Here is a 57671-nt window from a genome sequence, read left to right as displayed (position 1 = left end):
TTTTAGCTCTTACTTCTAGCCATATTTTTGTTGCTGTAAGGTTTTTTGTTTCTTGTAAAAAATGATTGAGTAATGTTTTTCCGTAGCCTTTTCCTTGTTGGTTAGGGCTTACGCAAATATCCATTAAAGTTACTTCTCCAACAACATGCTCACCAATATAAAACCCAACAATTTCATTATTTTCTACAAGGTAAAAGCCAAAGTATCTACCGCCAATACAACTGTTGAAGGTTTTTTCGCTCCAAGGGTGAGAGTGGCAAGCTGTTTCGATAGGCATTAAATGGTCTACATCAGAAGGGGTAATTGCGTTGAAGCTCGTCATTAATTTAATACTTTTTGTTGGATGATTTTCCACAACTCTTTTTTCAGTTTTACACTGTTTTCGAAGGCTGTGATAACAGGAGTGCTAAGTGTGCTATTAGCAAATGTAATTGATTCGGTTTCAATAAACTGCCAATTAAATAACCCAAGATCAATCATATTATTTGTAATGGTAATTTCACCAATTGATACATTAATGCTTTGTAAAATATCAGTAAATAACAGATGTTGAGTTAAAAATTTTGGATCTATAAATTGTGAAGAGGCTTGTGAGTTATTGGTATTATCAGCAAGTTGTTCTTCAGAAGAAGTACGTTGTTGCCATACTTTTATACCCATTTCATTTAGGTGATTAAATTGTCGTTGAGTTATTGTCATAAAAATAATACGAGATTTAGGCCATAAACAAATAGATGAACATAATGACAGAAATCGCAATCAACAGAAAGATAAATGGGAGATTATATAAATATAAAACAATGAAATATTAAGATGATTATCTTAAGAAAAGAATGGCAGGGGTGGAGAGATTCGAACTCCCAACCGTCGGTTTTGGAGACCGCTGTTCTACCAATTGGAACTACACCCCTGCAACGGAGAGGAATTATACCCAAGCGAAACCAAAGGTAAAGCATAAAATACTAATTATTTATCGTTCGCTTAATAATTCAACATAATTTACGGGGTTGCATAAAATATAGGAGTATATTGATGAATAAATACTCACGTCACAGGTGTGTGCTTGGGGTTTTATCCATTTATGTGTCTGCTTGTTTAAATAAATTACAAAAACGTAGTTCGTCAGGGTAAGGAAAAACATCGCCGAATACTTTGTTTTTTAAATTATGTTGCACATTTTGCCAGTATTTTGCGTGAAGCAAGTCTTCGTGTTGTGCAATAAAGGCTTCACGATACTGTTTGTTTGATAAAGCAAAAGTGGCTATTTCTTCAGGAAATACGTCAGCAGGAGCCACTGAATACCAGGGCTCAGAAGCATAAATTTGCTCTTCTGTTTTAGCTTCAGGAATGGCTCTAAAGTTCACTTCATTCATATAGGTTATTTCATCGTAATCATAAAAAATAACTCGGCCATGACGAGTAACCCCGAAGTTTTTCAAAAGCATATCACCGGGAAATATATCTGCGGCTATTAACTGTTTAATAGCCTGTCCGTATCCGTACATTGCATCACTAATTTCATCATCATTAGCATTAGATAAATATATATTAAGTGGGATCATGCGGCGTTCAATGTATAAGTGCTCTATTACTATCATGTCGCCATCTTCCTTAATAATAGAAGGGGCGACATCATATAGCTCTTGTAATAATTCTGCCGAGAATCGACTTTTAGGAAAAGCAACTTTGGAATACTCCATCGTATCCGCCATACGACCTACTCGGTCATGATGTTTAACAAGACGATATTTGGCTTTTACGTCTTGCTTGGTCATATTTTTACTGGGAGCAAATTTATCTTTAATTATTTTAAAAACATAAGGGTAAGAAGGAAGAGTAAATACACTCATTACCATGCCTTTTATGCCGGGAGCGAGTTCAAGTTTGTCGTTACTGGTAGATAAATGATTAAGAAAGTCGCGATAAAACTCAGTTTTCCCTTGTTTATGAAAACCTATAGCGGAATAAAGATCAGCACGCGTTTTATGCGGAATAAGAGATCGTAAAAAACTCACTAGAGCGTAAGGATGTTGGCAATCTACAAAAAAATAGGCTCTCGCAAAACCAAAGACAACCGCCATGGTTTCTGAATCAGTCAGTACCGCATCGATAAAAAGTCCTTTTTTAGGATCGTTGAGTATTGAAATAATAAAAGGAGTTATGCCCGCTGGTGAAATAACACGGCCAATAATATAAGCGCCTTTGTTACGATAAAATACAAAATTTAATACATCAAATTGTAGGTTTTCAATTTGGAACATGGTTTTTTTAGCGCGTTGTCTAAATGTATTAATTAACATATTGGCATCACGGTCAATATCATCGTAAAGCACATTAAAGTTAGGGTAGGTGATCATATCTTTAATGGTATTTAAAACGCCTTTCTCTGCCGGCTGATATCGAGTGTAAATAACAGGGGGTTGCTCACAATCTAAACGACAAGCAGTGCTTTCTACAAAAATATAATCGTTGTGGTAATACTGGCGAGAGAATAAGTTACAAAATACCGAATTATAAAAAGATTCAGCGAGATCTGGCTGCTTATGTGTGGCTAATAAGGCGATGTAAGCCATTTTTATTTCTAACCATAAAGCTTCATCTAAAACATTAATACTAAATTCTTGATGAAGCTGATCTAACGTCTCAGTAACTCTATGCTCATAAAAATCAGTTCTTTGTTTAGCGGCAGCTTGAACTTCGCTCCATTGACGTTGTTCAAAACGTGTTTTAGCCGACTGTGTTATTTCACTATAAAGAAAAATATGGCGTTCAAAACCGTCTAATATTTTTTGTGCAATTACATATGAAAGGTTTTCCATTGTTATTCCTCATAACCACTATTTTATGAGCATATTATAAAAAGCAAAAATAGGGAGGTATGTTTCATGAATACCAAGTATAAATAACCTAAATTTAGCTTAGTTCGCTATTAGTTGCTTAAGTTAAGCTGATAAAACACTCAAATACTAGTTTTCTCTTGCTATTCAAGGCTTGTAGCACTAAAATTACGCGTTTTTTTATACTAAAAAGTACATATTTTTAACATGCGTGTAGCTGATTTTTCGTTTGAATTACCTGAAGAGCTTATAGCTCGTTATCCCAAAGCTGATAGAACGTCTAGCCGATTAATGTCGTTAGACGGAAACAGTGGCGATATTGAAGATCTTAATTTCTTAAATATTATCGACAAAGTACAAGCGGGCGATTTGCTTGTATTTAATAACACACGCGTGATCCCGGCTCGTATGTTTGGTAAAAAAGCTACCGGCGGACAAGTTGAAGTATTAGTAGAGCGCTTACTTGATGACCGTAGATTTTTGGCGCATGTTCGAGCAAGTAAATCACCAAAAGTAGGTTCTGAGGTTATTTTAGAAGATAAAGTAACGGCAACTATGGTGGCACGTCATGACGCTTTATTTGAGTTTGAAGTGCATGGCGAACAATCTGTTTTAACCGTGTTGGAAGATATTGGCCATATGCCTTTACCGCCTTATATCGATCGCCCTGATGAAGCAAGCGACCGAGAAAGGTATCAAACAGTTTACAATGAAAAACCCGGTGCAGTTGCGGCTCCAACGGCAGGTTTACATTTTGACGATGCATTACTCGAACAGTTAAAAAGCAAAGGTGTAAATTTAGCTTTTGTTACTCTTCATGTAGGTGCTGGAACTTTTCAGCCTGTACGTGTTGATGAGATAGCTGATCACATCATGCATTCAGAGTATGTAGAAGTACCGGCCGAAGTAGTAGAACAAATTAAACAAACAAAAGCTGCTGGTGGTCGTGTCATTGGCGTAGGTACAACTTCAGTTAGATCATTAGAAAGCGCAGCAAAAGCAGCGAAAGAAAAAGATGAAACACTAACTAAGTTTTATGGTGATACTGATATTTTTATTACTCCAGGTTATGAGTTTGAAGTGATTGACGCGCTTATTACTAATTTTCATTTATCTGAATCAACGCTGTTGATGCTGGTAAGTGCATTTTCAGGTTACGAAAACATTATGACAGCGTATAAACATGCTGTTGCAAACGAATATAGATTTTTTAGTTATGGTGATGCTATGTTTCTCACCAAAAAAGTTAATTAGAACTAACTTTTTAATTAACAATATATTGCTACTAGCCTGTTTCGCTAGTGGGCTAAGGAAAATAAATGAAATACGAATTAATCAATACTGACGGAAAAGCACGAAGAGGTCGATTAACCTTTTCTCGCGGTACAGTAGAAACGCCAGCTTTTATGCCTGTAGGCACTTACGGTACTGTTAAAGGTATGAAAACTGAAGAAGTTGCAGATACCGGTGCTGAAATTATTTTAGGGAATACCTTCCACTTAATGTTACGTCCTGGTACTGAGATTGTAGAACAGCATGGTGGTCTTCACGATTTTATTAATTGGGATAAACCTATTCTTACCGACTCAGGCGGATTCCAAGTATTTAGCTTAGGTGCTATGCGTAAAATCACGGAAGAAGGTGTTAAATTTAGTTCACCCGTTAATGGTGAAAAAATCATGTTAACACCTGAACGTTCGATGGAAGTACAAAAAAGTTTAGGCTCAGATGTTGTAATGATATTTGACGAATGTACGCCATACCCAGCGACTCATAAAGAATCGAAAGACTCTATGGAGCTTTCATTACGTTGGGCGCAACGCTCTAAAGATGCTCATGGTGATAATCCATCCGCACTTTTTGGTATTGTTCAAGGCGGAATGTATGAAGATTTACGTGAAGTATCTATTAATGGTTTAAAAGCTATTGATTTTGACGGCTACGCCATTGGTGGTTTATCTGTAGGCGAGCCTAAAGAAGATATGATCCGTATATTAGATCATACCGCACCCTTGATACCTGATAATAAGCCCCGATATCTGATGGGGGTAGGTAAACCAGAAGACTTAGTTGAAGGTGTTCGTCGCGGTATTGATATGTTTGATTGTGTTATGCCAACACGTAATGCCCGTAATGGTCATTTATTTGTAACTGATGGCGTAATTAAAATAAGAAATGCACGTCATAAAACAGATACTGGCCCACTGGATCCTGAGTGTGATTGTTATACCTGTAAAAACTATTCTCGTGCTTATCTTCATCATTTAGATAAATGTAAAGAAATTTTAGGTTCTCAATTAAATACGTTGCATAATTTACATTTTTATCAACGCATTATGAAAGGCCTACGTCATGCTATTGAAAACAATAAGCTTGATGAGTATGTTACTCAGTTTTATGCTTTAAGAAATTTACCTGTACCACCTTTGGCTGGCTCTGAAGCTGAATAAAAGTGATACAAAATAAACTAGCCTAATTGGTATAGTTTACCTAATTTAACAATTTTAATATTAAAAATAAGAGGAATTTATGAGTTTATTTATTAGTAAAGCACATGCGGCAGCAGCTCCAGCAGCAGCGGGTGGTGGTATGGAAATGATCATCATGTTAGCGGTATTTGGTGCAGTATTTTATTTTATGATTTACCGACCACAAGCGAAACGTGTTAAAGAGCACAAAAACTTAATGTCTGCTCTTTCAAAAGGCGACGAAGTATTAACGCAAGGCGGCATTGTTGGTAAAATCGTTAAAGTGTCTGATGAAAAAGATTTTATTGTAGTAAGTATTGCTGAAGGTACTGAAGTAACAGTACAAAAAGGCGCAATCAATGCAGTACTACCAAAAGGTACAATGAAGTCATTGTAATTATTTATCAAGCGCATAGTCAGTGAGTGCGCTTGGTATAGTCATATTTAATGCCTGTGTTATGTTTAAATATAATACAGGTACTAAATTATTTATTAACAAAAAATAGGACGATATTGTGTTAAACAAATATCCATTATGGAAAACACTGATGGTACTTTTTATAGTAGCCGTTGGTGCTTTATATGCTTCGCCAAATTTATATGGTGAAGATCCTGCGGTACAAATATCAGGATTACGTGGTGTTGAGATCACAGCATCTACACTCGATACTGTAAAAAAAGAGCTAGCAGACGAAAACATCCCGTTTTCAAATATTGTTCTTGATAACGGACAAATTTTAGCGCGCTTTTTAAGTACCGAAGAACAATTAAAAGCCCGTGATTTGTTAATTGATAATTTAGGCGAAAATTATTCTGTTGCTTTAAACCTAACACCGGCGACACCTAAATGGTTAGCTCAATTAGGCGGCACACCAATGAAGCTAGGTTTAGATTTAAGTGGTGGTGTAAGCTTCTTGATGGAAGTTAACATGAAAGTAGCCATTAATAAGGCAACAACAAATATTATTGATAGCTTTAGGGCCGATTTGCGTAGCGAAAAAATCAGATATCGCTCAGTAAAGGAAACGGACAAAGGTGTTCAAGTTGTTTTTCGTAAAGCTGAAGATTTAGAGGAAGCGGAAAGCTTTATTAAAAAGAAATTTGGCGACTTATTGCTAACGACTGATAGCGATAAATTAACGCTAACAGCAGCAATGACCGATGCGAAAATTAAAGAAGTGCGTGATTACGCTCTTCAACAAAATATTACCATTATTCGTAACCGAGTTAATGAACTTGGTGTTGCCGAACCGCTTGTACAACGCCAGGGTAAAAAACATATTGTTATTGAGTTGCCAGGTGTTCAGGACACGGCGGTTGCTAAAGCGATTTTAAGCGCTACAGCAACAATCGATTTTAGAATGGTTGATACCGAAGGCGATTTAGCCAGTGCGTTAAATGGTCGAGTGCCAGCCAGTTCAGAAATTTTATATGAACAAGATGGTAAACCAGTATTACTGAAAAAACGCGTAATGCTTGAAGGTAGTCACATTGTTGATGCTAAATCAGGGTTTGATGAATACAGTCGTCCACAGGTAAATATTGATTTAGATGCTGCAGGTGGTAGTAAAATATCAAACTTTACTAAAAGTAACATTGGTAAGCCAATGGCTACGGTATTTATTGAATACAAGCCAACTAAAAACAAAGATGCTGAAGGCAATACTATTTTTGAAAAAGTAGAAGAAGTCATCAGTGTTGCAACTATTCAATCTCGTTTAGGCAACAGCTTTAGAATTACAGGCGCCGGTAGCCAAGCTGAAGCACATAGCTTAGCGTTATTGTTAAGAGCTGGTGCTCTTATTGCACCTATTCAAATTGTTGAAGAAAGAACGGTAGGGCCAACATTAGGTGCTGAAAACGTAAAATTAGGTTTTCAAGCTATTCTTATGGGCTTCGGTTTAGTCTTTATCTTTATGATGATTTATTACCGTGCTTTTGGTGTGGTAGCCAATTTAGCGCTAGGAGCTAACTTAGTATTAATTATTGGTGTTATGTCGTTAATACCGGGAGCAACGTTAACACTACCGGGTATGGCTGGTATTGTGTTAACAGTAGGTATGGCCGTTGATGCTAACGTACTTATATTTGAACGTATTCGAGAAGAAATTAGAGCAGGAAAATCTGTTCAACAAGCAATACACCAAGGTTACGATGCTGCATTTTCTACCATTATAGATGCCAACATTACTACTTTGATTGCTGCACTTATTCTTTTTGCTGTAGGTACAGGTCCAATTAAAGGTTTTGCGGTAACATTATCAATCGGTATTCTTACTTCAATGTTCACAGCTGTTATAGGTACACGTATGGTTGTAAACGCAGTTTGGGGCGGTAAACGTCTCGATAAATTATCAATATAGTGAGAGCGAAGAGTTAATTATGCAAATATTACAATTAAAAGAAACACTCGCTTTTATGCGTTACAGAAAAGTAGCATTAATATTCAGTTTATTATTGATGTGTGCTTCGGTATTTTCACTTTCTACCAACAAGTTAAGTTTAGGATTAGATTTTACTGGTGGTACGTTAATTGAGGTGGGGTTTAAAGAGCCTGCTGATTTAACTAAAGTGCGTGATGTACTTGATAAAAATGGTTACAGCGATGCTGTTGTTCAGCTTTATGGTTCAAGTAGAGATGTTGTAATTCGTTTGGCTGAACGTGAAGGTGTAAAAGTTGAGTTATTAGGTGACCAAGTACTTAACACAATCAAAGAAGGTACAGGTGTTGAACTCGACATGAGACGTATTGAATTTGTTGGTGGTAGTGTGGGTGACGAGCTAGCAGAACAAGGTGGTTTAGCTATGCTTACCGCCTTAATTTGTATTCTTGTTTATGTTGCGTTTCGTTTCGAATGGCGTTTTGCACTAGGTTCTGTTATTGCTTTATTCCATGATGTGCTACTAACGTTAGGTTTATTTTCTTTCTTGAAAATAGAATTTGATTTAACGGTATTAGCGGCAATCTTGGCGGTTATTGGTTACTCCCTCAACGATACGATTGTTGTATCTGACCGCATACGTGAAAACTTTAGAAAAGTACGTGATAGCAGCGCCTCTGAAATTATTGATATTTCATTAACGCAAACATTAAGCCGTACGTTTATTACTTCTATAACTACTTTATTAGTATTAGCAGCATTGTTCTTTAGAGGCGGTGAATTAATTCATGGCTTTGCAACTGCATTATTATTTGGTGTGTTTGTAGGTACTTATTCGTCTGTATATGTAGCAAGCTCTGTTGCATTGGCGTTAGGTATTTCTAAAGAAGATTTAATACCAGAAGTTATTGAGAAAGAAGGCGCTGATCAAGAGCAAATGATGCCTTAACCGCTTCTTAGCTAGTACTTTATTATTTAAAGTACATTAATAAAAAAACCAGCATTTTTTGCTGGTTTTTTTGTTTTAAGGGCTAAGAGAAGGGTTAACCAATAACTTCTCGGATCACTTTTGATATATTGATTTTATAGTCTTCGGCTTTTGCTGACGCTTGAATACTGAGGGATTCATTCTCTAAAAAGTATTCTTTAGAGGTCATGTTTCTTTTGTGTTTGGTATTATAAAAAGCAATAACTGAAGGTTGTAAAGGTGATTTTCTGTTTCCTTTAACAATAACGGCTAAGGTTTCATTTGATAACTTTACGACTGAACCAACTGGATGTACGCCCATATATTTAATAAATTGCTGTACTAATACACGATCAAATTGTTCGTTTTTTGACATTAAATAACGTAAAGCATTAATAGGTTGCACGCCTTGTTTATAATACTTACTTCCCGTCATTGCATCATACACATCAACTATGGCAGTTATTCTTGCCAGCCTAGATAATTTAGAAGCATCTAAGCCTCTAGGATAGCCTGAACCATCTAGTCTTTCATGATGGTTAATCATCATATCGGTTGTGATTTTATTGCTTAAGCCTTGCGAGTGGCAAATTTTATGACCCCAAGTAAGATGCTTTCTCGTGAGTTTTTGTTCATTTGGGGTTAATTTTCCTTTTTTATCTAAAATTGTTTTAGGTATTTTTGCTACACCTACGTCATGTAGTAAAGCGCCAATCGCTATTTGTGTTGCTACTTCTTTTTTCAACCCTAAAAATAATACAAAACCGCACATTAAAATGGCGCTATTAACGGCGTGTTCCCATTGATAAGTACTTTTGTCTCTAATTCTGGTTAATATTGATATAGCGTATTCGTTTCTAATGATTGAATTTGTAATTTCTTCAGCGAGTTGATTAATAGCGGTTATATTAATTTTTTTATTAGTGTTTATGTCGTTAAATAAATCTTTAATGGTTTCTGTGGCGTTATCGTATATTTTACAAGATTGATGAAACTCCTCAGCGACAGACTTCTGTTTATGAAGCGTTTTTTTAGAGGCAGGGCGTGGAAGAGGTTTTTGAGCGACAGCAAGGTTTTCAGTTGGAGGATTCAGTGATTTATCTTCCCTAATAACTATACTTGTAACGCCTTGTTTTTTTAATTGGTTAATAATGTCGTTAGATTTTACGAGTCCTTTTGTTTTAATTTTAAAAAAACGTTTTTCACATTTTACATTCAAAACATACATGCCAAGTTTTAACTCTTCAATAGAAATAGTGCTAGACGATATTTCAGACATGTATGCTCTTTTTTATTATTTGAGTATTGTTCTATCTTTACTTAATTTGGAAATAGATACAATAGGCGTAATGAGTAGAAAATTAGGTGATTTAATTGATAAAAGTACCTACAATCTAACGCAAAGCTGCAGATATATCAGCTAACATGAATTAAAATAATAACAAGTGCATTTAGCTTATTTTTTATATGCTTTGCCGTACGTTTAAATGTAATAATAAAAATACTAAGGGAAATTATGATTAATCATACTCCATTATTTAAGAAATCAGCTGTTTTTCTAGCCTTAAGTTCAACCTTTGTTATGCCCTGCTATGTTATTGCTGAAGAGGCAGATAATGCCGAAATGCGTGGTATTGAGCGTATTCAAGTTACAGCATCTCGTCGTACTTCATCTGTTCAAGAAGCTCCTTTAAATATTACCGCTTTAGATAGCGATGTAATGAAAGACCAAAATATTGGTAAATTAACTGAAATCGCACGTTGGGTACCAGGTTTATCTATACCGGATCAAGGTGGTCGGGGTGGTAATAATATTATTGTTCGTGGTTTAAGTACTAACTCTACAGGCCCTGATTCAGATGGTGGAACCGTAGCCACTTATTTTGGTGAAATGCCTTTAGGGGTTGATGTTCGTTTGATTGATGTTGAGCGTGTCGAAGTACTTATTGGGCCACAAGGTACTTTATACGGTGCTGGAACGCTAGGCGGAGCGTTACGTTATATTCCTAAAAAAGCAGAGCTTGACGTAACCAGCATTGAGCTTTCAGGTGATATTTTTAATGGTGCAGAATCTGACAATTTAGGTGGTGAAACAAGTTTTGTTATTAATAAACCACTTATTGAAGATGTTTTAGCGGTTCGTGCTTCATTTAATTATTATAACGACCCCGGTTTTATTGATTACGCTTATACGATAAAAGAAGGTGGCGTATCTAATCCCGATCCTGATTGGAATAATCAGCAAGAGGTTAATGATAATATTCGTTCGGTTAAGGATGCAAACGGCGAGGAAGTATTAACAACACGTATTGCATTACGTTGGACACCAACAGACTGGCTTGATGGAACGTTAACATATCTTTATCAAAAGAGTGATGTTGAAGGTCGTACAGTATCTAATTACAAAACTTTAGGGGCTGGAAATCCATTAAGAGATTTAGTGGGAAAATATGAGTCAGCAGAGCGTTATTTAGAACCTGATGAAAATAAAGATTCATTAATTAGTTTAGAGCTTACCGCTGATTTAGGCTTTGCTGAACTCGTATCTGCTACTGGATTTTCAGAACACAAAAATAAAGGCCAACGCGATCAAACTGACTTATTAATTGCTAATGATTGGAGCTATGAAACTTTTCCTACTTTTTCGGCTTTTACTCGTGAAACTGAAGACTATGATAACTTTACACAAGAAGTGAGATTGGTGAGCCAATCAGATTCTATGTTTTCTTGGATTGTTGGTGCTTACTACAATAAAGATAGTGGTGAGGCATTAAGTGAAGAATATACTCCTCATTATGCTGACTTTGCAGGTTCAAATCGTGCTGATGATTTAGAGTATTTACAATACACTGATGAAGATGTTGTTGAAAAAGCATTGTTTGGTGAAATGAGTTTTCAATTTACAGAGAAATTTAATGTAACTCTAGGTGCTCGTTTTTATAAATACGATATAGATACAACCTCTGCATTTACATTAGGGTTATGGGATTGGGAAAGAGATTTAATAGGCGATTCTTTAGTATTTGATCCTGAAGCGATAGATGATGATGGAAATAAAGTACTTATTAATACATTGAGTGACGGTGATGGTAGTTTATTTAAACTAAATGCTAGCTATAAATTTACACCAGACATTATTTTATACGCAACAGCGAGTGAAGGTTTTCGTTTAGGTGGTACCAACGGGATAGCGGCCTGTCCTGAAAAACTCGTTGCAGGACAACAATATGTTTGTGCAGAACCTGAAGAATTTGCTTACAAACCTGACTCTACAACTAATTATGAATTAGGTTTTAAAAGTACATGGTTTGACAATAAATTACACTTTAATGCAACGCTATTTAATATAGATTGGGAAGATGCCCAAGTAGGTGGTGCTGCTACTGAAAATGGTGGTTTGCCTTATATAGCTAATGCAGGAACAGCTAATAGTAAAGGTATAGAAATTTCATCTAGAGCTATGCTTTCAGATAGCCTTACTGTGTTTATGAGCTATGCGCATGCAAAAGCTAAATTAACAGAAGATGTTGTTGGCTTTTTTGGTCGATTAGAAGCAGGAGATCCCGCTACAGATGAATACTCTATTTTAAGTGGCGATCGATTACCCGGAGCGCCAGAGCATCAATTTTCTTTTGGTGTTAATTATTCTCAAGAAGTGTTTGATAATAAAATGCTTGATATTGTTTATGGTATTACGGCACAGAGTGATATTTACTCTTCAGCAGGGTTAAGAGCTGAAGGTGAAAGTTTACCTGGCTATGCTTTAAGTAATTTATCTGCAACTCTTTCAGATGATCAATGGTCAGTTACTTTATATGTAGATAACTTATTTAATAAATATGCTTATTCGTCAACTCGAAGTACAGGTAAATTTGCAGGGTATTATGAGTTTTCTAATACCTATCAAGATGGTGATATAATTAATGGTGTTGAAGTTGAAGATGTAGCTAAGGTTATTGACAATGAAGCCACTTTTGATCAATACCGCGCGTACTCTCACTATGTTGTAGCGCCTCGTACTATTGGTATTAAAGTTAATTACTTATTTGATTTGTAATTTAACAAATTTTATATAGTGTTTTACTTATTGTATAAAAGCATTCTGTTTTTTTAAATAGAATGCTTTTTTCTTTTCAGTAAAATGATCGTTCTATTAATAATTTAGCCGTGATGATTTAACATGACTCAAAGCATTAAACAACTTCATGAAAAAGCGCAACAAGCGTTAAGTCATAAACAATATCAGCAAGCCCATGGTTTTCTTATTACTCTTTTGCAGCAAGATAAATACTTTGCCGATGCGTATTTTTTATTAGGGATTATTGCCTGTGATCATCATAACTATGAAAAGGGCATTCAGTTATTTGTACAGGCTCTTAAGCTTGAAGAGCATAATGCAGAAAAGAGTGCTAGCCATAAAATAGAATATTTATCGCAACTGGCAAAATCATACGCACTGGTAAACGATCCTATTAAAGCTAACCACTTTGCAGATTTAGCTTCTGAACTTGTATCTAATCAAATAAAAGTATCAGCATTAACACTTGATACATTAGGTGTTGCTTACAGCAAAATTGGATTACATCAAAAGGCTATTCCGTTATTTCAACAAGCTGTAAAACTTGATATTAACAATGCTGCTTATTATTTTAATTTAGGCGTATCGCAAACTTTTTCGGGAGACTTTTCTGGTGCTAAGGAATCTCATGAAAATGTTATTAAGTTAGACCCGTCTTTTAGTAAGTCGTATACTGCGTTGAGTTCATTAGGTGGTGTAAATACAAAAACGTATAATTTGCCTAATATGCTATCGTTGTTTGAAAGTGTTACTCATCCGGATGAAAAACTACATATTGGTCATGCTATTGCCCGAGAATATGAAGCACTTAACAATTACGACCAGTCATTTAAATACTTAAGTTTAGCGAAGCAAGCCAAGCTTGACTCAATCAGTTATAACTTTGCTGATGACGAAGCTATGTTTGACAGTTTATTTACGGCTTTTAGTAAAGATAAAATCAGTGTAAAACCTTCAGTAAAAGGCTTTGACAACAACGAAGCTATTTTTATAGTAGGTATGCCTAGATCTGGCACTACGCTAGTTGAACGCATTTTGTCTCAACATTCAGAGGTAACTACAGCAGGGGAGCTTGAGTACTTTTCTTTATTAGTAAAAAAAATGAGCAAAATATCAAGCTCACGTATATTAGACAAAGACACTATTGAAGCAGCCCAAACTATAAATTTTGAAGCCTTAGGCAAGGCTTACATTGAACAAACTCGCGTGCTAACAGGTAACACCCCTAAATTTATTGATAAAATGCCATTCAATGTTTTATATGTAGGCTTTATTTTACAAGCACTACCTAATGCCAAAATAGTATGTTTAGACCGAAGTCCACTCGATACCATAATGAGTAACTTTAGACAGTTATTTTCAGCCAATTCATACAACTATAATTATGCTTATAGCTTATCCACTACAGCGCAATATTATGTACTATTTAAGAAGCTTGCAGAATTTTGGGTAAATAAATTTCCCGATAATTTTTATCAAGTTAACTACCAAGAGTTAGTTAATAAGCCTGAATTTAAAGGAAAAGAGCTGATTAAGTTTTGTGGGTTACAGTGGCAGGAATCGTGTTTACACATAAATAGTAATACGGCACCCGTAGCAACAGCAAGCGCGGTACAAGTTAGACAACCTATTAATAATAAATCTATCGATAATTGGAAAAAATACGATGTATATTTAGACGAAGTAAAAGAAATATTGAAAAAAGTTAACCTTTATTGACAATATTATTGAGTGTTTTATTGCAGTACGATGGCTTATTTATGATTTATTCATCATTTTTTCGTCGCATATTGTAAATAAGTGTAAAGCATTTAGTCAGTTTTGTTTTTCTATGATTAATGCTTTTATTTTCTTAATGGTTTGAAAATATAGGTTTTTATTTTACATTATATTTTCGTTGTAATCTGTTTGTAACCTTTCCTAAATAAAAAATACATATTTCTAAAACATTTCTGTCATTTTTCATCCGTACTATCTTCGCAACTTTATTTTAAACCTTTATTTAAAACAATAATTCCTGCGGAGCAGAAAAATGCAAATGAAAACTTTATTCCAAGTAAGTGCTATAGCAAGTGCGTTGATGTTAGTTGGTTGTGGTGGCGATATTAAGATTGAACCAACTGTTAACGATAACAGTGTTAACAATTCAAACAATACTACAACTCCTCCTGTTGAGCCTACTGATGAAAATTTATGTGCATCATATGGTGACGGTGACAACTTAAAACAAGGTAGTATGACTACTGATGGTGACTGTAGCTATGGTTTAAGCTTTGCATCTAAGAGCATCGAAATCAATGAAGATTTAACCTTAGCAGCTTTACCTAACGATGGTGTTCATATTTTTGATTCTGCACTTCAAGTTGGCCAAGATTGTGATACAACAACGTCTTGTTCTATTGATACTGACGGCCCAACATTAACTGTTGAAGCTGGTGCAACTGTAGCATTCCGTTCTGGTGAAGCGTTAATTCGTATCGGTCGTGGTGCTAATATTGATGCTGAAGGTACTATTGATAATCCAATTACATTCACATCAACAACTGCTATCTCTCATCTTGACGTTGTAGGTAAAGGTCCTTCACCATTTGGTGATTGGGCAGGTATTGTTATTAATGGTTTAGGTATTACTGACCAATGTACAGACGCAGAGCGTGACGGCGGTACTTGTAATGCAGAGTCAGAAGGTGACGGTAGCTTTTACGGTGGTAATGATAACGCTGATAACTCTGGTGTTATTAAGTTTGCGAAAATTAATTATGCAGGTTCAGGCCCTATTGATGGCGGTGACGGTAATGACTTTAACTCATTATTATTAAACTCTGTAGGTTCTGGAACTGAGATCGATTACATTCACATTCACCAAGGTTACGATGATGGTATTGAATTCTTCGGTGGTGCGGTAGATATTAAGCACATCGTTGTTACTGAAAACCAAGATGATGCAATCGATATTGACGCAGGTTGGCAAGGTAAAGGACAATATATTTTCATCACTCATGGTCCTGCAGAATATGATGGTGAAACTTCTCACATGGGTAACCACGGTTTTGAAACTGATGGTAAAAAAGGTACTACTTCTACACAAGCTCCAGTATCTACTACTCAGTTAGCTAACATTACTTTTATTGGTTCAGACGAAGTGTCAGTACGTGATGGTGACCCTTCACGTGCCGTTAAATTTGATGATGGTATTCAAGCTACTTATTACAACGCGTTATTTGTTAAGCCGACATTAGTTCAAATCCCTGTATTAGACAGTGATGGTAACTCAACAGGTAGTTTTGAAGATGATGGTTGTGTTGTTTTCTCTGGTGACGGTCAAATCAACGCTTCTGCAAACAGTTTTAATAACACTGTTTTAGCATGTGCTCAAGACTTTGTTGCTGGCGATACTGCAGTATTTGATGATGCTGATACTGACTCTCCAGGCCAAACACGTGCTCAGTGGTTAGCTCAAGGTACAGATGTTGAAAGTGTTGGTGCTATTACTGTACTTCAATCTGACGGTATTCGTGCTGATAGTGCTTCATTCTCAGCATCACCAGCAGCGTCATTACCAGCAGGTATGGAAGCTGCAGCATTTATTGGTGCGGTAGACTACACCGATACTTCAAGTGACTGGTATAACTGGGTTAATACAGCTTTAACTGCAGCTGAAAACGACTAATTCTTGCGATTAGGGAACTGATATAGGCGCTAGTTTGGCGCCTATTTCTTACATAAATTAATCCAAGAAAAGGGTGTTAAAATGCAATACAAAGTTAATAAAATTGCCTTAGCCGTAGCACTTGCGGCAAGTACTAGCTTTGCTATCGCACAAGAGTCAGAAGACAGTGCAATTGAAGAGGTAGTTGTAAAAGCTTCTCGTTTGCAAGGTAGTGCTGTAGCCGTTGTTGAGGAACGTAAAAATCAAGCTTTCGTTGCTGATATTTTAGGTGCTGAGCAATTATCAAAAACAGGTGATAGTGACGCTGCATCTGCACTTCGCCGTGTAACAGGTTTGACTTTAGTCGATGGTAAGTTTATTTACGTTCGTGGTTTAGGTGAGCGTTATTCAAGTGCTCGATTAAATGGTGCTTCAGTACCTAGCCCAGACTTAACCCGTAACGTTATTCCACTTGATTTATTTCCTTCAAGTATTATTGAAAGCTTAGCGGTACAAAAAGCTTATTCTCCTTCAATGCCTGCGGCATTTGGTGGTGGTGCTATTGATATTCGTACTAAATCTATTCCTTCAGAATTTGTTGCTAATTTTGAGGTCGGTATTGGTAAGAATTCTGAAGCAGATAAAGGGCTAACATACAATGGTAATGATTCAGGCTTATCTTCATCATTAAGAGATGCTATTGTTAAGTATCGTGGTAATTTTGGCCTTGCTAGCATTATTACTAAAGAGCAAGGTTTGGGTAATGATATAAACGCTGATCAAGCTGAAGTTATTAACCAAAATCTATTAAGTGAACTTAATCGTGATATGTCATTAAAGCGTGAGTCACTTGATCCAAGTACAAACTTTAAAGCTAGTTTAGGTAATTCGTTTGATGAAGATTTTTTTGGCGGAACTATCGGTTTCTTAGCATCGGCTGCTTATGACAACAAATGGAAACATGCAGAAAAAACCAATAATGTCATTACTCAAGATGTAAATGCTAACTGTAGTGAATCTTTAAACTCTAATGAAGCCGTTGGTAATTCATGTTTCGATGCTACAACTGATTCAGAAGTAACCACCGAAGAAGAGCGCATTAATGGTGTTTTTACTCTTGGTTATAAATTAGGTCAGCATAAAGTTTCATATTCAAAAATCTATTTAAAAGACTCTGAAGATGAAACTGAAATGTCTGTTAAGCAAGCTCCTGGTGGTAGTACAGTTCGTACTATTTTTGGTACGGGCTCAGCTGACCGAATTGTGTCGTTTAATTATGAAGAACGTGAGTTAGATGTTGATCAATTTGTAGGTCAACACACGTTTAATGATTATTGGGGCTTAGGTTTTGACTGGCAATATACTGAGTCAGAAGCAAATACTGAAATCCCAACAGAAGTTGAATATATTTTCCGTGACAACTATAACAGTAATACGGGTGAATATGTAAAATCAAACATTACTGGTGACCAAAATCGTGCATCGTATTCATTTGTTGATATGCAAGAACACGTAAAATCTGCTTCAGGTAACTTAACTTTACCAGTATATTCTGGTGACTTTGAAATGGAATACAAAGTTGGTTATGACTTAACTGATAAATCGAGGAACTACGTTACTTCAAGCTTTAAAGTGAATAACAATTCCGGTGCAGGTGTCGAAATTGGTAATGATCCATTATTGATTTCATCATACTTAACAGATCAGTTTATTACTGAAAATAGTATGGGCATTACTTTTAACGAACCAAGTATTCCTGATGCTGATGACTACATTGCGGCGCAAAAAATTGATGCTGCTTATGGTGCATTTGATGTTATTTATAAAAATACTTGGCGCTTCAGCGGTGGTATTCGTTATGAGCAATTCCGTCAAGTATCACTTCGTTCATCTAGCTTAGTGTTTTCAAAAGATGATGTCGAAAGGTTATATGATGAAGAGACAATTCTTGAAGGTACTATTAATGAAGATGATTTTTACCCTTCGTTATCAATGACTTATCTTGGTTCTGAAGACTATCAAATTCGATTTGGTTATGGTGAAACGGTTGTTCGTCCTGACTTACGTGAAGTTATTCCGGTTGCTTATTATGATCCATTAACTGATATTCGTACTTCTGGTCGAGTTGGTTTAGCGTCAAGTAACTTGAAAAACTATGATTTACGTTATGAAAATTATAGTAACAATGGCGATAATTGGTCTGTTGCTTTATTTTATAAAGATATTGATGCACCAATTGAAAATATCTTGCGTATCGGTGACGAAGATTACAGCCTCTCATTTATTAATGGTGAAGAAGGTGAAGTCTACGGTATTGAAACTGAATGGTTGCACGACTTAAGTTACTTAGCTGATGGCTTTTTTACTTCAGGTAACATCACTTTAAGTGAATCAGAAGTATCAGTTAATCCTGCATTAGCGGGTAATTTAACTAACCCAACTAAACGTTTAACAGGACATTCTGAGTATGTTGTTAACTTACAGTTAAACTATGATTCTGCTAATGGTAACCATAGTAGTTCACTTGTTTATAATGTATTTGGTGAACGTATAATTGCATCGGGTGTTGCAGGTCGTGAAGATGCTTTTGAACAGCCTTTTCACTCGTTAGATGCCGTGTATACTTACTATCCTGACTTTAACTCTAAAGTTAAATTTAAAGTTCAAAACATACTAGGTGAAGACCAAGAAGTGATACAGTCTGATATAGTTGTTAGATCTAAGGATGTCGGTGTAAGCATTGGTTTAAGTTATACCTATGAATTTGAATAACGAACGATTACTATAGATTATTCAGGTTAAATAAAATCCAGTATCAGTTATTCTGATACTGGATTTTTTATTATGTTAATTCTTTTATTATTAAATTTGATAGCTCATCTAAAGATTTTTTAAAGTTTTCTACAGCATGGTTATAACCATTTTCGCTAAGAGGATGGCGAATATCAAAAAACGTTTTTTCTTGTTTATTATTTAATGTACTTTCTATCGTATAGTAACCTGAAATTACCGTTTCGTGTTGTGGGTTGGCTATTGTAAATTGTTCAAACGATAAACTTAATTTTTTATTGGCTAAATGAGTGTTTTTTGAATTTTTAAGGTCGAAATATAAGTGGTTATTATTAGCCGATAACGATGTCATTAAGTGAGCCAAAATCGCTTTTGGTAACTTGTCTCCCCAACGATGCTGGTTTGAAATTTGTATTTGATGGGAATCAACTTGCATCACTATACCACCCGTATTTAAAAAGTCAGCGAGTGTTATATCGTTAATTACTACTAGAATATCTTCTTGTTTTTTTTCAATATTTGTTATTTCACCCGCTTGTGACTTTATTGCATTTAATGCGTAGTATTGAATGCCTTCATTCGTGTTTGAACATCCTAAAGTAAAAAGTGCTGATACCATTAATAGTGTATTTAAAGCCGCTTTTATTTGTGTACTACTTTTACTCTGTATATACGTTTTCATTGAGTAGACTCTCTTGTTCGTTAAACTATTGTTCAGCGGCTTGAGGCTGAATTTCTGTTGTATTATCGTTATTAAATATCAAACGATTAGGTTGTCTATTTAGCGTCATAATAAGGGGAGACAAGTTATTTATTGTTTTATCTAAGCTTTGTAATACCTCATTTAGCTGCTGATTAGTTTGAGAACCTTCAGAGTACGTTTTTGTTAGGCTTTCAATACCTTTTAAAGTGGCATTAATTTGAGCAATAATCGTTTGGCCTTTTGGATCATTTAACAAGGTTTCAACGCGCTCTGCGGTTAAGTTAAATTGGTCCATTGACTCTGTTATGCTGGTTAAGGCTTTTGATGTAGATTTTACAATATCATTAAAAGGAATTTTTTCTATCGCTTTGGTAATGTTGTCTACTCGTGTCATTAATTGTTCTAATTCATCATCAGCAGTAGGAATGAGTAGTAAATCGCCAAAAGTTTCAGGAGTTTCTAAGGGAGCATTAATATATTTTAATTCAATAAATTTACTACCCGTTAGTAAGTTATTTGTACTTATTACGCCGTGTAAACCTTCCGTGATTCTTTTTTTCATGTTCCTTTGGGTTTTATGTAAACCTATTTTATTGTCTTTTAATCCTAATCTACCCGGATATATTTTGATCATTATGGGCAGTAGCGTGTTTTTGTCTAAAATATTAGTCACTTCGGGGTAATCTATATCGGTTCTAACTACTTCACCTATATGTAATCCCTTATATTCAACAGGTGCGCCAGGTTTTAACCCTCGTATTGTTTGGTTGAAAAGCAACATGTAATTTTGACCAACGTTAAAAAGCTGTTCATTAACCTTTTGTTTATTAGGATATATAGAAAACTCTGCACGTTCAGTTATGCGTTCACCTTTTGTTAAATAAGTAGGCACATCAAATGCAACGCCACCGCCTAATAAGGTCTCAATGGTGCCGGTATTTAATTTAACGCCTTGGGCTGATAAATCGACATCAATTCCCGTGACTTCCCAAAAACGTGTGTTAGTAGTAATAAGTTGATCGTATGGGGCTTCAATAAATACGTTGTAGTACATTTTTCCTTCTTGAGTATTTAAATGAACATACTCAATACGACCGGCTTGACTCCCTCTAAATAAAACAGGGTCGCCAATATCAAATGCATTATCACTACTGCTATCAAGCGTTATGTGTAAGCCAGGCGTACCAGCTGGAGTAGGAGGTGGATTTTCTAAACCTTTAAAATGGTACCGTGTTGATTCTTCTATACCAGGTGAAAATTCAATATATGAACCAGATAAAATAGTAGATAACCCCGACACACTACTTAAACTAACTCTAGGTTTTACTACCCAAAAATTACTGTCTTTAGTGAGTAATTCACCGACTTTTCTGTTGAGTCTTGCACTGATAATGACGCCATCTAAGTTATTATTCAGTTTTATATCAACAACTTTACCTACCGTTATATTTCGTAGTTTAATTAAACTTTCGTTTTTGCTAATACCTTGTGCAGTAGCAAATTCAATGGTAATTAATGGGCCTTGTTTGAGCCACTGATCGACTACCATCCAAGCTCCTATCGCTAGGGCTATTAAAGGAATAAGCCATATAGTGGATATTTTGTTTACCGACTTTACTTCTGCTTTAGGAAGTTCGTTTTTTTGCTCAGTCATGCGTAGCCTCAAAGGTATGAGATTGCCAAATAAGGCGAGGATCAAAAGTATTGGCTGCTAACATAGTCATTACAACAAAACCTGTAAATGCAACAGCAGCAAAACCTGCTTCAATTTTTATAATGGCGCCCATATTAACAAGCGCCACTAAAATGGATACAACATAAATATCAACCATCGACCATTTGCCGATAAATTCAATAATTCGATAGGATCTATATGCTGTTTTTCTTGATTTAAAGCCAATGTAGTTTGTTTCGTAGCATAGCCAACTTAATGCAAATAGTTTCCCTAAAGGAATAACAATACTGGCAAAAAATATAATCAAGGCAACAAAGTAAGATTTACTTTGCCACAATAAAATTACGCCACCTAAGATAGTGCTTTCTGTTTTACTGCCTAAAACCGTGGTGATCATCATAGGTAAAAAATTGGCAGGAATAAAAAGTAAATAAGAGGTTATTAATAATGCCATGGTATGTTGAATACATTTAGGGCTTATTTTGGAAAGATGAGCATGGCATTGATCGCAATATGAATCAGATGCTGAATTTAGTGTTAAACAAACAGGGCATTGGCATAGCTTTTTATTTTTAGCTGTGATCATGCGGCTTCCTTATTTTGTTTGCTTTTACGTTGGTATAGCGACCATAACTGATACCGATCAAAATATATAAAAGTCGCTGATAAACTCATAATAAAGAGAAGATAAAAAAAGAAAGCGTAACCAAATTCTATATAGGCCATTGTTTGCACTTTTATAAAGCTAACTAAAATGCTGATAATAAATATTTCAGCCATATTCCATGGCTTAAGTAACACAGTAAGTTTCAAAATGGGATTAGTAAAAGGAAGTAGCTTTTTCGTTTTAAACGATAAAGAAATATAGAGAATACACAATAAAAAACTTAATGGAATAATAAAAGCCGTAAATGCTAATAAAGCTGAAATAAGTATATAGGTAATGTTTTCAATATTTTGAATTGATTCTAGTAACGTGAGCGTTTTTTCATCACCATGTAGGCTAAAAATAATAAATGGGAAACTTAAAGCGAAAGCTAAAAATATTAAAGCGGTTAAAGCACTTACCAATAATTTTGTTTGGGCGTGACGATAAAAACGTGTTAATACGTAGCCACAGCGCGGGCACTTAGCTTTTTCTCTATGTTTAAGAGGTGGTATTAACATAAGTAAATCGCAGTCGTGGCATGCGATATGACGCTTTTTCATTATAGTGACAAACAAACTCAAGGTGGTTAGCTAGTTGGTGTAGCTTAGCGATAATTTATATTATTTTCCACTATTTCAAATGGTTAGTTATATTAAAATCCAAGACTTATTATAAGTATGAGGTCAACAAGCAGCCTTGCGCGTTCAGCACATTATATACAACATCAATTAAACTGATATAAGTCGATTTATCTTTTGCGATCAATGAAGTATGCTTAAATATTATTCATAAACGTTATAGTATTTAATCATTATATGACTGAACAGGTTTCTCTTTGGAAAAGCGAACAACAATCCTCAGACTTTGCTGAGCTTTGTAATGCTTTATATGAAAGAGAATTACACGCACTTGCAAATATTAATGCTATGTCAGTCGGATTAATTCAGGGACGATTGAAAAGTCTTCCTTATTATATTCAACGTACTGCACGCCAGATGATGGAAGCATCAACGCCATTAACCTTGGACGTTCAAAATGCTAGTTGGTCAGCCAAACAAGGTGCTCATATGCCTTTATCTGATCAAGACGAAAATACGGTAAACCAATGGTACGCTAAAATTACGTTAAAACATGGTTTAGTTGTTCCAATTGTTCATGATGACCATATAGTCCTCGATTGTATTGACAAGATAGATGCGGAAAAACAGCGTTTTAGAACCAACGTACACGGGTGGTTTTATTTAAACGGAATATCACCTGAAAATGACTCAATTTATCGATTATTAAAACCTAACAAACGTGTTATGACGGCTGCTTGTACAGGTCATTGCTGGGTTAATAATCATAAATCTATTCCTGTTATGCCAACCCTTAGAGAATTACTTTTATCCTGCACCATTAATTGGCGTAATTTCAAACAGCCTATTTCCTAATAACTGTAAAATATATTTAGCCATACTGAGTTAATTCCTTATAATAGTGCAATGCTTAAGGATTTGTGTGTCAGCCAGCTTTTATGAGAGCAATAATCGTCATTTTGTTAATATTTTTAGCCTTATTACAGCATCGTCTGTGGTTTGGAAAAAATAGTGTGCCTGATTATTTAGCTATTGAAAGCGATGTTGCTAGGCAACGTGCTGATAATGACAAGCTTATACAACGTAATAAAGTACTCTACGCTGATACCGACGATTTAAAATCAGGCGTTGAAGGGATAGAAGAAAGAGCCCGAAATGAATTAGGTATGATCAAAGAAAACGAAGTGTTTTTTCGTATTGTTTCTACAAATAAAGCAAAAAGGCAATCAGCCGAACATTCTCAAAAGGATACTCAGTAATAATGAGTTCGCCTTGTAATCAATTCGTTGTTGTAGTTCCTGCCGCTGGCGTTGGTAAAAGAATGCAGGCGCAATGTCCTAAGCAATATCTTACTATTGAACAACACACTATTTTAGAACATACCGTTTTTAAATTATTATCTCATCCGCTTATTACACATGTGGTTATTGCCATTAGTAAAGGCGATGAGTACTTTCAGGATACAGCCTTACCTTTGCACCCAAATATTTCTATAGTAAATGGTGGAGCAGAACGTGTCGATTCAGTATTAGCGGGTCTGCTTTCAATAAATAGTCAGGATTTTCCTTGGGTAATGGTGCACGATGCAGCACGACCGTGTGTTGATTTAGATGATATATCAGCACTTATTGAACAAACACAAAAAAACAATTGTGGCGGGTTATTAGCTTATCCTGTTCGCGACACCATGAAAAAAGCTCAATCGGTTAGCGCTCAAGCCACTTCTCAGGTTGAAAAAACCATAGAACGCGAAAATTTATGGCATGCATTAACTCCTCAGTTATACAAAACGAATGAATTAATTTCAGCTATTACTCAGGCTTTAAAAGATAAGATAACTATAACTGATGAATCATCTGCCATAGAATATGCAGGTTTACATAGTTTATTAGTTGAAGGTAATGGTAATAATATTAAAATTACGCGGCCTGATGACTTAATGTTAGCGAATTTTATTTTGTCTCAACAAACTAAGCCCGTTGATTTAAGCGCTGACAAAACTCTCATTCAACTTCACAAAAGGTAAAATAATGCGTATAGGACATGGTTTTGATGTACATAAGTTTGGCGGTGAAGGTCCTTTAGTATTAGCCGGTGTAAGTATTCCTTACGAATTTGGATTTATTGCACATTCCGATGGTGATGTAGCTATTCATGCTTTATGTGATGCTATTTTAGGTGCTTTATGTTTAGCTGATATAGGTAATCATTTTCCTGATACCGATGGACAATACGAAAACATATCAAGCCGAATTTTATTACGCCATGTTGTAGGATTAATGCATGAACAGGGTTATGAACTTGGAAATGCCGACATAACCATAGTTGCTCAAGCACCTAAAATTGCGCCTCATCTATTAGCAATGAGAACCTGTTTATCTGAAGATTTAACTGCTGAAATTTCTCAAGTGAATGTAAAAGCAACCACCACTGAAAAACTAGGTTATGCCGGTCGTAAAGAAGGTGTAGCGGTTCATGCCGTTGTTTTACTAACACCTAAAGCTAAATGTTAAACCTAATAATACAAACACAGAGAAATTAACGTGAATACAGCATTACCTAAGTTTAGTTATTTGTACGGCCAACCCACTTCCACTGGTTTTTTACGCAGCGAAATGGCTGATTTTAAAGTCTTTGAAAACTTACCTTTTCAGCCGTGTGGCGAAGGTGAACATTTATTTATTCATGTTAGAAAAACGGGCGAAAATACCGCGTTTGTTGCTAAACAATTGGCAAAATATTTTGGTGTTAAAGAAAACTTAGTTTCTTATGCTGGTTTAAAAGATCGCTTTGCGGTAACTGAACAATGGTTTGGTATACATGTGCCAGGAAAAAAAGAATATGACCTGTCAGACTTATCTATAGAAGGTATAGAGGTTTTAGCCAGTGCTCGGCACAACAAAAAACTCCGCATAGGTGCATTATTAGGTAACCGTTTTGAGCTTACTTTAAAAAAGGTAACTAATGCAGAGGAGCTTGTAAGGCGATGGCATGCAGTTGTGGCTCATGGTGTTCCTAATTATTTTGGTGAGCAGCGTTTTGGCATTGAAGGCGGAAACATAGAAAAAGCACTTTCATTATTCTCCGGTGTTAAAGTTAAAGATAAGAAAAAACGCGGTATGTACCTTTCTGCGGCACGTTCGTTAATTTTTAATAAAGTAATAGACGAGCGTATTCAAGCCAATACTTTTGATAAGCCGACTAACGGCGATGTATGCATGTTAGCAGGAACACAGTCAGTGTTTGTCGCTGATGAAATAGACGACAGTATAACAACACGATTTAACGAAAAAGATATTGATCTTACCGCGCCTATGTGGGGCGCAGGCGAATTAATGTCGACAAAAGAAGTACAGTTGTTTGAGCAAAATGTGGCAAGCCAGTATCAAGAATTTTGTGATGGCTTACCTAAATTTGGCTTAAAACAAGAACGTCGTAGAATTCGTCTTTGTGTAGAAAGCCCAGATATAAAAGTAGCAGGTACAGATGAAGACTGTACTGTAGTATTAACTTTTTCATTACCTGCTGGCTCATACGCTACAACGGTAATACGTGAGTTATTAGATTATACCGACCTGACTCAACGTCAAGGTCATGCTTGATAGGTTTACAAGGAAGATAAATGAAAATTTTATTAAGTAATGATGATGGTGTTCATGCAAAAGGTATCAAAGTATTATTTGAACACTTATCTAAAGCCTTTGACGTAACACTTGTTGCACCTGATAGAAACTGTAGTGGTGCTAGTAATTCATTAACCTTGGTTAATCCATTACGTACTCATACATTAGAAAATGGGTTTATTGCTGTAAATGGTACACCAACAGATTCTGTGCATTTAGGTATTAGTCAATTAATGGAGCAACAACCTGATTTAGTGGTGGCGGGTATTAATCATGGGCCTAATTTGGGAGATGATACACTTTATTCAGGTACTGTTGCTGCAGCTACCGAAGGGCGTCATATGGGAATGCCTGCTATTGCTGTATCTTTAGCTGGAGATCAGCACTTTGATACAGCTGCCGTAGTTGTAGTTAAAATAATAAAACGTTTAAAGGATTTTCCTTTACCACAAGATCAAATATTGAATGTTAATGTACCCGACGTGTCTTTAGCCGAATTAAAAGGTATTAAAGTGACTCGTTTAGGTAATAGACATCAAGCTGAAGCAATGAAAAAACAACAAGATCCTTGGGGTAGAAATATATATTGGTACGGGTTGTTGGGACCTGAACAAGATGCGGGAGAGGGAACAGACTTTCATGCTATCGCCAATAATTTTGCATCTATTACACCTTTAACGGTTGATATGACTGCATATAATAGTATTGATTCAATGGCTAAGTGGGTAAATGAGCTCTCTCTTTAATTAAACAATAAATGAATATGTTTGGTATAAGTTCTTGATTAGCCAAACCATAAAAAAAATAAAAATGAGTAGAATATGAATGTCAGAGTAGGAAGTCGTATTGGTGGAAAGTCTAGCCGAAGTGGAGAAATACTGGCACAAAAATTACATGCGGAAGGAATTGTGAATAAAGACGTACTGCAAGCTATTGCGCGTACGCCTAGACATATTTTTGTTCCTGAAATACTGGCCCATAAAGCATACGACAATACTGCTTTACCTATTGGGCAGGGACAGACTATTTCACAACCTTATATAGTAGCAAAAATGACTGAGTTACTTTTAGCTGACGGAGTGCCAGACAGTATTTTAGAAATAGGCACAGGGTCTGGTTATCAAACGTCAATTTTAGCGCAGCTATCTCCCAAAATATTTTCTGTGGAACGTATTAAGTCGCTGCAATGGCAAGCCAAAAGAAGGTTGCAGGCAATGGACCTACATAATGTATCAATGAAACATGGTGATGGTTGGAAAGGCTGGAAGAGTAAAGCACCTTTTCAAGCTATTATTGTAACTGCAGCACCAACATCTGTTCCGCAAGACTTATTAGAACAATTAGATGAGGGCGGGCGATTGATTATACCCGTTGGTGAACAAACACAAATTTTAAAAATTATTACACGCCAAGGCGAACAATTTAAAGAACAGCAAGTTGAAGTTGTTCGTTTTGTTCCTCTTGTGCCAGGAGCTTTATCTTAATGAAAATATTTTCTGCCCTTTATGATTGGACGCTAAAATGGGCAAAGCATAAATTTGCACCTTATATTTTAGCTTTTTTATCCTTTTCTGAATCCGTTATATTTCCTATTCCCCCCGATGTTTTATTGGCTCCTATGGTGTTATCAAAACCTGAAAAAGCATGGAGACTTGCTAGCATAACAACCATAGCTTCAGTAATAGGAGGAGTATGTGGGTATATTTTAGGTTATTTTATGTTTGAACCATGGATCCAACCTATTATTAACGAGCTGGGTTATCAGCACAGATTAGAACAAGTGATGGAGTGGTTTGTTCAATATGGTGTTTGGGTTGTTTTCATTGCTGGATTTTCTCCTATTCCTTATAAGTTGTTTACTGTAAGTGCTGGTTTTCTTCATATGGCATTTATTCCTTTCTTAATTGCTTCAGCTATTGGTAGAGGTATGCGATTTTTCTTAGTGGCTGGTATTATTCGATGGGGTGGAGTCGCTATGGAAGAAAAGCTAAGAAAATGGGTTGATAAGATAGGTTGGGCAATTGTTATTATTATTGTTGTTGCGTACCTTGTTTTTCGTTAAGTCGTTTAAGTTTCGTTAAGTTTTGTTAAGCTAAATTAAGTTTTGTATTTGGAATTTGTATATTATATATGAATAAAAATAAAATCATATTTTTTGTTTTTTATACAATTATGCTTCTATTTTTGGCTAGTTGTTCCTCTCGTAAGTCTCCAGCGCCCGTTGTAGACGTTCAAGGCTCTATCCCACTAAGTAAAAAAATTCGTAACAGTATTAAGGCGACACAATACATTGTAAAGAAAGGGGAGACCTTATATTCAATAGCTTGGCGTTCAGGTATTGATGTGCGTGAAATTGCTAAAATTAACAAAATATCACCTCCTTATGAAATTTTTCCAGGACAAAAACTCAACTTAACTAACAAATTTGTACCACCTGTTAAAAAGAAGTTACGAAAAGGTAAAACTTATACCGAAAAACCTAAAGTTGTAAAAAAACCTATTGCACAGATAAAAAATCAAGGGTATGGTAAAAATGTAGTCGATAAACGGATTGACATTAATCAAAAAGTTAGAAAATGGGTATGGCCTACTAAAGGCAAAGTTATTACTTATTTTTCGTCTACACAGCAAATTAGTAAAGGTATAAATATTGCTGGCAAAAGAGGACAAGCTGTTTTGTCTACGGCAGATGGTAAAGTAGTTTATGCTGGAGACGCGCTCAGTGGATATGGCAAGTTAATTATTGTAAAACATAATGATGACTACCTTAGCGCATATGCCCACAATGATCATATATTGGTTAAAGAGCAACAAACAGTGAAGGCCGGCGATAAAATTGCCAAGATGGGAAGTACAGACGCTGATAAAGTAATGCTTCATTTTGAAGTACGATTTAGAGGTAAGTCAGTAGACCCAATGAAGTACTTGTCGAAAAAATAATAATAATAATAAGTAGAATTTAATGGAGTTAACGTGAAGAACTAATTAGTAAGTTTAGCTTAGCTAAAATACGGGAGATATGGCATGAGCATTGATACTAGCAATAAAAATAAATTATCAGATGATAAAGTAAAAATATCGGAAGAAACCCCATCGAACTTAGATGCAACTCAGATTTATTTAAGTGAAATTGGTTTTTCCCCTCTTTTAACTGCAGAAGAAGAAGTTTACTTTTCTCGTCTTGCCCTGAAAGGTGACGAACCTTCTCGAAAACGTATGATAGAAAGTAATCTACGTTTAGTTGTAAAAATTTCTCGCCGCTATAATAATCGTGGTTTACCTCTATTAGATCTTATTGAAGAAGGTAATTTAGGACTTATCCGTGCAGTTGAAAAGTTTGATCCAGAAAGAGGATTTAGATTTTCTACTTATGCCACATGGTGGATACGTCAAACGATTGAACGCGCTATAATGAACCAAACACGTACTATACGTTTACCTATTCATGTAGTAAAAGAACTTAATATATATTTACGTACAGCCCGAGAACTCATTCAAAAATTAGATCATGAACCTACCGCAGAAGACATTGCGCAAGAGTTAGATGTACCCGTTAAAGACGTTACTAAAATGTTACGCTTAAATGAACGTATAACCTCAGTTGATAGTCCTTTCGGTGGAGATGCTGAAAAAGCCTTACTAGATATTATTCCTGATGAAAAAGGTGGTAGCCCTGAAACTAAGCTGCAATCAGAAGATATAAAAAATAATATCGTAAATTGGTTAAATGAACTTAATTCAAAACAACGCGAAGTATTAGCAAGACGATTTGGTTTACTTGGATATGAAGCCGCAACTTTAGAAGATGTAGGCACTGAAATAGGCTTAACACGTGAGCGCGTACGTCAAATTCAAGTGGAAGCTCTTAAGCGTTTACGCGATATCTTAAGTCAACAAAACCTATCGATAGAAGCTATTTTTCAAGCTTAATAACTTTGAGTTTAATTTTTAACTCAAAGAAAAAACCAGCAATTAAGCTGGTTTTTTGTCTTTGTAGAGGTTAATACTATTGTATTAAGTGATTTTGTTTTCTGCTAAAACATCATCTAAAGTACTTATAATAAAGTCTGCTTGTTCTGTGGTAAGTGTCATGACAGGGCACAGACATAAGGTGTTATTTAAAGAAGAAAATGAACGATTTGTTCTACCAATAATTAATCCTTTACTCATACATTGAGCCGCAATTTTCATAGCAAATGATTCATGAACAGGTTCTTTTGTTATTCTATCTTTTACAAGCTCAATACCAAGTAATAAACCTTTACCACGAACATCGCCAATAACTTTATGATGCTCTTTTAATTTGGTTAACCTTTCAAGTAAGTATTGCCCCACTATTGCCGAATTTTCTACAAGCTTTTCATCTTCTAAAATACGTAAATTTTCAATGGCGGCAGCAGGGCCAGCAGTACAACCGCCAAAGGTACTGATATCTCTGAAGAAAGATAGCTTATCGTCTGGCGTAGCCATAAATTCATTAAATACAGCTTCTGTAGTTACCGTACAAGATATAGCGGCATAACTTGAAGCAACGCCTTTTGCTAAGGTGACTATGTCTGGTTGAATACCATAATGCTGGTAGCCAAACCATTTACCTGTACGACCTAAGCCACACACCACTTCATCAAGGTGTAATAAAACATTATATTTTTTACAAATTTCGGCAATTTTAGGCCAATACGTTTCAGGCGGAACAATAACACCACCACCAGCCGTAATGGGTTCTAATACAACGGATCCTACTGTATCAGCCCCTTCGCGTAAAATAGCTTTTTCTAATTCTAAAGCAGCTTGAATACCATAATCTTCATTATTATCAAATTGGCTTCTGTATTCACAGCAATGCCCAAACTCAACAAAGCCCGGTACAAAAGGTCCATAATGTTCACGTCTTTCGGCTTGGCCTGTAGCACTTAATGTCGCTATAGTTGAACCATGATAATCTCGTTCGCGATATAAAATTTTATATTTTTTACCACCGTATTTCTGATGAGAAATTTGACGTACTATTTTGAATGCTTTTTCATTTGCTTCTGAACCTGAACTGGCTAAGTAAACACGGCTTAACCCTGGCATTTTTTCAAGTAATTTTTTTGAAAACTCTGCTGCTGGTGGTGTGCCTGCTGTAGCAGCAAAAAAATTAATTTCAGTTAATTGTTTGCTTATTGCATCAACAATAGATTTTCTACCGTAGCCTACATTGACACACCAAACACCACCTGAAGAAGCGTCTAAATATTTTTTACCATTGCTGTCCCACACGTATGTTCCTTCACCTTTAACCATTAATAGAGGTGATTGAGAACCGTTTTTGTATCCAGCATGTTGGCTTAAATGATGCCATACATGTTGACGGTCACTTTCTACAAGTTCCTGATATTGCTCTTGCGGTATCATAGGTTTCCTTATAATTTTTTTACTATAAATATGCTTATAGAAAAACAGAATTTAGACAGAGGGGGTAGAGCCAGCGAAATGAATTGATAGAGCCACATTACTCATTAAATAAAGAGATGTGGATATTTCTTACTTGAATAATGAACGTTTTTTTATTTAAGCTGCATGTGAAAAACAAGCGTTAGGTTGTAAAATTATTATTAATAAATCTATTTTTTCAATAATGTCCTTGGTTTGTTTATTGCTTTATACTGAAATATGGCAAAAATAATTGCATCCAACATGGTTGGCATTACCCTACCAATAAGGCGTAAAATGGCTGAATTTTTATTTAATTTTGAATTAAATACTCAAACAAGTTATCAAAATCAAATTCGTGAATATTTAATTGGGCTTATTAAGTGTAATTATTTTGGAGAGCAGCCCTTGCCTTCAAGCCGTAAAATGGCAAAGCTTATGCGTGTTTCTCGTAATACTGTGGTTATTGTATACAACAGTTTGGTTGAAGAAGGATATTTGGTTTCTAGAGAGCGGAGTGGTTTTTATGTTAATGAAGAAATAAAATTAGAAAAACAGCTAGAACTACAGCCTAATAATACGAACGTTGATGAATATTCCACTTCTTTTGCACCGCATTGGAATAATTTATTAAAGCGTAAACCTGCTAATTTTACGCGTTTAGAAAAGGATCCTGAATGGATTAACTACCCTTACCCTTTTATTTACGGACAAATTCAACCTGAAGATTTCCCTTTATATCAATGGCGAGAATGTAGTCGCCAAGCTCAAGGAAAAGGTTCTCTTAAACATTGGATCGAAGATTATATTGATGCTGATGATCCTGAGTTAGTACTTCAAATTTGCCAACAAGTACTTGTAAGACGTGGTATTAAAGCTTCTCCAGACGAGGTTTTAATAACCTTAGGTACTCAAAATTCACTTTTTATGTTAGCTAATTTATTGGCAAATAATGAAACAATTGTTGGTTGTGAAGATCCAGGTTACGCAGATTTACGAAATATATTTGAACATGCTGGCGCTAATATAAAGGCCTTACAGCTTAATGATGAAGGAGTTATTCTAGGGACGCAGTTGAAAGAGTGTGACTATGTTTATGTAACACCAAGTCATCAATACCCAACTACAGTAACTATGCCTGTACATAAGCGAACAACTTTACTTCAACAAGCACATAAGGATAACTTTGTAATTATTGAAGATGATTACGAAAGTGAGGTCAATTTTATTGAAGAGCCTTTACCTGCCTTAAAAAGTTTAGACAATCATGGGCGCGTTATTTATGTTGGTAGTATTTCTAAATCCCTTTCTCCTGGATTACGTATTGGTTATGTCGTGGCTGATAAAGAATTGATCCGTCAAATCAGAGCTTTACGCAGACTTAACTATCGTCATCCTCCAGCAAATAATCAAAGAACGTTAGCTTTGTTTTTTTCTCAAGGTTATTACGATAGTCATGTTAGACGAATGCGTAAGGTTTATAAGAAAAAATGGCAATTAATGGATGAAAATATTAAGCGCTATTTAACAACTTGCGAGGTGATCTCTGCACCTGGAAGTTTTTGTTTTTGGCTTAAATTGCCTTCCTCGCTTCCTAGCAAAACACTCGTTAAAGAGGCATCTAAAAAAGGGGTTTTAGTTGAGGCGGGAGATAGCTTGTTCATGGAAGGTTATTCAACCCATATTCGATTAGGTTTTTCAGCAATACAAGAATCAAAAATAGCTGAAGGGATTATAATATTAGGCCAAATAATTAAAGGCTTATCATAATTTTTTGTTAGCTATTTGCTTGTAGTAAATTTTATTATTGTAGAGTTAACTACCAATGCTCTCCTTTAGATTTAATAGGCAATAAACATAAAAGAGTTATCAAAATACTAAGCTTCAGCTACTACATTCATATCTATGTAAATAAACTGGCACCATAAGTTGATATAAGTGGTGCTAATTTTAGTGTGTGCCTTATCATAAAGTAAAGCGTCATTGATTTGCATTATGGAAAAGTATGGATTTAGTTACATTATCATTAGACACAATGATTTGGTTAAGCGTTGCAATATTTTTCGCTTCTGTCATTTCATCTGCTACAGGAATGGCGGGCGGTGTTTTAATGTTTGCCAGTATGAGCCAAGCTATTGCATTACAGCCCTTAATTGCTATTCACGGTGTTATTCAAGCGTTTAGTAATGCTGCAAGGTGTTTATTGTTACGCGACTCTATTGTGTGGCGTATGTGCATACCTTTTGGGATTGGTGCCACAATAGGTATAGCAGCAACAACCTTTTTTTTAATTCAATATATTAGCGAAACGGTTGCGTTAGCAACGTTATTATTCTTACTTTTATATACATTATTTAAACCTAAAAAATTACCTTCTATAAAACTAGCACCCAATCAATTTATAGGTGTAGGCCTTTTAACGGGGAGTTTAGGTATTGTAGCTGGCGCTATAGATCCACTGCTTGGCGCATTTTTTATTCGAGATGATCTTGATAAAGAACAAATAGTTGCAACAAAATCTATGATGCAACTTATGACTCACCTGCTTAAAATTCCTGCGGTAATAGCGCTAGGTTTTGTCTTTAGTGCTCATTTGCCTATGATGTTGTTTTTTTCATCCATCGCTATTTTGGGGACTTATGTGGGTGTTGTTTTACTTAAAAAAGTTTCGCCCAATGTATTTTTTATATTAATGAAATGCGCTTTATTTTTAGCTGCTATTAGAATTGGATATCAATTAGTTATCGGTAGTTCGCTGTAATTCAATTTTATTTTAACGAGAAAGAGAAAAAATATGACAACTTATTCAGTAACAAATCCGTATACCAATGCGGTAATTTTTGAGTCTAACTATAACGTTTTCGCTGATGTTGAAGAAAAACTGAAACGATTAAAAGCAGGGCAAGCGGCTCAACGTAATATTCCTGCGCACGAAAAATCTGATATTTTACGTAAGCTTGCAGAGCTATTAACTGAAAACAGTGAAAAACTTGCTCAATTAATTACAGCGGAAACAGGTAAAACAATTGCAGACAGTCGTGTTGAAATGACGCGAGCAATTAATACCGCTATTGCAAGTAGTGAAGAAGCAAGACAAATATCAGGAGAAGTACTTGATTCTGATTGTTATGCACCAACGCGTGGAAAATTAGGTATCGCTTGTTGGAAGCCTCTTGGTACTGTTTTTTGTATTACACCATTTAATTTCCCTATTAATATTGCAATGCATAAAATCGCACCTGCATTTGCCGCAGGAAATTGTGTTTTATTTAAGCCAAGCCCTCAAAATACACAATCGAGTTTATTGCTTTGTGAATTATGTTATCAAGCTGGTATTTCTAAGGATGCTTTACAGTTTTGTGTACCGGATGTTGCAGATATGGCTGCTATTATTGGTCACCCGTTAGTTGATGCTATTAACTTTACTGGCGGCACAGCAGCGGCCAATTCTATCGCAGCGGCGGCGGGGTATAAAAAGTTATTGCTTGAGTTGGGGGGTAACGATCCGCTGATTGTTATGCCTGATGGTGATATAAATAAAGCTGTTGCCGCGGCAATTAATCAACGTTTTGCTACTGCTGGCCAACGTTGTACTGCTGCCAAAAGATTATTTATACATAATGATATTTATGATGCATTTAAAGCAAAACTACTTGAAGAAACTAACCGCTTGGTTGTTGGTGACCCAGCTCAAGAAAATACGTTCATCGGGCCAGTTATTAACTCACATGCTGCTAATTCGGTAAAAGCGAGTATTGAACAAGCTGTATCTGTTGGTGCAACGGTGCTTACAGGGAATAAACAAGAAGATAATATTATTTATCCTACCATATTAGAAAATCTTAACGAGAAATGTGAGTTAATGGTTGAAGAGGTTTTTGGCCCTGTAATGCCATTAATTCCATTTGCTGATATTGAAGAGATTATACCTGTTATCAACAATTCTGAGTATGGTTTGCAAGGTGGTATTTTTACTGAAAACTTAGCGCTTATTAAACACCTTTTTGATGTACTAGATATAGGCACGTTAGCGGTAAATGACGGCCCAGGCTTTAGAGCAGAACACTTTCCTTTTGGTGGTGTAAAGGCGAGTGGTGTGGGTCGTGAAGGTATTAAATACGCTATTAGAGAAATGAGTTTTATTAAAACACTCGTTATTTAAGCAATCTCTTACGGCGTAAAAATATAAAAGGCAATGGTATTTTCATGTTCAATGGTGTCTAAATGCATGTTATTTGATAATGATTAAATAGATAACTCTTAACCGAACTTAACTGAATTAATCAAACTTAATCATCTAAACAGATAATCATTGATATTTAATCTCGTAAGCATGAATGGTTTATGAGTGATGTGGTGGATAAAGCGTCCAATTAATGGACGCTTTTATCTTAGCGCTTTATTTTTAAAGTTTTTTCGTCACCGTAATTGTAGGTGTATTCGGGTTAGGTCCTGTAACATTAAATAGGTATGTGCCCGTTTCTGCCACGGTTATATTTATATTGTCGTTACTATTGGCAACTAACTCATAAGTAGAATCAACCATCAAACTTAAATTGTTACTTTGTGCGCCTAAGTTAATGGTAGACCAATCAGCAGATGCTACTTTAAAGTTATAAACAGTGTTAGCCGTAAGGTCTATTTCAACCGAATAGTTACTTGCACTTTGATAAACTAAAGTATCGACTTCACCCCAACCATTCATGTCTCCACGTATAAAGGTTGTTGTATTACCAAACATTTTTGCCGCATATACACTGAGTGTTGGCTCGGCTAAGTTTGAAGCGTCAAACACAAAGGTATAATCGCCATCTTCAGTAAAGGTCATATTGAAATTGTCGTTACTACCTGAAAGTAATAACTGCACTTCACCTTCAAGCACTTCTAAATCATCAGCCGGAGCACCCATATTGACTGTAGACCAGTCAGCAGAGGCTATTTTAAAATTAGGTGTAGAAGCGCTAATGTTTATCGTTGTTTGATATTTACCACCACCAATATAAGTGAATGCATTATCTTCACTCCAACCATTCATATCGCCACGAACAAAGATAGCTGTACCTACAAAAGGCTCTTCATTAGTAATGGTTAATGTGGGAGCTTGAGTATTTGAAGCATCTAGTTCGAAAATATAAGTTCCGTCAACGCCTATAGTTATACTTAGGTTGTCGTTACTTGCTGGTAATAGTTCAAAGGTTTCACCTTCAGTAACCACACCGCCAGTATTTGGAGCACCTAAGTTAACGGTAGACCAATCACTTGACGCAATTTTAAAACCGTAGCTATTAGCTGATAAGGTTATTGCTACTTGGTAAATACCATCACCTTTATAAACTAGGCTATCTGTTTCACCCCAACCATTCATATCACCACGGATCAATGGAATATTATCACCGAAAGGTACTACATCGGGTGCACCAGCCGTTGCGTAAGCTGATAAACCAGCGCCTTGAGTTTCGCCTTGAGTTTTTACAAATACAGCTGTAGTAAATGCTGGTACGGTAAAGCTACCTTCGTTTACTCCACCAGTAAAACTCGAACTAGCCACAGTACTGTCTACTGAATTCGCTAAACGTGGGTGCAAAGTAAAATCGACAGCGGTAGCAACCGTATGGGTTTTCTCCGTGTTAGTACCATTTACAATCACCATAATTGCGTCGTAATTAGCGTCTAGGTCAACAAGTTCACCACCATCGTCAATACTCATTACTATCAAACCTTGAGTTTGATTTTTACCAATATTATGAAAGCCTACACGTTTGATAATATCGTCTGCCGTAGTTAATCTAAACAAAGGGCTCGCTGAACGAATGGCTAAAAATTCATTAAATACTGATGACGCAAACATCATTTCGGTTGCGTAAACCTGTGCCTCTGGTGTGTTGGATAAATACGTTAACGCGGTGTCATCGCGCTCGCCTTTATCAATAGGTAAACCTTTATTCCAGTTATTATCGGTTAAGGTAAAATCAACTAAATTGTACCAATCACCGGCATCATAAGTATTTCGGTCTAATGATTTTGAGCGTAAAAAATCACCGCCCATTTGTAAAAATGGAATACCTTGAGAAAGCATTACAATGGAATGAGAAACGTTTTGTGCTCGAACTCGTTCGTCCATACTCATGTTTGTATCAAGGTTAAACTGCAGCTCGTCCCATAATGTTTCGTTATCATGCTTTGAGATGTAATTGATAATATCAGCAGGATCATGGGCGTACATTTTTTTACCAAAAGCACTACCTTGCGTATCAGCGCCGCCAGACGTTTTTAAAATATAATCAGACAATGTACCTGCCATACCAAACTTAATGATGTCTTGTTGAAAAAGTGCACCTTCTGAGGTTTCATTATTAAATAAAGCAGCGTCTCTTATACCATCTCGTAAACGGTCGTTATAAGTTCCTATTTCAGAACCAGCCATGTTTTCTTGATCGGCACGTTCAAAACCACGACTGTCTTTGTACCAACCTTCACCATAAAAGTGGTTGTCTGGGTCAATCGCTTGTATTGCATCACGTGCTGCTAACATTTGTGCTTTTGAACCTTGACTCATGATATCGAAGCGAAAGCCATCAAATTGATATTGAGTCGTCCATTGTTTTAATGAATCTACCATCAACTTATTCATCATTTTGTGCTCAAGCGCGGTATCACTACAACACGTGCTATTTTGAACTGCGCCTGTCGTTACATCACGACTATGGTAATAACCGGGAACTATTTTATCTAATACTGAGTTGTCCCATAAATCGGCAGAGTTTGTATGGTTGTACACAACATCTAACACTACGCGTAAACCTGTATCGTGTAGGCCTTTAATCATCGCACGCATTTCTTTAATGCGAGTTACACCATCAGCGTTTGAAGCATAAATACCGTCTGGTACGTTAAAGTGTTTAGGATCGTAACCCCAATTGAAGCTGTCGTAGTCTTGGATAATATCCATTAATTTAGCAGCATCGTTAGTAGAGCTGTCGTAGCTTTCTAGTACTGAACGTAATGTTTGGTTATCTATGCCTTTGTAACAAGGTTCAGCAGTAGGTACTTTTTTACATAATGTTAATACAGTGCTGTCTAAGTTAATGATCTTCGCTGGATCTTCGTTGATCGTTGCAATGTCATTTGCGGGTAGCATTTGAAAATGAGTAAGGCCATTATCAGCTAAGGTCTTTAAGTGTTGCATAGGTACTGAATCAAGCTCAGTAAAAGCTAGATACTTACCACGATTTTCAGCACTTGTACTTTGATCGTTAATACTGAAATCACGAATGTGGCCTTCATATATTACAGCGTCTTCATAGTTTTTAATTGTGGCAATGGTGTGTCCTTCCCAACCTTCGGGTTGTAAGTCTTCGTCATTTAAATTAACAAATTGAGAATATTCACCGTTCGTTGAAAGGCTGACTGAATATGGGTCTGTACTTTCAATTAATTCAATCGCTTTATTTTTATGATGATAAATACTTAACTCAAACCTATAAAACTGACGATCTAAACTAGCGTCTCCATGATATGTCCAAATACCTGTAGCAGGATCTTCGGTCATATCATGAGTTGCTGTAAGGTTTTTTGCACTATCATAAACTTTTAAATTGACGTCTTGTGCTGTTGGAGACCAAACAGAAACAGAAACCATCCCGTTTTCGTAAACGACTCCTAATTTTGCTTCGTCAGCGTCGTTATCGCCTCTAGTATATAAGTCGTCTAAAACAAGGTCGGCTTGTATGTAAGTAGCTGCAATTGGAGTGCTCTCATTATCATATCCCACTAACGCTAGCTGATTTTTGGCAATAATTTTAGCTTCGTCAGTTGTTAAATTAACACGATATGCTGGCCATTCTGCAACAAGTGGTGCATTTGATTTTTGCTCATCGGTTAAATCAACAGGGGTTAATTCCAGTACGCTACCATTAACTTGACCATTATTTTGAGGGTCGGCCGAAATGCCTCCTGTTGCTGAATGATGAAGTTTTGCATTAATAATATTCTCAACATTCCATACCAATGTATTGGCATCAATCCAATGTCCGGCAATATTAGATATTTTTAGCGCTTGTTCACCTAACGACTCAATAGGAAACTCAAAGATTGACGCTTCACCTGAAATAGTAAAGTTCATACGTTGATATGTTTCATTGTCTTGTTTTAGTGGCATTTTGAAGTTTCCGCCACCAAACTCTTTTCCTGCGTCATCGGTACCTTTATGTACAATAAAATTACCGCATTCGTTAAAGCCTTCTTTAAGGTTAAATACCCAATAAGCGCCATAAACAGGGTCGATACCAGTATGAGGTAATCCATTATCCCAACTTGCGGCTAACGAATCATCAGCATAAGCATCACACGCGGTGTCGTTCCAGTTATGAACTTTATACTCTGCATAGTTTTCATCAACGCGGTTGTAATACAGTACAGCTTGATTTTCTGCCGGAAAGAAAACAGGAATAGCTGCGTCTGGATTAGCACCTACAATACAGCTTTCATTTAATGCATCAGGTACGGTTGGTGCTGCACATTGTATAGGTTCAGGATCCACACAACTTTCGCCGGTAGCATCTGGCACCATAGGTACATTACAGCTTAATAATACTTGGCCAGGTTGAGTTGTATCGCTGCCGCCACAAGCGTTTAATACTAAGCTACATAAAGCGATAACGATTAATCTAGCAAAGGTATTATTAGTTAATATAACAGAATTAGGTTGTTTCGAATTTTGAACGCTATTTTTAAATAATATATTGTTAGCATTAAGTTTTTTTAATATTTTCATTTTAATTACTCTCTTTAACACTGCTTACAATGAATAGGTGAAACCTAAGAAGAATTGGCGGCCAAAATATTGCAAAGTACCGGTTTGAGCGGTTTCGCCAAAGTAACTTCTGGTCGGTTCGTCGGTTAAGTTATTCACTTGAAAAACCATGCCTAGGTTATCGTTCAATTGATAAGAGGCTTGGTAGTCAACCACGGTTTCTCCGTCGTAATTCACCGTTTGAGCTTCAACAGCAACTTGCTCAGAAACAAATTCATCGCGATAGCGCACACTTAAGCGTGTTTCAAAGCCTTGATATTCCCAAAATAATGTCGTTTGCAGTACATTTTCAGATAAACCCGGTAGTGAAATTGATAAGTCTTGTTGGCCTAGCTGAGAAATTTGTTGAATTTCACTTTCGGTGTGCGAATAGCTGGCGTCAAAACCTAAGCCTGACCACAATTCAGGTAAAAATGAAAAAACTTGGGTATAACCTATTTCAATGCCGCGAATATATCCGCCTTCTTCGTCGTTAAAGGCGGTTTCAAAATCACCGTTTCGTATTTCTAACGGTACACCACTTAATGGATCGCTATAGTTTTCAGGTACAGCAAAGCCATTTCCTGCAAAGTCGAATTCTGTAAAGGTATGAGTAACGATACCCGCTGATTCTATGTCTTTGTAGAAAATAGCCGCTACAAATTTACCATCAGTTTCAGTAAAGTATTTTTCATATGAGAGGTCGTATTGATTGGCATAAAAAGGCTTTAAATGCGGACTGTTTTTCGCTTGACCACCTATTTTTGCATAGCTACCTGCATCAGTATTAACAACGCTAATATTAAAGCTAGAGTTTGATGCTAAGCGTTCAATATTGGGGCGGCTCATTACTTTTGCTGCGGCAAAACGTAATTGATCGCTGTCACTTAACTGAAAGTTTAAGTTTAGCTGTGGCAAGTAGTCTCTATAAGTATTGCTGATGATTGTAGAGAAGTAACGTTGGTTGATCAGACCGACTTCATCCGTAATAAATTGTGCACCTAAATGCTCGTTGGGAAGTAATATTGGGTTGCCTGAAGCATCCTTTATATCTTGTCCGTATTGGTCTTGCAGTGTTCTTAAACCTACATCTTGTAATGAAGTTGATGCTTGTGTGGTTTCTACCATACGTACACCAATATTGCCGGTAACGGGAATTCCAGCAATTTCAGTATTGATATTAGCCATCACATAAATAGACATGACATCTTCAAATACTTGACCACTTTCTTTCATTGTCCAATCTGTATTTTTACCAATTGGTGCACCGTTAATAACACCACTGGCTACATCTCCCCATGTTTGAACAGGGTTTGGTCTTCCTTCGGGAAACCAAGCATCAAGCACTTTGTCTTGATCTAAGGCTAAGTAGCTTGGAAAACTTGAAAAGTCTCCGCTCCAATTTACCACTGTTGCCATATCTTCAGTTATTTTAAGCGGTGTTTCGAGTGAGCTTAGTGAACTGTCGCTGCCGTATTCAAATACTGAACGGTCAACACTGTATTCACGCTCAGAATAACGAGCACCTACTTCAATTGATGCAATATAGTCGTTGTCTAATTCATAAACAAAATCTGCTCGTACAGCGCTTACTTCATCAGAGTTAACATAAGGATAAATGCCATATTTACTGACCATCACTTTGTTTAAGTTAGTAAAATCATCGGCTTGATTTAAGCCTACATCGGGTAAATTTAAACCATTTAATAAGTAGTTAATTGAAACATTACTATCAAGTTTTGGTTTAGCTGCATTAGCATCTTCTGCGACTAATGCCCAAATTAAGCCGTTTTGAAATTCACTTTCTGCCGATGAATAGGACAAATCGATATTCATTTTTAAGCGTTCAGTTATTTGCCAATCGGCATTAATACCAAAGCTTTGTACCTCATCAACATCTGAATTGTCATCATTAACAATTTCAATGCGGGTTGCACTGTTAGAGGTACGGTTGATATTGCCACCAATAAGTGAGTTTCCATTCAGTATGGGATTACTGATAGCAGCTTGATCACCTTCAAATTTCACACGAAAACCACGCGCAAATTCTTCAGAGGTAAATTTAGAATAAAAGCCGTCAGCTTTTAATTTGAAATTATCATGAGGTTGCCATTCAAGTGTTGCCATGAAGCCATCGCGGGTTTCTTCGCCGCCTTTGTGCTGCATTTCAAAACCTTCACTAATATATTCTTTGTTTAGATTAACATCGCCATCTTTAGTCGGGCCGTTGGTGTCATTGTCTAGGTGATCTACATCATTTAATTTACTGTAATTTAAACCTACAAATTGCGCTGTAGCGCTTGGTTGAAATAAACGTGCGTAACCTAAAGCAACACCTAGGGTATCGTCTGCAAACTTACCTTGATATGAAATACTGAAGCGGTGACCAGTAGAAGTTGCATCGGGTACATCTGGCGCTAAATCGTTATACATGCCACGGGCATTAACACTAAAAGAATGCTCTTGCTCGTTAGCTAAAGGGCTTGCCGTGCTTAACTCAACAGTACCGGCAACGCCACCTTCAATAAGCGACACTTTAGGTGACTTGTAAACGGCGGCTTGAGAAATTAATTCAGATGGATATTGATCAAATTCAACACTACGTTTACCGCCAGTAGATACTTGTTCGCGACCATTTAAGGTAGTTGATACAAATCCGCCCGACATACCGCGAATATTAATTTCTGCAGCTTGGCCGCCTGTTCTTACCGCTGAAATTCCAGGTAAACGGGTTAGTGCGTCAGCCATCGACACATCAGGCAAACTACCTAAATCATCCGCGCTGAGTTGCTCACTTACAGTATCGGCAAAACGTTTTTGGTTAATTGATTGAATAAGAGAACGACGAAACCCTGTAACTTCAATGACTTCTGTTTGTTCTGCTTCGTTTACTTTAATTTTTTTTGTTTCAACTTCTTTAGTTAATTGCTCTTGGTTTTGATTGCTTTCTTGAGCGTATAGCGCCCCTGAATAGGCAAGTAAACCAGAAGATATCATCGCTAAGGTAAGCTTATTTGGTTTAAATGTAGACATATTTACTCCCCTGACATTATCCCTAATATTTTATATTTGTTTGGCGTCCTGCCGATTTTATTTGACTTCATTTAATATAAAATTTGCATTACACAATAGATATGGACTGCATACGTATTCAGCATTGATTGTTTTTCATTAAAATGTGAGTAGGGCGAAGATATGTGTAAAGTTAGACGTTTTTATTTAAAATTAATTTAAATCAGTAGGTTATTTTATTTTTTGTTGCAGAGAAAGTTACAAGGAAGTGTAAATACTATTAAGATTTAAAATAAGTCAGTTGATGAATACGTATGTAATGCAACATAAAAATTAAGGTGCGAATGAGCATTCACACCTTAACTTTTTCAGCTAAATTTTAGCTTTCAAGGTAAATAATAAATCAAGAGCTTGTTTGGGCGATAAATCATTTAAATCTGTATCTTTCAACGTATTTACTACAGGATGATCTTCATCAATTAACGACAACTGTTCAAAGCCAGTGTTATCACTCTGCGGGGCAGGTGACACCTGATATGAGCTAGGTTTAGGCGATATAATTTGCTTATTTTCTAGCTCAGTTAAACGCTGCTTAGCACGGCTAATAACTGAATTTGGAACACCCGCAAGTTTAGCTACTTGAATACCAAAACTTTTACTTGCTGCGCCTTGCTGAACCTTATGCATAAAAGCAATATTGTCGTCATGTTCAATAGCGTCTAAATGCACGTTATCTAATAATTCAAACTCATCCGACAATAAAGTCAGCTCAAAATAATGAGTCGCAAATAAAGTATACGCTTTTATTTGGCTAGCGAGCATTTCTGCACATGCCCAAGCTAGCGAGAGCCCGTCGTAAGTGCTGGTGCCTCGGCCTATCTCGTCTAATAACACTAAACTTTTATCGGTAGCATTATGTAAAATATTCGCCGTTTCTGTCATTTCAACCATAAAGGTTGAGCGACCGCTAGCTAAGTCGTCAGATGCACCTATGCGCGTAAATATTCTATCTACCATACCTATTTCAGCCGAACTTGCTGGTACATAACAGCCAATATGCGCTAACAATACAATTAAAGCGGTTTGACGCATATAGGTAGATTTACCGCCCATGTTTGGCCCTGTAATGATCAACATTTTATGTTTTTCTGATAAATGTACAGGGTTAGCAATAAACGCATCGTTTGTCATTTGTTCAACAACAGGGTGGCGTCCATCGTCAATTAAAATACCCGACTGCTCAGTTAATGTAGGTTTTACATAATTTAAGGTTTGGGCTCTTTCTGCAAAAGTATTTAATACATCAAGTTCTGAAATAGCATCAGATAGCTCTTGTAGAGCAACTAATTCAGGTAATACTAAATCGAATAATTCATCGTATAGTCTTTTTTCTAACGCTAAAAACTTACTTTGTGCACCTAATACTTTTTCTTCGTGCTGTTTTAATTCGTTAGTAATAAAGCGTTCGTTATTTTTTAAGGTTTGGCGTCTAATATAATCATCAGGAACATCGCCCGATGCACTTCGGCTTATTTCAATGTAAAAACCATGAACCTTGTTATAACCCACTTTTAACGATTGAATACCCGTGCGTTCTTTTTCGCGTTGCTCTAGTTGCGCTAAAAACTCTGTTGCGCCGTCACTTAAATCTCTTAGTACATCTAATTCTTGGTTGTAACCGGGGGCGATAACGCCGCCATCACGAATTAATACAGGAGGGTTTTCAACAACAGCATTTTCTAATAACGTTTGAATGCTAGGTAATGGCATGCTTTTTAGTGCTAAATCGTGCATGTAGCCAGATGTTTTAATACTTAAAATATCTTGAAGTTCAGGCAAGCGTTGTAATGAATCACGTAAACGAGCAAAATCTCTAGGGCGAGCCGAACGTAAAGCAATACGCGACACTATGCGTTCAATATCACCAAACGACTTTAATGTAGCAAATAAATCAACATACAAATCATGCGTTAAAATATCTTCAATCACTTGGTGTCGATTATTTAATACCGACAAGTTTCTTAACGGAAAATGAATCCAACGTTTCAATAATCGTGAACCCATAGGGGTTGCGCTGTTATCTAAAATGTCGGCTAACGTACAGTCGGTGCCGCCTTTTAAGTTAAAAGTTAACTCTAAGTTTCTTCTGGTTGCGGCATCTAAAATAACGCCAGTAGCGGCTGATTCAAAAATAACCGATCTTATATGAGGAAGTTCAGAACGCTGACATTCTTTAACATATTGAAATAAACATCCTGCTGCAGCTAAACCAAACGTTTTATCTTCAACACCAAAGCCCGTAAGTTCTTTGGTATTAAACTGTTTATTTAATAGTGACTTAGCTGTTGCGAGATCAAACTCCCACTCTGAACGCCTACGTAAGCCTTTATGATTAGAAATTAATGAAAAGTCAGAAAAGTTTTCAGGATAAAGCAGTTCAGCAGGGTTAAGCCTTTGTAATTCAGCTTGTAATTGTTCTTTAGTGTTGGGCTCGGTAATAACAAAACGGCCGCTGGTAATGTCTAAATAAGCTAAACCAAAATAGTGCTTATTTTTTTGTATGGTTTCGCTAATAGCAACAATTAAGTTGTCTTGTTTATCGGTTAATAAAGCTTCATCACTAACGGTCCCTGGTGTTACTACACGTACAACTTTACGTTCAACGGGCCCTTTGCTTGTAGCGGGGTCACCAATTTGCTCGCAAAGTGCAACCGACTCGCCTAATTGTACGAGTTTAGCTAAATAGTTTTCTACCGCATGATAAGGAACCCCTGCCATAGGTATAGCATTACCACCTGTTTTACCGCGTGCGGTTAAAGATATATCTAAAAGATCAGAGGCTTTTTTAGCATCATCAAAAAATAATTCGTAAAAATCCCCCATACGATAAAAAATGAGAATATTCGGGAATTCTGCTTTTATCGTAAGATATTGGCGCATCATAGGTGTGTGTTGTGATAAATCTGTCATATTTTTATTGTGGAGTTCTTAAATTTAATTGCTGGTTTATTATTATCTAGTTTGAGTGTTTATATACTTTATAAAGCTAACATTTGTCGGTTTACTTTAAATACTCAAATAAGGTGAAAGCTTAGATTACACTAGTAATAACTTGTTGTTGCTTATAATACTTTGGATAGAATCATAGGGCTAGTGATGAATTTTAAAACTCAAGGTTTGGGAGGTAAGTTTGTTTTGTTAATTGCACCATATATTATATGTAAGTAACGCGATAAATTATTAGGCTTTATTTTTTATCATGAGGAGGGGAGTAACCTAGCAACTATGATTGATCTTTAATTTTACTAGGTGTTTTTGATTTTTCAGGAAAGGAAATTAAAGAGAGAGGTAAGCTAATATAAGATTATTATCATTAGTTTTATCGAGAAGCGTTTTATACTTCTTTTATATAATTGTCTAAAAACTTCACACACTCTCTTAGTTTAGCTGAATGTGAAAGTCTGGTTGGGTATACCGCCCATATATTGGCCTTTTGAGTGTAATTAGGTAGTATTTGCACCATTTTACCATCAGCCAATAAATGTTTTACATCCCATAAAGAACGCATAACAATACCGCGACCTTCTAATGCCCATTGCAGAACTATTTCGCCATGATTACTGGATAAGTGGCCGCTAATAGGCAATGAAATGTTTTTTCCATCACCATTGAAATGCCATATACCAAAAGGAGAGTTGCGTTCTTTAAGGACAAGACAGTCGTGGTTGCTTAAATCGTCAATTTTTTTCGGAGTTCCACATCTTGATAAATATTCTGGAGATGCACACAGTATACGATTGTTTTCTTTAAGCATTTTACATATATGCTGCTGAGGGAGATCTTCACCAACTCTAATTTCTAGATCGAAACCTTCTTGAATAATATCAACCGCTCGGTCAAATACTTCTAGTCGTACTTCTAGTTCAGGAAATTGCTCTGAAAGTTTAGCAATAGCAGGGGCTACAAATTTTCGGCCAAAACCAAAAGTGGTACAAATATGAAGAAGTCCACGAGGGATATGTTGCGCTTCAGTAAGATCATCAACCATGTCATCTATATCGGCGAGTATTCTAATTGCCCAACGTTGTGTGCGTTCACCGTCATCGGTAAGTACAATTTTTCGTGTGCTTCTATGAAAAAGTCGTGTGTTAAGGTTTGTTTCTAAAATACCAATTCGCTTACTAATATAAGCTGGAGATTGGCCAAGTTCTTCGGCAGCCGCCGCAAAACTTAACTTACGTATTACTGCAAGAAATACGTTTAAATCTTTAGGGTGAGGTAATCCCCTACAAATCGTGTTCTCATCTTTCATATTTAGACAGTTTATTTAGGTTTTCGTAAAGCATACCATAGCTATTTGTAAAATATAGCCTATAGATATTAGTAATAAAAACATGAATTATATAATTATAATAATGAAGTATTTAGTTGTTTTGGAGCATATCGATGGAAAATGAACCTGTAGAAAAAAATAAAATAGAGCCTAGAGCAATCAGTCGTTTTCGCTTAATCGCATTATTTTTAGGGCCTAGTATCGCTTTACTTTTTATGTTTTTACCTGCACCACTTGGTATGACAAAAGAAGCTTGGATTTTAGTCGCCTTAATTGGTTGGATGGTTACGTGGTGGCTGTCTGAAGCTATACCTATTCCGGCAACAGCACTACTGCCTATTCCGTTTATGCCTATATTAGGGATAGGTGATATGAAGGTTGTGGCGAGTCAATACGCTAACCCGATTATATTCTTATTTCTTGGTGGCTTTATAATGGCGGCAGCTATGCAAAAATGGGGGTTGCATAAGAGAATCGCATTAAGGATCGTTTCTGTTGTGGGCACAAATCCGTCAAGAGTTATTGGTGGGTTTATGCTAGCTACAGCATTTTTATCTATGTGGATATCTAATACCTCAGCCACAATTATGATGTACGCAGTGGCACTGTCAGTGATCGACTTTGTTGCTCGTAAAACTAACGACGAAAAAATATTACGACGTTTTGGCGTTGCTCTCATGTTAGGTATAGCATACAGCGGTACTATTGGCGGTGTAGGTACATTAATAGGAACACCTCCCAATGCGTTATTGGCGAGCTTTTTATCTACAAGCTATGGCATTCAAATAGATTTTTTTACGTGGATGAAGTTCGGTGTTCCTATTGTTTTATTAATGCTGCCGCTTGCTTGGTTATTACTGACTAAGTTTATTTTTCCTGCTGATAAAATTCAAATTGGTAATATTCAAAGTTTAATTGAAAACGAACTTAAAGAATTAGGGCCAATGAGCTATACCGAAAAAGTGGTTGCTGGCGTTTTTATAAGTGCAGCGCTGGGATGGATTTTTCGTAAACCTTTAGTTGATTTAACGGGGTTGCCTATTAACGACACGAGTATTGCATTAGTTGCCGCACTTGTATTATTTGCTTGGCCAGTATCAAAAAAGAGCGGTAAATTTATTCTTGATTGGGAGGTCGCTAAAGAACTTCCATGGGGAATACTATTATTGTTTGGGGGAGGGTTGGCCTTATCCTTTGGATTTAATAATACCGGTTTAGCTCCTTGGATTGGTCAATTAGTTTCAGGCTTTAATGTAAGTACTTGGTTATTAGTTTTAACGGTTGTTGTTTCTATTGTTTATTTAACTGAAATAACCTCTAACACGGCTTCTACTGCTACGTTTCTTCCCATCTTAGGTGCGGTGGCTGTTGGATTAGATCTAGATCCTCGTACACTGGCTGTGCCCGCTGCGGTTGCTGCTTCTATGGCCTTTATGATGCCGGTAGCTACGCCTCCTAATGCCATTGTGTTTACCTATGAAAAAATGCGTCTATTCGACATGATCAAAGCCGGTTTTTTTCTTAATATTATTGCAATTATTGTTACCTGTTCAGTGATGTATCTTCTGGCTGGTGTTGTTTTCGGCATTTGACCATTGTATTGACTTATTTTTATTTTTTATTGAACACAAAATGTAATTTATAGCTCTACATTTAAGCTATTTATCCCTAATTCGTAAACTTGTAGTGTAGTTCATGGTCTCTAAATTTTTTGTATAGCGATGTTTATCTACTGAAAAAAACAGAAAGATTTTTGCGTGATAAACATCATTACGAGTACAAAAATTAAATTAAAAAATAATAAGAGGAAGTCAATATGTCTTGCAAGCCAGCTAACATCAGGAAATCACGTTTTAAACTTAATGCGTGTACTATTTTACTTTTATCGTTAGGTGCATCTGCACAATCTACTTACGCATATGCTCAAGAAGAGTCTGCTGAAAAACAAGAAGCAGCAGTTGAACGAATTGCGGTTACAGGGAGTAGAATTCAGCGTGCTGGATTTGAAACTGCCACACCAGTAAACGTGGTAGGAAAAGAGGCCATTGATGAGTCTGGTTTTTCTAATGTTTACGATATTCTTAAATCTGTACCTGCTATTGGTGTTGGTTTAGGTAGTGCTAATGGTAGCCCACAAGCACTTTCAAATCCTGAAGCCGGTGCTTCATTTATTAACCTACGCGGTTTAGGTACTGATAGAAGTTTAGTATTAATCGATGGTCGACGTCGAGTTTCAGGTAGTAGTGCTTCATCTGCCGTTGATTTGTCAATGATCCCTGCTGGACTTATCGAACGTGTTGAAGTTATTACTGGTGGTGCTTCTGCCGTATATGGTGCTGACGCGGTAAGTGGTGTTGTTAATATGATCATGAAAGATGATATTGATGGTATTGAAGTTTCGGTAAGTACAGGCATGTCTACTGAAGGAAGTGGTGGAGAGCGATTTTCTCTTGATTTAGCCGGTGGTTCTGAATTTGCTAATGGCCGAGGTAATATGGTTTTTGGTCTTAGCTTTGGTAAAGAGCAAGAGTTAAGATCTTCTCAACGTGACTTTACCACTCAATTAAACTTAAGACCAAACCCTGATAATACAGGTCCTAACGATGGTATCCCTGATAATATTCATGTAGATAACCTTGCTCTTTTTGGTTTTTCACCTAAAGGCGCCTTTAATATTGGCGGTAGCTGGTATACCGATGACAATGGTGTTCGATTACTTGATCGTGGTGAGCAATTTGATGGTATCAGAGGTACGGGCGAAGGCTTTAGAGGTGTTGATTTTTCACGCTTAAGACAAGAACAAGAAACGCTAGCGACTCGCTTTAGCCTTGATTATGAAATATCTGATGATATTAATTTCTTCCTTGATGCTGATTACGGCCAAACAACAACCGTAGGTTCTGGGCAGCCAGACAATACAACACAAGGCGGCGCTTTTGTAATAAATAAACTGCAACGTGATAATCCTTTATTACCTGATGATTTAACGGCTCTTATGGATGCCAATGGCTTAACTACATTAAGCTATAATCGTGCATATGAAAACTGGGGGGTGAGAACACCCACATTTGATCGTACTAGTTACTCTATTGTTGCAGGTTTTAATGGCTTCTTTAAAAATGATTGGAGCTGGGATGTTTATTATCAAGATTCTCGTTATGAAAATAATTCTAAATGGGCTAACTATACGTTAACAGAGCATGTTGCTAACGCAATAGATGTAATTGAAGATCCTATTACAGGTGAAGCCGTTTGTCGTAGTGGAGATGCGGACTGTGTGCCTATTTATGCTCTTTCACAAGATCCACTTTCTGCAGAGCAGTCTGCCTATATACATCATACAGCATTACGCTTTCATAGAAACGAGCAACAAGTATTCTCAGCAAGCTTGACGGGGGATGTGTTTGAGCTTCCTTCGGGTGATGTACAGTTTGCTGCTGGTGTAGAGCATAGAGAAGAGTCTATTGCTGCATTAGACGATGGTTTAGCAAGACAAGGAGATTTGCACTTATTTAGAGGGCAAGAGCCTCAAGGTGCTGAATTAACAGTTGACGAAGCTTATTTAGAAGTTGTGATCCCTGTTCTTTCGGATATGCCAGCTTTTGAACAATTTGATATTGAAGCTGCTGTTCGTTATTCAGATTACGATACTATCGGTGGAACTACCGCAACTAAATTAGGTTTTAACTGGGCTATATCTGATGATGTTCGTATTAGAGCGTCAAAGGCAACTAGTGTACGTGCGCCAAATCTATCAGAATTATTTAGTCCTGGTGTGACTACAGGGGCATTTTTAATTGACCCTTGTGACATATCACAAATTAGCTTAGGTACTTCTACTCGACCTGCTAACTGTGCAGCTATAGGTATTCCTGCTGGTTGGGCTGATCCTAATGCGGCACCAGCGAAAGAAGTTGTTACAGGTGGTAATTCTAGCTTAAGCGAAGAAAAATCAGACTCTTTAACTATTGGTGCTGTTATTACACCTAGCGTTATTGAAGGGCTATCGTTTTCAATTGATTACTGGGATATTGAAATCACAGATGCGATAGGATCTTTTGGTGTAAATGACATTATTAAAAAATGTGTTGATTCACCAACAACGAATAATGATTTCTGTCCACTAGTTGCTCGTGACAGCCAACTATCCATTGCTCGTATTGATGTGACTAAAATTAACGTAGGTAGTCTTAACGCTAGAGGTGTTGACTTTGAAGGTTATTATAGTACTGATGTGAGTGACGGTAACCTTGCTGTTTCTTTAAATGGTTCATATTTATTGGAGCATGAACAATTAGTTGATGCAAACGACCCTACCAGTTTATTTATTACTAAAAATAATCCTGATAACCCTAAATTCCGTTCAAATTTAAACTTTACCTATAAAGAAGGTCCATTATCGGTTGGTTTTAATACGCGTTATATTGGATCGGCAATACTTGATCCTAATGCATTAACGGCTGAATCTATTGATACTAATGATGTTCCTAGTCGAATGTATAACGATTTAGTTATCGGTTACGAATTTGAGAGCGAACTTAGATTAACAGCAACCATTACTAACATTGGTGATGTAGAGCCGCCTCGTCGAGAGCTTATTTTTGAAGGTGCTCGTGGTAATTACGATAATGTTGGACGTTTTGTTTCGCTAAGAGCGTCTTATAACTTCTAGTTATGTATTCAAAACTAGTGGGATAACCTCCCAATTTAGCAAGGGATTATTATTAAAATAATTCCTTGCTAATTCAAATAGTAAAATGGAAAAAAGTATTTATGTTTACTTCCTATAAAACAAAAAAAATCCTTGTAAATGGAATACATATTAATTGTCGCATTGGCGGTAATGGTCCTGCATTATTGCTATTGCATGGTCATCCTCAAACGCATGTTATTTGGCATAAAGTAGCCGATACGTTAGCTCAGCACTTTACTGTTGTTGCCGCAGATTTAAGAGGTTATGGCGATAGCGACAAACCTGAAGCTAGTGATACATCTATTGCTTATTCAAAGCGTGAAATGGCTAAAGATCAGGTTGAATTAATGAAAGCATTGGGTTTTTCTCAGTTTTCAGTACTTGCTCATGATCGTGGCGCACGTGTCGCGCATAGAATGGCTATGGACTCGCCTGAATGCATTAACAGCATGATACTACTTGATATTGCCCCCACACTCGCTATGTACGAGCAAACTAATCAAGATTTTGCTCGAGCTTATTGGCATTGGTTCTTTTTAATTCGTCCTGCGCCTTTTCCTGAATCACTAATTGTAGCGGATCCTGAAAATTATTTACGTAATGTTATGGGCGCTAGAAGTGCTGGTATGGCTCCATTTACAGATGAAGCTTTTGCTGAATATTTACGTTGTTTGAAACTTCCTGGTGCTGCAACGGGTTTTTGTGAAGATTATCGAGCTAGCGCGGGTATAGATTTAGTACATGACCAAAATGATATTGATGCAGGTAAAAAAGTATTGTGTCCTCTATTAGTTTTATGGGGGCAAGACGGTGTTGTTGGACGTTGCTTTGAACCGCTTAACGAATGGAAAAAAGTGGCTGAAAATGTACAAGGTGGTGCACTAGCATCGGGTCATTATATTCCTGAAGAAGCGCCAGAGTTACTTTTAAAACATACTCTTGAATTTATAAAAACAAGTCAATTCAACTAACTGAATTGATTATATTGTTCAGTTAAATTTTTAACCAATTATTAAAGCTTGAAAGCTCGTTTTTATTGAATTTATAAAGTGGTAAACCTAGTTAATTTCCCTTAGCTGCAATTAAATTTATGTTTAATTTGCAGCACTTTTTTTAATTTAATTCTAGCTTTTGAAGCGGAGAAGTTTATGCATAAGCCAAGAACTCTTTATGAAAAACTGATTAACTCGCATACCGTATGTGAGTTAGATAATAAGGGTCATGTTCTTTTATATATAGACCGTCAAGTATTAAACGAATATACCAGCCCACAAGCTTTTAGTGGTTTGCGTGATGCTAACCGAAAATTGTGGCGACCTAATACATCGCTTGCTGTTGTAGATCACGTTAACTCAACGGAGCCGCAACGAGTATCCGTAGGTCCCGAAGAAGGTGGTGCTTTACAAGTTAACTATTTTGCTAAAAATTGTGAAGATTTTGGTATCGAATTATTTGATATTCTTGATAGTCGACAAGGTATTGAACACGTGGTTGCGCCCGAACAAGGCTTCATTTTACCGGGTATGTCTGTTGCAGCAGGTGACAGCCATACCACCACTTACGGCGCATTAGGCGCATTTGGTTTTGGTATTGGTACCTCTGAAATAGAGCACTTATTAGCAACACAAACACTTATCTATAAAAAATTAAAAACCATGCGAGTTACTGTTAATGGCGCCTTAGGTTTAAGTATTACCTCAAAAGATGTTGTGATGGAGTTAATTCGCAAGATTGGTGCGGCAGGTGCTACCGGCTATGCCATTGAATTTTGTGGTTCAACAATTGAAGCTATGAGTGTTGAAGCACGCATGACTATTTGTAATATGGCTGTTGAAGCGGGTGCTCGAGGCGCATATATGGCACCAGATGACGTTGTTTATAACTACTTAAAAGATAAACCTAGAGCGCCAAAAGGCGAGCTTTGGGAACAAGCCTTAAATAAATGGCAAGCGCTTTATACAGATAAAGATGCGGTGTTTGATAAAGAAGTCACTATTGATGCAGCAAGTATTGAGCCTATGATCACGTGGGGCACAAGCCCAGATCAAGCATCTGTTATTAGTGGTGTAGTGCCAAATCCTAGAGACGATATTGATCTTGCTAAGCGTAAAAGTACGACGCGTGCACTTCAGTACATGGGGTTACAAGCAGGCATTCCAATAAAAGGTATATCCATTACACATGCTTTTATTGGATCGTGTACTAATGCCCGTATCGAAGATTTACGTCAAGTGGCTGAAGTGGTTAAGGGGAAAAAAATAGCGCAAGGTGTTAGAGGTATGATCGTTCCAGGGTCTTCTGAAGTACGTGCTCAAGCGCAGGTAGAAGGTTTAGCCGATATTTTTATTGATGCTGGTTTTGAATGGCGACAATCAGGGTGTTCAATGTGTTTAGCTATGAACGATGATGTACTTAGCCCCGGTGATCGTTGTGCGTCAAGTACCAATCGTAATTTTGAAGGCCGTCAAGGAGCAGGTGTTCGTACTCATTTAATGAGCCCTGCAATGGTAGCCGCAGCAGCTATTAAAGGTCATTTGTGTGATGTACGTGATTTGGGGATAAATTAATGGATGCTTTTAACATTGAAGCAGGAAAAATAGCTCCCTTTATGGCAGCTAATATAGATACTGACGTGATCATGCCGAAGCAATTTTTAAAAGGTATTGATCGTAAAGGTCTTGATAAAGGTTTGTTTTTTGATCAACGTTTTCTTCTGTCAGGCGAACCTAATCCAGAATTTGTACTAAATAAGCCTCAATGGCAAGGTGCAAAGTTTTTGGCTGTTGGTCCTAACTTTGGTTGTGGTTCAAGTCGAGAACATGCGGTTTGGGGTCTTAAACAATTAGGTATTCGTGCCTTAATTGGTACGACGTTTGCGGGTATTTTTTATGATAACTGTCAACGTAATGGCTTGTTAGTTATAGAGTTAGATGAAAAATCAATGTCTGAACTGGGTGACAAAGTTGCTTCAGGTGAGATAAACGACATTGAGATTGATTTACCTAATCAAAACATTAAATTACCCCAAAATGCCAAGATAAACTTTGAATTAGACCCCATGCGAAAAGAAGCATTAATGCAAGGTTTAGACGCTATCGGCAGTACTTTACAACGTGCAGAAGCAATTAAGTCGTTTGAGAAAAAGCACTTACTTGATAATCCTTGGTTGGCCTAGTATTGATGTGATCTTTATTGTAACTGTGGGTAGTTATTGTTGAGTTAATTTATTTGAGGTAGGCATATGACACAAAAATCATCATTTGAGCTAAGAAGAAGGTTTCTTCAGTTTATGGCCGCGAGCCCTGCTTTATACGGTTTTAATGTTTTAGGACAAAGTATATCTTCGCCTTATGCACCTCAACATGTTCAACATGCTAAAGATGCTGTTAATGTTTTTGATTTTCATGAAGTTGCTAAATCTAAACTATCGCCTGGACATTATACTTATATGGCGCGAGGTTCTGATCACGGCTTAACTCAGCTTGCTAATAGTGAAGATTTTAAAAAAATTAAGCTACGTATGCGTCGCCTTGTTGATGTTAGAAATATAGACACATCTATTGAATTGTTTGGTAAACGCTACGCCTCACCAATCTTGTTATCGCCTTGTGGAAGGCAGAGTATTTATCATCCCGAGGCAGAGTTAGCTGTTGCGCGTGCAGCTAAAAATAAAGGCGCTGAATTTATACTATCTACAGTGGGATCAAGTGCAATTGAAGATGTCAATCAAGCAGCAGGCAAACCTATTTGGTTTCAACTTTATCCTGATACTGATTGGCAAGTTACTCAACGGTTAGTAAAGAGGGTTGAAAATTCAGGTTGCCCAGTATTAGTGTTAACGGTAGATATGCCTGCAACTAATCGAGAGGCACTTGACCGTTTTCATCGTTCAACTAATTCTGAATGTCAAAGCTGTCACTCACCTAAAGCGGGGGTTTTAGGTAAAAAACCAATGCTTGAAGGGTTGTCCCAAAAATCACGGGGTAAGGGTGGTGCCTTTATGAACTGGGTATTTGTTGAACGCTTAAAAGCTACAACGTCAATGAAAATAGTGCTAAAGGGTATAGTTACCCATGAAGATGCAAAGCTAGCACTTGAATATGGTGTTGATGGCGTTATTGTTTCTAACCATGGAGGGCGTGCAGAAGATAGCGGTAGGAGTACTATTGATTGCTTACCCGAAGTTGTTGCTGCTATTGACGGAAAAATTCCGGTACTTTTTGATGGGGGAATTCGACGAGGGACTGATGTTTTTAAAGCTTTAGCATTAGGTGCTGATGCCGTGGGAATAGGGCAACCTTATTTGTGGGGATTATGTTCTTTTGGTCAATCAGGTGTAGAAACCGTATTAGATTTATTAAATCGTGAGCTTGAAATCGTGATGAAACAGGCAAGAACCACAAATATTGCTCAAATAACCCCAAGCTATATCGCTTAAAGAGCACTCTGTTAATTATTTAGGGTGCTATTAGTATTAAATTAGATCGTTAATTCGTCTTTATCTTTATGGAAAAACAATTACATGAAATATTTTTTTAATTTTAACAAAACTATAGTTTGTACACTTATATCTGGTTTGATGTTTTGTTCAAATGTAATGGCTGCTAACGAAAGTAGTGCTGAAATAAAACCTAAATCATTTGTTAGTGAACACCGTATTGAAGCGGGGGGTAAAACCATTCGCTATATTGCAACTGCAGGTGAAACCTTATTACGAGACAGTTCAGGAAAACCCACTGCGGCTATTTGGGCTACTTCTTTTGTAAAAAAGGATGCTAAAAAAGAAAATCGTCCTGTTATGTTTGTTTATAACGGTGGCCCAGGCTCTGCAGCAGCTATTCTGCAAATTGGCCTTTTAGGGCCTAAGATAGTTAATCGACCAGACTCACCAAAGGGAGATGACGGTGCTGCTCCTTATTCTATAATAGATAATCCTCACAGTATTCTTGATTTAACGGATATTGTTTTTGTTGATCCTGTAGGTACTGGTTTTAGCCGAGTATTAGGTGATGCAAGTAATAAAGATTTT

42 protein-coding genes and 1 tRNA gene (2 of these 43 cut by a window edge) are annotated in these 57671 nt (G+C 36.6%); 29 read left to right on the top strand and 14 right to left on the bottom strand.

The features are described from left to right. The 4 genes from rimI to aceK all read right to left on the bottom strand — a co-directional run. Window positions 1-322 carry the 5' portion of a ribosomal protein S18-alanine N-acetyltransferase gene (gene rimI, locus B0X80_RS02430; RefSeq protein WP_245825368.1) on the bottom strand. Its footprint begins 125 nt before the window's first position, so 322 of the gene's 447 nt are visible here — the first part of the coding sequence; its start codon is at window positions 320-322; its stop codon lies off the left edge, out of view. Further along, entirely contained in the window at window positions 322-699 is a 378-nt protein-coding gene (locus B0X80_RS02425) for a DNA polymerase III subunit psi (RefSeq protein WP_077338219.1), read from the bottom strand. The genes rimI and B0X80_RS02425 overlap by 1 nt, the downstream gene beginning before the upstream one ends. 135 nt (window positions 700-834) lie before the next feature. Continuing rightward, window positions 835-911: transfer RNA gene (locus B0X80_RS02420), tRNA-Trp, on the bottom strand. 168 nt (window positions 912-1079) lie between these two features. After that, the gene (gene aceK, locus B0X80_RS02415) at window positions 1080-2819 is read right to left on the bottom strand and encodes a bifunctional isocitrate dehydrogenase kinase/phosphatase (protein ID WP_077338218.1); all 1740 of its coding nucleotides are present in this window, start codon (window positions 2817-2819) and stop codon (window positions 1080-1082) included. Between the two features lie 225 nt (window positions 2820-3044). On the opposite strand from aceK, the gene queA reads away from it, so the two are divergent. From queA to secF, 5 genes are all read left to right on the top strand, one after another. Continuing rightward, the gene (gene queA / locus B0X80_RS02410; RefSeq protein WP_077338217.1) at window positions 3045-4091 is read left to right on the top strand and encodes a tRNA preQ1(34) S-adenosylmethionine ribosyltransferase-isomerase QueA; all 1047 of its coding nucleotides are present in this window, start codon (window positions 3045-3047) and stop codon (window positions 4089-4091) included. Window positions 4092-4156: 65 nt separating this feature from the next. After that, window positions 4157-5287: a tRNA guanosine(34) transglycosylase Tgt gene (gene tgt / locus B0X80_RS02405; protein WP_077338216.1), complete on the top strand. Its 1131-nt coding sequence runs from the start codon at window positions 4157-4159 to the stop codon at window positions 5285-5287. Window positions 5288-5366: 79 nt separating this feature from the next. Beyond that, window positions 5367-5702: a preprotein translocase subunit YajC gene (yajC, locus tag B0X80_RS02400; protein ID WP_077338215.1), complete on the top strand. Its 336-nt coding sequence runs from the start codon at window positions 5367-5369 to the stop codon at window positions 5700-5702. A 118-nt stretch (window positions 5703-5820) separates the two neighbouring features. Further along, the gene (gene secD / locus B0X80_RS02395) at window positions 5821-7668 is read left to right on the top strand and encodes a protein translocase subunit SecD (protein ID WP_077338214.1); all 1848 of its coding nucleotides are present in this window, start codon (window positions 5821-5823) and stop codon (window positions 7666-7668) included. A gap of 19 nt (window positions 7669-7687) precedes the next feature. Further along, the gene (gene secF / locus B0X80_RS02390; RefSeq protein WP_076418286.1) at window positions 7688-8635 is read left to right on the top strand and encodes a protein translocase subunit SecF; all 948 of its coding nucleotides are present in this window, start codon (window positions 7688-7690) and stop codon (window positions 8633-8635) included. A gap of 94 nt (window positions 8636-8729) precedes the next feature. Here secF and B0X80_RS02385 read toward each other — a convergent pair whose 3' ends face one another. Beyond that, a complete protein-coding gene (locus B0X80_RS02385) occupies window positions 8730-9932 on the bottom strand; it encodes a cyclic di-GMP phosphodiesterase (RefSeq protein ID WP_077338213.1) in 1203 nt (400 codons plus the stop codon). A 237-nt stretch (window positions 9933-10169) separates the two neighbouring features. Here B0X80_RS02385 and B0X80_RS02380 point away from each other — a divergent pair, with 237 nt between their 5' ends. The 4 genes from B0X80_RS02380 to B0X80_RS02365 all read left to right on the top strand — a co-directional run bounded on the left by B0X80_RS02380 (window position 10170) and on the right by B0X80_RS02365 (window position 19152). Then, window positions 10170-12710 carry a TonB-dependent receptor gene (locus B0X80_RS02380; RefSeq protein ID WP_077338212.1) on the top strand — a complete coding sequence of 847 codons (2541 nt, stop codon included), beginning with the start codon at window positions 10170-10172 and terminating at the stop codon, window positions 12708-12710. Window positions 12711-12833: 123 nt separating this feature from the next. Beyond that, window positions 12834-14450, top strand: coding sequence for a tetratricopeptide repeat-containing sulfotransferase family protein (locus tag B0X80_RS02375; RefSeq protein ID WP_077338211.1), 1617 nt, complete (start codon window positions 12834-12836; stop codon window positions 14448-14450). A gap of 313 nt (window positions 14451-14763) precedes the next feature. After that, window positions 14764-16401: a hypothetical protein gene (locus tag B0X80_RS02370; protein ID WP_077338210.1), complete on the top strand. Its 1638-nt coding sequence runs from the start codon at window positions 14764-14766 to the stop codon at window positions 16399-16401. An 81-nt stretch (window positions 16402-16482) separates the two neighbouring features. Beyond that, complete coding sequence (locus tag B0X80_RS02365) at window positions 16483-19152, top strand: TonB-dependent receptor plug domain-containing protein (protein WP_077338209.1); 2670 nt, start codon at window positions 16483-16485, stop codon at window positions 19150-19152. Window positions 19153-19222: 70 nt separating this feature from the next. Here the strand turns inward: B0X80_RS02365 and B0X80_RS02360 are convergent, their stop codons facing one another. The 4 genes from B0X80_RS02360 to B0X80_RS02345 are packed head-to-tail and all read right to left on the bottom strand — an operon-like array spanning window position 19223 to window position 22757. Next, window positions 19223-19852, bottom strand: a complete 630-nt coding sequence (locus B0X80_RS02360) for a PqiC family protein (protein WP_077338208.1) — start codon at window positions 19850-19852, stop codon at window positions 19223-19225. Between the two features lie 25 nt (window positions 19853-19877). Further along, on the bottom strand, window positions 19878-21527 hold the full coding sequence (pqiB, locus tag B0X80_RS02355; protein ID WP_077338207.1) for an intermembrane transport protein PqiB: 1650 nt from the start codon (window positions 21525-21527) through the stop codon (window positions 19878-19880). After that, a complete protein-coding gene (locus B0X80_RS02350; RefSeq protein ID WP_077338206.1) occupies window positions 21520-22134 on the bottom strand; it encodes a paraquat-inducible protein A in 615 nt (204 codons plus the stop codon). Before B0X80_RS02350 ends, pqiB begins: the two co-directional genes overlap by 8 nt. After that, window positions 22131-22757: a paraquat-inducible protein A gene (locus B0X80_RS02345; RefSeq protein WP_077338205.1), complete on the bottom strand. Its 627-nt coding sequence runs from the start codon at window positions 22755-22757 to the stop codon at window positions 22131-22133. Before B0X80_RS02345 ends, B0X80_RS02350 begins: the two co-directional genes overlap by 4 nt. A 255-nt stretch (window positions 22758-23012) precedes the next feature. On the opposite strand from B0X80_RS02345, the gene B0X80_RS02340 reads away from it, so the two are divergent. The 10 genes from B0X80_RS02340 to rpoS all read left to right on the top strand — a co-directional run bounded on the left by B0X80_RS02340 (window position 23013) and on the right by rpoS (window position 30328). Beyond that, entirely contained in the window at window positions 23013-23630 is a 618-nt protein-coding gene (locus B0X80_RS02340) for a hypothetical protein (protein ID WP_077338204.1), read from the top strand. A gap of 83 nt (window positions 23631-23713) precedes the next feature. Next, window positions 23714-24034, top strand: a complete 321-nt coding sequence (gene ftsB / locus B0X80_RS02335) for a cell division protein FtsB (RefSeq protein WP_077338203.1) — start codon at window positions 23714-23716, stop codon at window positions 24032-24034. 2 nt (window positions 24035-24036) lie between these two features. Continuing rightward, the gene (gene ispD, locus B0X80_RS02330; RefSeq protein WP_077338202.1) at window positions 24037-24801 is read left to right on the top strand and encodes a 2-C-methyl-D-erythritol 4-phosphate cytidylyltransferase; all 765 of its coding nucleotides are present in this window, start codon (window positions 24037-24039) and stop codon (window positions 24799-24801) included. A gap of 4 nt (window positions 24802-24805) precedes the next feature. Continuing rightward, window positions 24806-25288, top strand: a complete 483-nt coding sequence (gene ispF, locus B0X80_RS02325; RefSeq protein ID WP_077338201.1) for a 2-C-methyl-D-erythritol 2,4-cyclodiphosphate synthase — start codon at window positions 24806-24808, stop codon at window positions 25286-25288. A gap of 30 nt (window positions 25289-25318) precedes the next feature. Next, window positions 25319-26377, top strand: a complete 1059-nt coding sequence (truD, locus tag B0X80_RS02320; protein ID WP_245825367.1) for a tRNA pseudouridine(13) synthase TruD — start codon at window positions 25319-25321, stop codon at window positions 26375-26377. A 20-nt stretch (window positions 26378-26397) separates the two neighbouring features. Then, window positions 26398-27144: a 5'/3'-nucleotidase SurE gene (gene surE, locus B0X80_RS02315; protein ID WP_077338200.1), complete on the top strand. Its 747-nt coding sequence runs from the start codon at window positions 26398-26400 to the stop codon at window positions 27142-27144. Between the two features lie 75 nt (window positions 27145-27219). Continuing rightward, complete coding sequence (locus B0X80_RS02310) at window positions 27220-27882, top strand: protein-L-isoaspartate(D-aspartate) O-methyltransferase (protein WP_077338199.1); 663 nt, start codon at window positions 27220-27222, stop codon at window positions 27880-27882. Next, a complete protein-coding gene (locus tag B0X80_RS02305) occupies window positions 27882-28460 on the top strand; it encodes a YqaA family protein (RefSeq protein ID WP_077338198.1) in 579 nt (192 codons plus the stop codon). Before B0X80_RS02310 ends, B0X80_RS02305 begins: the two co-directional genes overlap by 1 nt. 122 nt (window positions 28461-28582) lie before the next feature. Then, window positions 28583-29338 (top strand): peptidoglycan DD-metalloendopeptidase family protein, encoded by a 756-nt coding sequence (locus B0X80_RS02300; RefSeq protein WP_245825366.1) that lies wholly within the window; start codon window positions 28583-28585, stop codon window positions 29336-29338. 84 nt (window positions 29339-29422) lie between these two features. Further along, window positions 29423-30328 (top strand): RNA polymerase sigma factor RpoS, encoded by a 906-nt coding sequence (gene rpoS / locus B0X80_RS02295; RefSeq protein WP_077338196.1) that lies wholly within the window; start codon window positions 29423-29425, stop codon window positions 30326-30328. An 84-nt stretch (window positions 30329-30412) separates the two neighbouring features. Here rpoS and B0X80_RS02290 read toward each other — a convergent pair whose 3' ends face one another. After that, window positions 30413-31795: an aminotransferase family protein gene (locus B0X80_RS02290; protein WP_077338195.1), complete on the bottom strand. Its 1383-nt coding sequence runs from the start codon at window positions 31793-31795 to the stop codon at window positions 30413-30415. Between the two features lie 315 nt (window positions 31796-32110). Here B0X80_RS02290 and pdxR point away from each other — a divergent pair, with 315 nt between their 5' ends. The 3 genes from pdxR (at window position 32111) to safD (ending at window position 35975) form a co-directional block, all read left to right on the top strand. Then, complete coding sequence (pdxR, locus tag B0X80_RS02285) at window positions 32111-33583, top strand: MocR-like pyridoxine biosynthesis transcription factor PdxR (protein WP_077338194.1); 1473 nt, start codon at window positions 32111-32113, stop codon at window positions 33581-33583. Between the two features lie 235 nt (window positions 33584-33818). Next, window positions 33819-34574, top strand: coding sequence for a sulfite exporter TauE/SafE family protein (locus tag B0X80_RS02280; RefSeq protein ID WP_077338193.1), 756 nt, complete (start codon window positions 33819-33821; stop codon window positions 34572-34574). A gap of 33 nt (window positions 34575-34607) precedes the next feature. After that, window positions 34608-35975, top strand: a complete 1368-nt coding sequence (gene safD, locus B0X80_RS02275; protein ID WP_077338192.1) for a sulfoacetaldehyde dehydrogenase SafD — start codon at window positions 34608-34610, stop codon at window positions 35973-35975. Between the two features lie 243 nt (window positions 35976-36218). On the opposite strand, the gene B0X80_RS02270 is transcribed toward safD, so the two are convergent. From B0X80_RS02270 to B0X80_RS02255, 4 genes are all read right to left on the bottom strand, one after another. Further along, a complete protein-coding gene (locus B0X80_RS02270) occupies window positions 36219-40586 on the bottom strand; it encodes an alpha-1,6-glucosidase domain-containing protein (protein WP_077338191.1) in 4368 nt (1455 codons plus the stop codon). 24 nt (window positions 40587-40610) lie between these two features. After that, window positions 40611-43637, bottom strand: coding sequence for a TonB-dependent receptor (locus tag B0X80_RS02265; protein ID WP_077338190.1), 3027 nt, complete (start codon window positions 43635-43637; stop codon window positions 40611-40613). Between the two features lie 351 nt (window positions 43638-43988). After that, a complete protein-coding gene (gene mutS / locus B0X80_RS02260) occupies window positions 43989-46586 on the bottom strand; it encodes a DNA mismatch repair protein MutS (protein ID WP_077338189.1) in 2598 nt (865 codons plus the stop codon). A 424-nt stretch (window positions 46587-47010) separates the two neighbouring features. After that, window positions 47011-47928: a LysR substrate-binding domain-containing protein gene (locus B0X80_RS02255; protein WP_077338188.1), complete on the bottom strand. Its 918-nt coding sequence runs from the start codon at window positions 47926-47928 to the stop codon at window positions 47011-47013. Window positions 47929-48062: 134 nt separating this feature from the next. Between B0X80_RS02255 and B0X80_RS02250 the strand changes: the two genes are divergently transcribed. From B0X80_RS02250 to B0X80_RS02220, 7 genes are all read left to right on the top strand, one after another. Next, entirely contained in the window at window positions 48063-49541 is a 1479-nt protein-coding gene (locus tag B0X80_RS02250) for an SLC13 family permease (RefSeq protein WP_077338187.1), read from the top strand. 224 nt (window positions 49542-49765) lie between these two features. After that, window positions 49766-52621, top strand: a complete 2856-nt coding sequence (locus B0X80_RS02245; protein WP_077338186.1) for a TonB-dependent receptor plug domain-containing protein — start codon at window positions 49766-49768, stop codon at window positions 52619-52621. Window positions 52622-52722: 101 nt separating this feature from the next. Next, a complete protein-coding gene (locus tag B0X80_RS02240) occupies window positions 52723-53613 on the top strand; it encodes an alpha/beta fold hydrolase (RefSeq protein ID WP_077338185.1) in 891 nt (296 codons plus the stop codon). 177 nt (window positions 53614-53790) lie between these two features. After that, window positions 53791-55209, top strand: coding sequence for a 3-isopropylmalate dehydratase large subunit (gene leuC, locus B0X80_RS02235; RefSeq protein ID WP_077338184.1), 1419 nt, complete (start codon window positions 53791-53793; stop codon window positions 55207-55209). Further along, entirely contained in the window at window positions 55209-55817 is a 609-nt protein-coding gene (gene leuD, locus B0X80_RS02230; protein ID WP_077338183.1) for a 3-isopropylmalate dehydratase small subunit, read from the top strand. Before leuC ends, leuD begins: the two co-directional genes overlap by 1 nt. A gap of 66 nt (window positions 55818-55883) precedes the next feature. After that, entirely contained in the window at window positions 55884-57080 is a 1197-nt protein-coding gene (locus tag B0X80_RS02225) for an alpha-hydroxy acid oxidase (RefSeq protein WP_077338182.1), read from the top strand. 84 nt (window positions 57081-57164) lie between these two features. After that, window positions 57165-57671, top strand: partial view of a S10 family peptidase gene (locus B0X80_RS02220; RefSeq protein WP_077338181.1) — the start only. It continues 1032 nt past the right edge of the window; the window shows 507 of its 1539 coding nt (coding positions 1-507); the start codon lies at window positions 57165-57167; its stop codon lies off the right edge, out of view.

Source organism: Pseudocolwellia agarivorans (genome assembly GCF_002000085.1).
In the GTDB taxonomy this organism is placed as follows: Bacteria; Pseudomonadota; Gammaproteobacteria; order Enterobacterales; family Alteromonadaceae; genus Pseudocolwellia; species Pseudocolwellia agarivorans.
The sequence above is the reverse complement of the archived record's forward strand: the minus strand, read 5'-3'. Positions and strand labels throughout refer to the sequence as shown.

Excerpts from the sequence above, each read along its gene's own strand:
- B0X80_RS02425 (WP_077338219.1), bottom strand. The coding sequence starts at position 699 with ATGACAATAACTCAACGACAATTTAATCACCTAAATGAAATGGGTATA.
- aceK (WP_077338218.1), bottom strand. The coding sequence starts at position 2,819 with ATGGAAAACCTTTCATATGTAATTGCACAAAAAATATTAGACGGTTTT.
- queA (WP_077338217.1), top strand. The coding sequence starts at position 3,045 with ATGCGTGTAGCTGATTTTTCGTTTGAATTACCTGAAGAGCTTATAGCT.
- tgt (WP_077338216.1), top strand. The coding sequence starts at position 4,157 with ATGAAATACGAATTAATCAATACTGACGGAAAAGCACGAAGAGGTCGA.
- yajC (WP_077338215.1), top strand. The coding sequence starts at position 5,367 with ATGAGTTTATTTATTAGTAAAGCACATGCGGCAGCAGCTCCAGCAGCA.
- secF (WP_076418286.1), top strand. The coding sequence starts at position 7,688 with ATGCAAATATTACAATTAAAAGAAACACTCGCTTTTATGCGTTACAGA.
- B0X80_RS02385 (WP_077338213.1), bottom strand. The coding sequence starts at position 9,932 with ATGTCTGAAATATCGTCTAGCACTATTTCTATTGAAGAGTTAAAACTT.
- B0X80_RS02380 (WP_077338212.1), top strand. The coding sequence starts at position 10,170 with ATGATTAATCATACTCCATTATTTAAGAAATCAGCTGTTTTTCTAGCC.
- B0X80_RS02375 (WP_077338211.1), top strand. The coding sequence starts at position 12,834 with ATGACTCAAAGCATTAAACAACTTCATGAAAAAGCGCAACAAGCGTTA.
- B0X80_RS02370 (WP_077338210.1), top strand. The coding sequence starts at position 14,764 with ATGCAAATGAAAACTTTATTCCAAGTAAGTGCTATAGCAAGTGCGTTG.
- B0X80_RS02365 (WP_077338209.1), top strand. The coding sequence starts at position 16,483 with ATGCAATACAAAGTTAATAAAATTGCCTTAGCCGTAGCACTTGCGGCA.
- B0X80_RS02360 (WP_077338208.1), bottom strand. The coding sequence starts at position 19,852 with ATGAAAACGTATATACAGAGTAAAAGTAGTACACAAATAAAAGCGGCT.
- pqiB (WP_077338207.1), bottom strand. The coding sequence starts at position 21,527 with ATGACTGAGCAAAAAAACGAACTTCCTAAAGCAGAAGTAAAGTCGGTA.
- B0X80_RS02350 (WP_077338206.1), bottom strand. The coding sequence starts at position 22,134 with ATGATCACAGCTAAAAATAAAAAGCTATGCCAATGCCCTGTTTGTTTA.
- B0X80_RS02345 (WP_077338205.1), bottom strand. The coding sequence starts at position 22,757 with ATGAAAAAGCGTCATATCGCATGCCACGACTGCGATTTACTTATGTTA.
- B0X80_RS02340 (WP_077338204.1), top strand. The coding sequence starts at position 23,013 with ATGACTGAACAGGTTTCTCTTTGGAAAAGCGAACAACAATCCTCAGAC.
- ftsB (WP_077338203.1), top strand. The coding sequence starts at position 23,714 with ATGAGAGCAATAATCGTCATTTTGTTAATATTTTTAGCCTTATTACAG.
- ispD (WP_077338202.1), top strand. The coding sequence starts at position 24,037 with ATGAGTTCGCCTTGTAATCAATTCGTTGTTGTAGTTCCTGCCGCTGGC.
- ispF (WP_077338201.1), top strand. The coding sequence starts at position 24,806 with ATGCGTATAGGACATGGTTTTGATGTACATAAGTTTGGCGGTGAAGGT.
- surE (WP_077338200.1), top strand. The coding sequence starts at position 26,398 with ATGAAAATTTTATTAAGTAATGATGATGGTGTTCATGCAAAAGGTATC.
- B0X80_RS02310 (WP_077338199.1), top strand. The coding sequence starts at position 27,220 with ATGAATGTCAGAGTAGGAAGTCGTATTGGTGGAAAGTCTAGCCGAAGT.
- B0X80_RS02305 (WP_077338198.1), top strand. The coding sequence starts at position 27,882 with ATGAAAATATTTTCTGCCCTTTATGATTGGACGCTAAAATGGGCAAAG.
- rpoS (WP_077338196.1), top strand. The coding sequence starts at position 29,423 with ATGAGCATTGATACTAGCAATAAAAATAAATTATCAGATGATAAAGTA.
- B0X80_RS02290 (WP_077338195.1), bottom strand. The coding sequence starts at position 31,795 with ATGATACCGCAAGAGCAATATCAGGAACTTGTAGAAAGTGACCGTCAA.
- pdxR (WP_077338194.1), top strand. The coding sequence starts at position 32,111 with ATGGCTGAATTTTTATTTAATTTTGAATTAAATACTCAAACAAGTTAT.
- B0X80_RS02280 (WP_077338193.1), top strand. The coding sequence starts at position 33,819 with ATGGATTTAGTTACATTATCATTAGACACAATGATTTGGTTAAGCGTT.
- safD (WP_077338192.1), top strand. The coding sequence starts at position 34,608 with ATGACAACTTATTCAGTAACAAATCCGTATACCAATGCGGTAATTTTT.
- B0X80_RS02270 (WP_077338191.1), bottom strand. The coding sequence starts at position 40,586 with ATGAAAATATTAAAAAAACTTAATGCTAACAATATATTATTTAAAAAT.
- B0X80_RS02265 (WP_077338190.1), bottom strand. The coding sequence starts at position 43,637 with ATGTCTACATTTAAACCAAATAAGCTTACCTTAGCGATGATATCTTCT.
- mutS (WP_077338189.1), bottom strand. The coding sequence starts at position 46,586 with ATGACAGATTTATCACAACACACACCTATGATGCGCCAATATCTTACG.
- B0X80_RS02255 (WP_077338188.1), bottom strand. The coding sequence starts at position 47,928 with ATGAAAGATGAGAACACGATTTGTAGGGGATTACCTCACCCTAAAGAT.
- B0X80_RS02250 (WP_077338187.1), top strand. The coding sequence starts at position 48,063 with ATGGAAAATGAACCTGTAGAAAAAAATAAAATAGAGCCTAGAGCAATC.
- B0X80_RS02245 (WP_077338186.1), top strand. The coding sequence starts at position 49,766 with ATGTCTTGCAAGCCAGCTAACATCAGGAAATCACGTTTTAAACTTAAT.
- B0X80_RS02240 (WP_077338185.1), top strand. The coding sequence starts at position 52,723 with ATGTTTACTTCCTATAAAACAAAAAAAATCCTTGTAAATGGAATACAT.
- leuC (WP_077338184.1), top strand. The coding sequence starts at position 53,791 with ATGCATAAGCCAAGAACTCTTTATGAAAAACTGATTAACTCGCATACC.
- leuD (WP_077338183.1), top strand. The coding sequence starts at position 55,209 with ATGGATGCTTTTAACATTGAAGCAGGAAAAATAGCTCCCTTTATGGCA.
- B0X80_RS02225 (WP_077338182.1), top strand. The coding sequence starts at position 55,884 with ATGACACAAAAATCATCATTTGAGCTAAGAAGAAGGTTTCTTCAGTTT.